Annotated in this window: 64 protein-coding genes, 1 pseudogene and 1 riboswitch (1 of these 66 running past the window's edge); of the genes and pseudogenes, 62 read left to right on the plus strand and 3 right to left on the minus strand. The window is 40.4% G+C overall.

Annotation, left to right across the window (positions count from 1 at the left end; genetic code table 11):
* The coding region (locus PGLA_RS19575; protein ID WP_145939618.1) for an IS110 family transposase at positions 1 to 543 on the minus strand (543 nt) is incomplete at its 3' end.
* 332 nt (positions 544 to 875) lie between these two features.
* On the opposite strand from PGLA_RS19575, the gene PGLA_RS19580 reads away from it, so the two are divergent.
* The 54 genes and pseudogenes from PGLA_RS19580 to PGLA_RS19825 all read left to right on the plus strand — a co-directional run bounded on the left by PGLA_RS19580 (position 876) and on the right by PGLA_RS19825 (position 47505).
* A complete protein-coding gene (locus PGLA_RS19580; protein WP_145939619.1) occupies positions 876 to 1796 on the plus strand; it encodes a hypothetical protein in 921 nt (306 codons plus the stop codon).
* 557 nt (positions 1797 to 2353) lie between these two features.
* On the plus strand, positions 2354 to 2557 hold the full coding sequence (locus PGLA_RS27585) for a hypothetical protein (protein ID WP_145939620.1): 204 nt from the start codon (positions 2354 to 2356) through the stop codon (positions 2555 to 2557).
* 8 nt (positions 2558 to 2565) lie between these two features.
* A complete protein-coding gene (locus PGLA_RS19590; protein ID WP_068536110.1) occupies positions 2566 to 3384 on the plus strand; it encodes an inositol monophosphatase family protein in 819 nt (272 codons plus the stop codon).
* 194 nt (positions 3385 to 3578) lie between these two features.
* Positions 3579 to 4001, plus strand: a complete 423-nt coding sequence (locus PGLA_RS19595) for a GNAT family N-acetyltransferase (protein WP_068536112.1) — start codon at positions 3579 to 3581, stop codon at positions 3999 to 4001.
* A gap of 328 nt (positions 4002 to 4329) precedes the next feature.
* Positions 4330 to 5385: an ankyrin repeat domain-containing protein gene (locus PGLA_RS19600; RefSeq protein ID WP_068536114.1), complete on the plus strand. Its 1056-nt coding sequence runs from the start codon at positions 4330 to 4332 to the stop codon at positions 5383 to 5385.
* A 566-nt stretch (positions 5386 to 5951) separates the two neighbouring features.
* Entirely contained in the window at positions 5952 to 6404 is a 453-nt protein-coding gene (locus tag PGLA_RS19605; protein WP_068536116.1) for an NUDIX domain-containing protein, read from the plus strand.
* 260 nt (positions 6405 to 6664) lie between these two features.
* Positions 6665 to 7459 carry a sugar phosphate isomerase/epimerase family protein gene (locus tag PGLA_RS19610; protein WP_068536118.1) on the plus strand — a complete coding sequence of 265 codons (795 nt, stop codon included), beginning with the start codon at positions 6665 to 6667 and terminating at the stop codon, positions 7457 to 7459.
* 239 nt (positions 7460 to 7698) lie between these two features.
* Complete coding sequence (locus PGLA_RS19615; protein ID WP_068536120.1) at positions 7699 to 8160, plus strand: hypothetical protein; 462 nt, start codon at positions 7699 to 7701, stop codon at positions 8158 to 8160.
* Positions 8161 to 8532: 372 nt separating this feature from the next.
* Complete coding sequence (locus PGLA_RS19620; protein ID WP_068536123.1) at positions 8533 to 8877, plus strand: DUF4181 domain-containing protein; 345 nt, start codon at positions 8533 to 8535, stop codon at positions 8875 to 8877.
* Positions 8878 to 9272: 395 nt separating this feature from the next.
* Positions 9273 to 9788 carry an HNH endonuclease gene (locus PGLA_RS19625; RefSeq protein ID WP_068536125.1) on the plus strand — a complete coding sequence of 172 codons (516 nt, stop codon included), beginning with the start codon at positions 9273 to 9275 and terminating at the stop codon, positions 9786 to 9788.
* Between the two features lie 59 nt (positions 9789 to 9847).
* Positions 9848 to 10411 (plus strand): hypothetical protein, encoded by a 564-nt coding sequence (locus tag PGLA_RS19630; RefSeq protein ID WP_068536127.1) that lies wholly within the window; start codon positions 9848 to 9850, stop codon positions 10409 to 10411.
* Positions 10412 to 10634: 223 nt separating this feature from the next.
* Positions 10635 to 11258: a DUF3885 domain-containing protein gene (locus tag PGLA_RS19635; protein WP_068536130.1), complete on the plus strand. Its 624-nt coding sequence runs from the start codon at positions 10635 to 10637 to the stop codon at positions 11256 to 11258.
* A gap of 293 nt (positions 11259 to 11551) precedes the next feature.
* Positions 11552 to 12580 (plus strand): alpha/beta fold hydrolase, encoded by a 1029-nt coding sequence (locus PGLA_RS19640; protein ID WP_068536132.1) that lies wholly within the window; start codon positions 11552 to 11554, stop codon positions 12578 to 12580.
* Positions 12581 to 13522: 942 nt separating this feature from the next.
* Positions 13523 to 14062: a hypothetical protein gene (locus PGLA_RS19645; protein WP_245700187.1), complete on the plus strand. Its 540-nt coding sequence runs from the start codon at positions 13523 to 13525 to the stop codon at positions 14060 to 14062.
* Positions 14063 to 15026: 964 nt separating this feature from the next.
* Positions 15027 to 16061, plus strand: a complete 1035-nt coding sequence (locus tag PGLA_RS19650) for a serine hydrolase domain-containing protein (protein ID WP_068536136.1) — start codon at positions 15027 to 15029, stop codon at positions 16059 to 16061.
* A 228-nt stretch (positions 16062 to 16289) separates the two neighbouring features.
* Positions 16290 to 16736: a UPF0158 family protein gene (locus PGLA_RS19655; RefSeq protein WP_068536138.1), complete on the plus strand. Its 447-nt coding sequence runs from the start codon at positions 16290 to 16292 to the stop codon at positions 16734 to 16736.
* Between the two features lie 223 nt (positions 16737 to 16959).
* Entirely contained in the window at positions 16960 to 17295 is a 336-nt protein-coding gene (locus tag PGLA_RS19660) for a hypothetical protein (protein WP_068536140.1), read from the plus strand.
* A 442-nt stretch (positions 17296 to 17737) separates the two neighbouring features.
* Positions 17738 to 18562 carry a class I SAM-dependent methyltransferase gene (locus PGLA_RS19665; RefSeq protein ID WP_068536142.1) on the plus strand — a complete coding sequence of 275 codons (825 nt, stop codon included), beginning with the start codon at positions 17738 to 17740 and terminating at the stop codon, positions 18560 to 18562.
* Positions 18563 to 18861: 299 nt separating this feature from the next.
* Positions 18862 to 18984, plus strand: coding sequence for a hypothetical protein (locus PGLA_RS29455; RefSeq protein WP_281197439.1), 123 nt, complete (start codon positions 18862 to 18864; stop codon positions 18982 to 18984).
* A gap of 517 nt (positions 18985 to 19501) precedes the next feature.
* Positions 19502 to 19909, plus strand: a complete 408-nt coding sequence (locus PGLA_RS19670; RefSeq protein ID WP_068536144.1) for an NUDIX hydrolase — start codon at positions 19502 to 19504, stop codon at positions 19907 to 19909.
* 188 nt (positions 19910 to 20097) lie between these two features.
* Positions 20098 to 20826, plus strand: coding sequence for a class I SAM-dependent methyltransferase (locus PGLA_RS19675; RefSeq protein WP_068536146.1), 729 nt, complete (start codon positions 20098 to 20100; stop codon positions 20824 to 20826).
* Between the two features lie 191 nt (positions 20827 to 21017).
* Positions 21018 to 21608 carry a hypothetical protein gene (locus PGLA_RS19680; RefSeq protein ID WP_068536148.1) on the plus strand — a complete coding sequence of 197 codons (591 nt, stop codon included), beginning with the start codon at positions 21018 to 21020 and terminating at the stop codon, positions 21606 to 21608.
* Between the two features lie 186 nt (positions 21609 to 21794).
* Entirely contained in the window at positions 21795 to 22460 is a 666-nt protein-coding gene (locus tag PGLA_RS19685; protein ID WP_068536150.1) for a P-loop NTPase family protein, read from the plus strand.
* A gap of 89 nt (positions 22461 to 22549) precedes the next feature.
* A complete protein-coding gene (locus PGLA_RS19690; RefSeq protein WP_084411310.1) occupies positions 22550 to 23275 on the plus strand; it encodes a class I SAM-dependent methyltransferase in 726 nt (241 codons plus the stop codon).
* 230 nt (positions 23276 to 23505) lie between these two features.
* On the plus strand, positions 23506 to 24093 hold the full coding sequence (locus tag PGLA_RS19695) for a histidine phosphatase family protein (protein ID WP_068536152.1): 588 nt from the start codon (positions 23506 to 23508) through the stop codon (positions 24091 to 24093).
* A 197-nt stretch (positions 24094 to 24290) separates the two neighbouring features.
* Positions 24291 to 24947: a hypothetical protein gene (locus PGLA_RS19700; protein ID WP_068536154.1), complete on the plus strand. Its 657-nt coding sequence runs from the start codon at positions 24291 to 24293 to the stop codon at positions 24945 to 24947.
* Between the two features lie 71 nt (positions 24948 to 25018).
* Positions 25019 to 25882 (plus strand): GNAT family N-acetyltransferase, encoded by an 864-nt coding sequence (locus tag PGLA_RS19705; protein ID WP_068536156.1) that lies wholly within the window; start codon positions 25019 to 25021, stop codon positions 25880 to 25882.
* A 242-nt stretch (positions 25883 to 26124) separates the two neighbouring features.
* Positions 26125 to 26457 carry a DUF3024 domain-containing protein gene (locus PGLA_RS19710; protein WP_068536157.1) on the plus strand — a complete coding sequence of 111 codons (333 nt, stop codon included), beginning with the start codon at positions 26125 to 26127 and terminating at the stop codon, positions 26455 to 26457.
* Positions 26458 to 26494: 37 nt separating this feature from the next.
* Positions 26495 to 26638 (plus strand): hypothetical protein, encoded by a 144-nt coding sequence (locus tag PGLA_RS28180; RefSeq protein ID WP_161487966.1) that lies wholly within the window; start codon positions 26495 to 26497, stop codon positions 26636 to 26638.
* A gap of 66 nt (positions 26639 to 26704) precedes the next feature.
* Entirely contained in the window at positions 26705 to 27328 is a 624-nt protein-coding gene (gene yqeK / locus PGLA_RS19715; protein WP_068536401.1) for a bis(5'-nucleosyl)-tetraphosphatase (symmetrical) YqeK, read from the plus strand.
* 236 nt (positions 27329 to 27564) lie between these two features.
* Positions 27565 to 28031 (plus strand): annotated as a pseudogene (locus PGLA_RS19720) (GNAT family N-acetyltransferase).
* A 378-nt stretch (positions 28032 to 28409) separates the two neighbouring features.
* Positions 28410 to 28562: riboswitch (adenosylcobalamin (AdoCbl) riboswitch) on the plus strand.
* An 83-nt stretch (positions 28563 to 28645) separates the two neighbouring features.
* The gene (locus tag PGLA_RS28185; protein ID WP_161487967.1) at positions 28646 to 28807 is read left to right on the plus strand and encodes a hypothetical protein; all 162 of its coding nucleotides are present in this window, start codon (positions 28646 to 28648) and stop codon (positions 28805 to 28807) included.
* A gap of 105 nt (positions 28808 to 28912) precedes the next feature.
* Positions 28913 to 30058, plus strand: a complete 1146-nt coding sequence (locus PGLA_RS19725) for a 1-propanol dehydrogenase PduQ (protein WP_068536159.1) — start codon at positions 28913 to 28915, stop codon at positions 30056 to 30058.
* 170 nt (positions 30059 to 30228) lie between these two features.
* Positions 30229 to 30582: a BMC domain-containing protein gene (locus PGLA_RS19730; RefSeq protein WP_068536161.1), complete on the plus strand. Its 354-nt coding sequence runs from the start codon at positions 30229 to 30231 to the stop codon at positions 30580 to 30582.
* Between the two features lie 11 nt (positions 30583 to 30593).
* Positions 30594 to 31025 (plus strand): EutP/PduV family microcompartment system protein, encoded by a 432-nt coding sequence (locus tag PGLA_RS19735; RefSeq protein ID WP_068536163.1) that lies wholly within the window; start codon positions 30594 to 30596, stop codon positions 31023 to 31025.
* A 71-nt stretch (positions 31026 to 31096) separates the two neighbouring features.
* Positions 31097 to 31669, plus strand: coding sequence for an ANTAR domain-containing response regulator (locus tag PGLA_RS19740; protein WP_068536165.1), 573 nt, complete (start codon positions 31097 to 31099; stop codon positions 31667 to 31669).
* On the plus strand, positions 31662 to 33086 hold the full coding sequence (locus PGLA_RS19745; protein ID WP_068536167.1) for a sensor histidine kinase: 1425 nt from the start codon (positions 31662 to 31664) through the stop codon (positions 33084 to 33086). The genes PGLA_RS19740 and PGLA_RS19745 overlap by 8 nt, the downstream gene beginning before the upstream one ends.
* A 137-nt stretch (positions 33087 to 33223) precedes the next feature.
* Positions 33224 to 34654, plus strand: coding sequence for an ethanolamine ammonia-lyase reactivating factor EutA (gene eutA, locus PGLA_RS19750; RefSeq protein ID WP_068536168.1), 1431 nt, complete (start codon positions 33224 to 33226; stop codon positions 34652 to 34654).
* A 29-nt stretch (positions 34655 to 34683) separates the two neighbouring features.
* Complete coding sequence (locus tag PGLA_RS19755) at positions 34684 to 36048, plus strand: ethanolamine ammonia-lyase subunit EutB (RefSeq protein ID WP_068536170.1); 1365 nt, start codon at positions 34684 to 34686, stop codon at positions 36046 to 36048.
* Between the two features lie 18 nt (positions 36049 to 36066).
* Positions 36067 to 37017 (plus strand): ethanolamine ammonia-lyase subunit EutC, encoded by a 951-nt coding sequence (gene eutC, locus PGLA_RS19760; protein WP_068536171.1) that lies wholly within the window; start codon positions 36067 to 36069, stop codon positions 37015 to 37017.
* Between the two features lie 20 nt (positions 37018 to 37037).
* Entirely contained in the window at positions 37038 to 37691 is a 654-nt protein-coding gene (gene eutL / locus PGLA_RS19765; protein WP_068536173.1) for an ethanolamine utilization microcompartment protein EutL, read from the plus strand.
* 11 nt (positions 37692 to 37702) lie between these two features.
* The gene (locus PGLA_RS29460) at positions 37703 to 38383 is read left to right on the plus strand and encodes a BMC domain-containing protein (RefSeq protein ID WP_068536174.1); all 681 of its coding nucleotides are present in this window, start codon (positions 37703 to 37705) and stop codon (positions 38381 to 38383) included.
* 27 nt (positions 38384 to 38410) lie between these two features.
* Complete coding sequence (locus tag PGLA_RS19775; RefSeq protein WP_068536176.1) at positions 38411 to 39874, plus strand: acetaldehyde dehydrogenase (acetylating); 1464 nt, start codon at positions 38411 to 38413, stop codon at positions 39872 to 39874.
* A 58-nt stretch (positions 39875 to 39932) separates the two neighbouring features.
* On the plus strand, positions 39933 to 40223 hold the full coding sequence (locus PGLA_RS19780; RefSeq protein ID WP_044877366.1) for a BMC domain-containing protein: 291 nt from the start codon (positions 39933 to 39935) through the stop codon (positions 40221 to 40223).
* Between the two features lie 116 nt (positions 40224 to 40339).
* Complete coding sequence (locus PGLA_RS19785; RefSeq protein WP_068536177.1) at positions 40340 to 41131, plus strand: cobalamin adenosyltransferase; 792 nt, start codon at positions 40340 to 40342, stop codon at positions 41129 to 41131.
* Positions 41132 to 41141: 10 nt separating this feature from the next.
* Complete coding sequence (gene eutD, locus PGLA_RS19790; protein ID WP_068536179.1) at positions 41142 to 41777, plus strand: ethanolamine utilization phosphate acetyltransferase EutD; 636 nt, start codon at positions 41142 to 41144, stop codon at positions 41775 to 41777.
* A gap of 18 nt (positions 41778 to 41795) precedes the next feature.
* A complete protein-coding gene (locus tag PGLA_RS19795; protein WP_211269592.1) occupies positions 41796 to 42479 on the plus strand; it encodes a TIGR02536 family ethanolamine utilization protein in 684 nt (227 codons plus the stop codon).
* A 12-nt stretch (positions 42480 to 42491) separates the two neighbouring features.
* The gene (locus tag PGLA_RS19800) at positions 42492 to 42764 is read left to right on the plus strand and encodes a EutN/CcmL family microcompartment protein (protein ID WP_044877363.1); all 273 of its coding nucleotides are present in this window, start codon (positions 42492 to 42494) and stop codon (positions 42762 to 42764) included.
* Complete coding sequence (locus tag PGLA_RS19805) at positions 42757 to 43302, plus strand: BMC domain-containing protein (protein ID WP_068536180.1); 546 nt, start codon at positions 42757 to 42759, stop codon at positions 43300 to 43302. Before PGLA_RS19800 ends, PGLA_RS19805 begins: the two co-directional genes overlap by 8 nt.
* 21 nt (positions 43303 to 43323) lie before the next feature.
* Positions 43324 to 44430: an ethanolamine utilization protein EutH gene (gene eutH / locus PGLA_RS19810; protein WP_068536182.1), complete on the plus strand. Its 1107-nt coding sequence runs from the start codon at positions 43324 to 43326 to the stop codon at positions 44428 to 44430.
* 384 nt (positions 44431 to 44814) lie between these two features.
* Entirely contained in the window at positions 44815 to 44868 is a 54-nt protein-coding gene (locus PGLA_RS29180) for a hypothetical protein (RefSeq protein WP_245700195.1), read from the plus strand.
* A gap of 487 nt (positions 44869 to 45355) precedes the next feature.
* Entirely contained in the window at positions 45356 to 46108 is a 753-nt protein-coding gene (locus tag PGLA_RS19815) for a class I SAM-dependent methyltransferase (protein ID WP_068536183.1), read from the plus strand.
* A 278-nt stretch (positions 46109 to 46386) separates the two neighbouring features.
* The gene (locus tag PGLA_RS28610) at positions 46387 to 46602 is read left to right on the plus strand and encodes a hypothetical protein (RefSeq protein WP_068536185.1); all 216 of its coding nucleotides are present in this window, start codon (positions 46387 to 46389) and stop codon (positions 46600 to 46602) included.
* Between the two features lie 93 nt (positions 46603 to 46695).
* The gene (locus tag PGLA_RS19825) at positions 46696 to 47505 is read left to right on the plus strand and encodes a GNAT family N-acetyltransferase (protein WP_068536187.1); all 810 of its coding nucleotides are present in this window, start codon (positions 46696 to 46698) and stop codon (positions 47503 to 47505) included.
* A 283-nt stretch (positions 47506 to 47788) separates the two neighbouring features.
* On the opposite strand, the gene PGLA_RS19830 is transcribed toward PGLA_RS19825, so the two are convergent.
* Both PGLA_RS19830 and PGLA_RS19835 read right to left on the minus strand, forming a co-directional pair.
* Positions 47789 to 48811 carry a serine hydrolase domain-containing protein gene (locus tag PGLA_RS19830; RefSeq protein ID WP_068536188.1) on the minus strand — a complete coding sequence of 341 codons (1023 nt, stop codon included), beginning with the start codon at positions 48809 to 48811 and terminating at the stop codon, positions 47789 to 47791.
* Positions 48812 to 48879: 68 nt separating this feature from the next.
* Positions 48880 to 49704 carry a MerR family transcriptional regulator gene (locus PGLA_RS19835; RefSeq protein ID WP_068536405.1) on the minus strand — a complete coding sequence of 275 codons (825 nt, stop codon included), beginning with the start codon at positions 49702 to 49704 and terminating at the stop codon, positions 48880 to 48882.
* Positions 49705 to 50005: 301 nt separating this feature from the next.
* Here PGLA_RS19835 and PGLA_RS19840 point away from each other — a divergent pair, with 301 nt between their 5' ends.
* The 8 genes from PGLA_RS19840 to PGLA_RS19875 all read left to right on the plus strand — a co-directional run.
* Positions 50006 to 52186 (plus strand): MMPL family transporter, encoded by a 2181-nt coding sequence (locus PGLA_RS19840; RefSeq protein WP_068536190.1) that lies wholly within the window; start codon positions 50006 to 50008, stop codon positions 52184 to 52186.
* Positions 52187 to 52326: 140 nt separating this feature from the next.
* Positions 52327 to 53553: a sensor histidine kinase gene (locus PGLA_RS19845; protein WP_068536191.1), complete on the plus strand. Its 1227-nt coding sequence runs from the start codon at positions 52327 to 52329 to the stop codon at positions 53551 to 53553.
* A complete protein-coding gene (locus PGLA_RS19850) occupies positions 53550 to 54200 on the plus strand; it encodes a response regulator (protein ID WP_068536193.1) in 651 nt (216 codons plus the stop codon). The genes PGLA_RS19845 and PGLA_RS19850 overlap by 4 nt, the downstream gene beginning before the upstream one ends.
* A gap of 201 nt (positions 54201 to 54401) precedes the next feature.
* Complete coding sequence (locus tag PGLA_RS19855; RefSeq protein WP_068536194.1) at positions 54402 to 54908, plus strand: GNAT family N-acetyltransferase; 507 nt, start codon at positions 54402 to 54404, stop codon at positions 54906 to 54908.
* Between the two features lie 194 nt (positions 54909 to 55102).
* The gene (locus PGLA_RS19860; protein WP_068536407.1) at positions 55103 to 55771 is read left to right on the plus strand and encodes a cysteine hydrolase family protein; all 669 of its coding nucleotides are present in this window, start codon (positions 55103 to 55105) and stop codon (positions 55769 to 55771) included.
* A 143-nt stretch (positions 55772 to 55914) separates the two neighbouring features.
* On the plus strand, positions 55915 to 56295 hold the full coding sequence (locus tag PGLA_RS19865) for a GNAT family N-acetyltransferase (protein WP_245700191.1): 381 nt from the start codon (positions 55915 to 55917) through the stop codon (positions 56293 to 56295).
* Positions 56296 to 56473: 178 nt separating this feature from the next.
* Positions 56474 to 57355: a GNAT family N-acetyltransferase gene (locus PGLA_RS19870; protein WP_068536197.1), complete on the plus strand. Its 882-nt coding sequence runs from the start codon at positions 56474 to 56476 to the stop codon at positions 57353 to 57355.
* A 207-nt stretch (positions 57356 to 57562) separates the two neighbouring features.
* Positions 57563 to 57671, plus strand: the start of a protein-coding gene (locus PGLA_RS19875) for a hypothetical protein (protein ID WP_068536199.1). Its footprint extends 620 nt past the window's final position; only the first 109 of its 729 coding nucleotides appear in the window; it begins with the start codon at positions 57563 to 57565; its stop codon lies off the right edge, out of view.

Genomic DNA, 57671 nt, shown 5'->3' on the forward strand with positions numbered 1-57671 from the left:
TAATTCAAGAGAAGTACGGTTACAGACTTTGTGAAAAGCCTTGTCATAACCAGGAAAGAGAAGGTCTAGAACGGCACGGAAATGAAGCTGTGTCTCGCCATAGAGTCCTGTCCAATGCTGGTATTGCCGACAAATGACACGAAGCTGTTGAACAGGATCGCTTAGCTCCAATTGAGGCTGAGGAGATTGTAAGTAAAAGACTTGAGCAATACGAATGGCATCGCTGGGGTCTGTTTTTATCTTTCGAACAGCTTTTTGTTTCAGTTGGTGGGTGAGTAACGGATTCAGAACAATGACGGAATAACCATGCGAAGAAAAGAAAGAAGCGATAGGCTTGGAATAGTTACCTGTGGCTTCTAAAACCACTTTTGGATCCTGACCGGAGACTGTCCTCATTTGCTTCAAGATAGCTAGAAGATGATGAAGACCTTCATTGGAATGGGAAAATGGAAAAGGTTTGTACATACATTCGTGGTAGGAAAGAAAAGCAGCAGCGATACTTTTTCCCTTAGCAACATCGATACTTAGAACAGGATGATCCATATAACCTCCTTAATTTCACTGGGGCCAGCACTTTCGCTCTCCACAGGTTGGCACGGTGATTCGGGTTCTAGGACCCAACCAGCTGAATCGGGGTATGAACAAAAGGCGAGGGCTTATAACACTTTATCTGGCGGGATCTATGTCCCAACAAAACATACGTTTTTCAGCCCAGTGTTTTCTCCAGTATAAAGAAAAAGTCCATCCCCGAGCCAGTCGGGTATGAACTGAGAATACCAACATTATATTCACGCATCGGGCATACGCCCTCGGTCCGGCAGAAGGATTTCGGGGAAGTAGAGACAGCCGGACACACCCAGCATTCGCTGGGCGTCGTGAATACGGGAACGTTAGGTGAAATTATTTCTAAAAGCAGAAAGGACAAAATTATGAATCTCCAATCATTATTCAATGAACAAATTCAAACAGTAACTAAGCTTGGTGGGCATGCAAGCGATGTATGGCATGTGAGAACTTCTCAAGAAGATGTTGTTGTTAGGTCTTCCGGTGTTAGTGAGGACTCAGATGCTCCCTTTATATTTGGATGCAACAAATTATTTGGTGTAGAACTTAACAAAACATTTGATCTTGAAATTATTAATAAAGAACTTTCACTTGTTAGTCCAATTCCAATTCCAAAATGTATTCGTAAAGGAGTAATAGATGGAAGAGAGTTTGTGGTAGTCACCATGATGGTTGGTGAGAAAGTTGATCTAAAGAATGTACCAAGTTCTATTGCATATCAATTTGGCAGAGATCTAGCTGAAATACATAGCAATAAATTTACAAAGTGCGGAAACATAAAAGGAACTCTCAGATACAGTTTGGATGAATTTCATTTGAGGTTATTTGGAATTATTGAAAAGATAATTTCCCGATTCTATTCTGACAATAAAGTCATAGCTGATTTTTGGGAGACCTATAAGGATGAGGTAACATCATTACCATCTCCAGATTTTGCTGCTTTTATTATGGTTGATATGGATTCAAGGCAGATATTATCCGATGGAACAAGAGTAACTTCAATTGTAGATACAGAAGCCTATGTGATAGGACCAAAAGAGTTTGATTTAATAGCACTAGAGTATAATTTTAATCAAGAAACTGCGACTTCATTTAAGTTAGGATATCAATCAGTAACTCCCTTTCCAAATCTATCACTGATAAGGAATACCTATAGATTCTTCTATGGATTAATGCAAGTAAAAGGTCCAATTGAGATTAATGATTGGATGACTAGACCAATTCTTTTTTAGCATATCGAGGAAGAGAAATAACTTCACCTAACACCACATTCCTACTGCGGGCATTCGCCCTTGATCGCTAGAAGGATTTTCAAGGAGTATATTCAGGCGATACATTCAACCAGCTAAGTCTGACGACCCGGACCTACGGTCCTTAAGCTGCTTGAACGTCAGGAATGCCAAACGTTATGTGAAATCTTCGAAATACTGCAGAAGACCTTAGAAATCCATAATAAAAAACTGAGGAAATGAAAATCGAAGGAGGAATATGATGGATACTTTTCTTGCCATATTTCCGATTGTTTGGTCTGCTTTTATATATTCAATTATATTTTATCGTGTCTTTATTAAGGATAATGAGCATATTATAGGGAACATCGGCTTAATTGTAATTGCTAGTACATTACTTTTGCCGAATGTTCAAAACCAATATATTGAATTATCATGTGTAATAATCAGTGTAGTGCTATTGGGCACTATTATTTATAAGGCTATAAAATCAAGAAATATATAATAACAAAAGGTAGGATTAAAAAAGTAATATGGAGAGATTTTGAAAGGGTAATTCAATGAAGTCGAAGACTTCACCTAACAAAACATTCCTACGTCGTCGCTTACGCTCCTCGGTCGCCAAGAGGAATGTCGGAGAAGCGGATTCAGGCGACACATCCAACCAGCTAAGTCTGCCGACCCGTTCCCGTTGGTCACTTAAGCTGCTTGAACGTCAGGAATGCCAAACGTTAGGTGAAATCAGTTGTAAAAATTATTGTTGAGGTGAATCATGGAAGAAGATATCATTCGAGTTGCAAGAGAGCTCTCAATTACAGCAATATTGAAAGCTGGTCAAGTAGCAAAAGATTACTTTGATAAAGGTATTGATCTTCAGGAAAAGGATATCTATGGTGATATTGTTACTGATGTTGACCATAAAGCAGAGAAAATTATATTGGATGAAATCTTGGATGTGTTTCCAGAACATCAAATCGATAGTGAAGAGAGTGGCAATAACGGAAAGACAAGTGACTGGATTTGGATGATTGACCCATTGGATGGAACGAATAACTTTGCCATTGGTCTGCCGGTTTTTTCAATATCGATAACATTAATGTATAGATCAGAACCGGTTCTAGGCGTCGTTTATGAACCGCTAGTAAACCGACTCTATATAACCAGTAAAGAAGAAGGATCATTTTGTAATAATGAACAGTTGCAAGTTAAGAAGAAAGAGGAGATAAAAAAAGGTACAATTGCTTGGATTCAGGGTCATAAGGTACAAAACGATGAGAATGCTGTCAGATTGCGCCAGCATTTAGATCTTCATTTTAAAAGAATGATAAGATTATGGGCTCCAACGTTGCAATGGTGCATGCTGGCAAAAGGAGATATAGATGGAATTGTATTATATAACTCAGAGGGAGATGATTTATACTCTGGGATATTAATGGTTAAAGAAGCAGGAGGGATTGTCATAGATTTTGAAGGCAACCCCTTTAATGGAATGAATGAAGAGCCATATTTAATTGCATGTCATCCAGAACATAAAGAATATTTTTTAAGAATAGTCAAAGAGGGACTGGGTTTAATCGAAGAGGTCAACTGACATCACCTAACAAAGCATCTGCGCTGCGGGGCATTCGCCCCTTGGTTGTCAGGTGTATAATCTTAGGAGCTATCTCAGACAACACACGACCCGGCCTAAGATAAGAGCTATCTAAGGCCGGGTCGCAGATGCGGAAACGTTATACGACATTACTGAATGGTTATCAAGAACGTTCAGATTAAGAGAGGTGAATAATGACAATAAAATATATTTTGAATTCAGAAAGGTCTATTTCCTCACAACAATTAAAGGATTTATATAATAACGTTGGTTGGTGGCCTGAAAGATCCCTAGAAGATATTAAACATATTTTAGTGCAAGGTATTGCACTAGGGGTATGGAATGAGAATAAATTAATAGGATTTTGCAGGGTATTAACAGATGGAAGATTTAGAGCCTATCTTGAAGATGTTTGTGTAGATGATGAATACAGAAATCAAGGAATTGGTAGGGAATTAATTGAAGTAATGTTAAGAGAATTAAAAGATATTCATATAATTTCATTATTTTGTGATGAAAACGATCAAGAATTTTATATGAAAAATAACTTCAAATCCACATCTCAAAGAGTAATGCATTGGAAACCCAAGTACGGATTTGTAAGTGATTCGGAGTAGTCAGTAACGTCATATAACATTACATTTCAGCGTCGTCGCTGTCGCTCCTTGGTCGCCAAGGGGATTTTCTATGAAGTGGAATCAGGCGACACATTCATCCGGCTAAGTCTGACGACCCGGCACTTCGTGTCTTAAGCCGATTGAACGTCAGAAATGCGGATACGTTATCAGAAATGATTGCAAGATAATGTAAAAAGATATATTGTAGAAACTTGACTTCAAGCGCAATTTTTATTAATACTACAAAAATTAAAAAGATGGTAAAATGTAGAGTTTATATGGTGATGAAGAAAATTTATAAATTCTAACGTAAGGAGAGAAAGCACGTATGGGCAAGAAGAAAAAAACCTTACCGAAAAATTTCGATGAACTAATTAATGCAGGCGACATATCAGCATTAAAAGAAGTATTTACCCAATGCGAATTGGATGCCCGTGGCGGTTACAGTAAATCAACAGCCTTGAGCTTTTTCAATATACCGAATGAATTGGTTCGCTGGCTCGTGGAACAGGGTGCTGATATAAATGCTAGAGACAATTACAGAAAAACGCCTTTGCACAAACATGCAATGAGTTGGAACGGTAATACTGAATTACTGCTTGATTTGGGTGCAGATATAGAAGCCATTGATTATCAAAACGAGACGCCATTATTTGCCGCCGCAGGTTCATTTAAACCAAAAGCGGTTCAAACGTTGGTTACTAAAGGAGCAAATATCAATGCAGAAAATAAGATGAAACAGACTCCATTAGCAAAAGCTTTGGCATGTTGCAGAAACGCGGATATTGTCAATATGGCGGAAGTTGCCGATATTTTGCTTAACGCTAAAACAGTAGTAATGCCGGAAATGAAAGACTTTATTAAGCGAATCGGAAGCGACTTTGAATTTCATAGAGATGGCTTTAATAAAGAATATTTGAATCAAACCGATGAGGCACTTTTACGTCTATATGAGCTATTTGATGTTCCTCCAGTAGAGAAGCGAAAGATGCACGACGATGCCTCTTCAATAACAGTAACAACAAAGGGTTGGCAGGCGCAACATAATGAACTCTGGAATTTACTAATTCCTTCAAAAGGACATGCGAAAACCGTACAGGGTGAGGTTATCCGTATTACAGGTAAAGTGTCATACGAAATTTTAGATAATGGCGGTATCAACTGGGATAATCAATATCGTAAAATGCTCAATACTTTAATACATTATTTTAGCTTGGGCACACCATTAAATGCAGCTGCACTTCAAGAGGCAGTAACATTAGCGAAAGAACTTCACAACGGAAATGGTAGTGTTGAACCTGCGAGACTGTGTGAGCTGTCAGTGCATTGGGTACTCAGCAATCCGAATCCTATTACTCTAGAACAGCCTGTCTATAAGCGATAACTTATGTTCGATTTATTTAACGTATATAATAAGCATTTTCTGCGCAAAATACATCCCCTTTTTCTAAGCACTCTCTAACTATGAAAAGGGGATATTTGTATAGTTCAATACAACAAGAAATGTAAATATGATAATATCTGAAATACATAGTTAGTTTGTGTTCCAAGCTAGGTTACCCTAATGAAACATGAAGATTAGGAAATAGTAAATAATTTAAGAACCGACTCTAGGCTAGGTTTTGATCAAAGAGATTGCGGCGCATTCAGAGTAGAATTTTATAAAGAAATATAAAGAACGAAGAGAAATGAAGTAACTAATGAAGTGAGTTGTAGAGTAACTCGAAGAAGGCAATCACATCTGATAACAACGCATTCCTACTGCGGGCATTCGCCCTTGATCGCCAAGAAGGATTTCAAAGGGGGTTATTCAGGCTACACATCCAATCGGCTAAGTGGCGGAGCCACCCGGACCTGCGGTCCTTAAGCCGCTTGAACGTCAGGAATGCCAAACGTTATGTGAAACCAGTGGAAATAAGACAAATAATAAAACCATAAGAGGACAAAAACATGGCAAAAAATATTATTGTTACGGGTGGAGCAATTATTAAAGATGATAGAGGAAGAATACTATTACAGAAACGATCGGATTATGGAGATTGGGGATTACCTGGAGGTGGTATGGAAGCTGGAGAGACAATAGAAGAAACAATGATTAGGGAAGTTAAGGAAGAGACTGGTTTAGAAATTAAAGAATATAAATTGTCTTCAGTATATACAGGTCCCCGAATGGAATATCAGTATCCAGATGGAAATAAAGTTGTTTTTGTAATGTTCTTATTTAATGTTATAGCTGATTTAAGTAATGGACTCGTAGAGGATGATGGGACGCTTATCTACAATGACAAAAATAATGAATCATTACAATTGAGTGAAGACATAGAAATAGAGAAAATTAATAGCGTCCAAAAACCTGTATTTATAGATTTAAAGGAAGGAAATATAGAAATATTAAGGAACTAAGAAATGTAGGATTATTCAAAGAAGTCACTGGCATCACATAACATTGCATTATCACAGCAGTCGCTACGCTCCTTTGGTCACTAGGAGGAAGTTCATAGAAGTTAATTCAGGTGACACATCCAACCAGCTAAGTGGCATAGCCACCCGGACCTACGGTCCTTAAGCTGTTTGGACGTCGGTAATGCGCGAACGTTATGTGAAAGTTCTGAAAACTATGTAAATCAATCTTAAAACTATGTTTGAGATTGGAGAGAATTACTATGAAGTTAGGGATGCCTTCTTTGATAGAATTTAACACACTAGAACAGAATGTAAAACTTTGTCATGACTTAAGACTAGATTTTATTGAATTGAACATGAATCTACCAATTTGTATGCCTGAGAGTCTAGATTATAAAGAAATCAGAAGAATTAAGAAGGATTACGGAATCCAATTTACTATTCATTTGCCAGAAGAATTGGATCTGTCTTCATTTCATCCTTCAATAAGAAGAGGACATCTAGAGAGATGTAAAGAAACAATTGAGTGGGCAAACATGGCTGAGATAACAACTCTTAATATGCATTTGAATAATGGGATTTATTTTACGTTACCCCATCAAAAAACATGGATTAATGAACAATATCAAACAGAATTTAAACAAGTGTTGTATGAATCTTATACCAATTTATATACGATCGCCGAATCAACAGGTGTTGAATTGTGTATTGAGAACACTTGTAATTTTCATTTACCTTTTATCAGTAATGCATTAGAAATGTTAAAATCGTTTGAAAATTTTAATCTTACTTGGGATGTCGGGCACGATGCAAAGGCTAATTATTTTGAAGAACCAACATTCATGAGATTTAAGGATCGTATAAAGCATATGCATCTTCATGACTACAATGGTAAATCTGATCATCAGGAGCTATATACCGGTACCATTCCAATAAATGATAGGCTCCAATTTGCATATGACCATGATTTATCTGTAGTAATTGAGGTAAAAACAAGTGAATCATTAAAGAAATCAATAAATCAAGTAAGAAACGATTTTGTGGTTAATTCATAGAAGTCAGAACCTTCACATAACACCATATTCACGCTGCGGGCCTTACGGCCTTGGTCACCAAGGGGGATTTCGGAGAAGTGGATTCAGGTGACAACCCTGCACTGGCTAAGTCCGTCGGACCCGGCGCTCACGCGCCTTAAGCCAGTGAGGGTTCGTGAATACCCAAACGTTATCTGAAAGGAACGCAAGATTATTAAAGACTTCACAAACTATTTAGTTTGTTCATGGAGGTCCGACCAATGTATGCTGTTGTTGCGAATGTGGTAAAAGACAATCAACTTAGAGTTGGAGCAAAGGTATATATTTTATTTTGTCACGGAATGGCTGAGAACCCAAAAGTGTATGGAATGGCTAGAGACGGAAAACGAATCGAGAAATATATGCCTTATAAACGATTAATTAAATTCAGGGTGCAATGGCTTCCGGAGCATATTAGAGATAGAGTAATCTGGAAGTATGAAGATAAAGGAGTAGCAGAACAAGTAGCAAAAACTCTTGAGTTGATGTGGACTAATGTTCGTTTATTTGATGAACAAGGAAATCAAATCAGAGAAGGTGTTTCTGCAAGTGAAGCCTTTAATATAGCTAGAAAGATAAAATTCATTGATAAGACTTATAGATTTAAAAAAGATAGTAAGTTCAAAATCATTATAAAGACAATTAACAAGAAAATAAATAATAATGATGAAGAGAACATTTGATGCTAGAGATTTCGAAGAAGGCGTTCCCATCAGATAACACCATATCTACGCTACGGGCTACGCCCTTGGTTCGTAAGACGAGGTAGGCAGGGAAGCCGATTCAGCTCACAACCCTGCGAGGCCAAGTCCTTCGGACCCAGGAGCGTATGCTCCTTTAAGCCTCTCGGGTTCGTAGATACAAAACGTTAGATGAAATTATTGGGGATGTTAAACCTTAAAAATAGAGAAGGGCGGTGAAAACCATATTAGTTGAGATAGATTGCTATCCCAATCGAATGGTCCTTCGTTCAGAGAAAGGTAGTGAAAGAGAACTGAGAGATATGATCTAAAATTTTCTATAGAATAATAAATTTCAAAAGAAAGGGGGGAATTATGAATGCAATCGCTGTATTTGTGATCATACTCTGTGTACTTCAGTTCGCATTGGACAAAGTAATATTAACGTCTGATCGTAAAATTAGCGATACTGAAGTTGGTAAAGTCTATAATTGGATTTTAATTATTTTAGTAATACTTTTGATAGCTTCTATATTTTTAACACCAATGGATGAGCCAAATCTAATTTTTGATCTTTTGATCACATTCATTTGTGCTTATCGTGCCTTCATGGAATGGAAATATAATAAAGAGTCAAAAGGTTATATCGTTCAATTAGCTTCATTGATCGTTTCTATTTTATTTACTATTATTGTTTTTAGTTGTTGGCTAATCTATTAATTTAAGAGCGATTGAGAATGAAGGTTTATCATTTGTGGACTTCAGATTCATCATAAAGTGATAAAAAAAGTAGGAATAAGAATTGATGTCGTGATCAATAAAGACACAGATACAGACTAACTAAATTTATAATTCGTATAACTAAAGAATTAGAGATAATTGCGGGGAAATTCACAGAAGTCAATAACTTTATCTAACAGTATATTACCACGGCGGTCGCTACGCTCCCTTGGTCACCAAGAGGAAGTCTCGTCGAAGTGATTTCAGGTGACACATCCAACCAGCTAAGTGGCGAAGCCACCCGGACCTACGGTCCTTAAGCAGTTTGGACGTCGGTAATGCGCGAACGTTAGACGAAATACGATCTATTTATTATTTTTGAGGGGGTTATCAAGTTGGCTATTTGCGTTTATTGCAATAAAGAAAAAGATACTGACGAAATGACACAAGAACACGTAATTCCAAAAGCAATAGGGGGGAATTTATTTCCGACCAATCCTTTTTCTTTAGATAGAGTATGTAAGAGATGTAACAATCTATGTGGTGCGTATATTGACGGTCCCTTTATTAAGAATTGGCTTACTTCAAATGTTAAGTCGTCAGAGATAGCTAAATATGCTGATATAAGTAGACACCCGATATTGCCACTTTCATATTTTGGTATTCTAGACGATATCAAATTTGGTGATAAGATCTGCGAAATGTGGTTAGGCCCGACTGGAGACACTATCTATCATTTTCATGAACCATATCCTGAAATCGACGATATATCGCCTATGGTAGGTATTCCTACATATGCAAAACAAAAAGACGTTGACCCAGGTTTTTCATTTCTATTTGTTCGTTCAAATAATCCAGCATGGCATAAGACTATTATTTTTTCTTTTGTTGAACAATTTAAGAAAATTTAGGTAATGGTCCAACTCCGCTTGGAGGGAGATTTTCAGATATTCCTGAAGAATTATCGCAATTGCACGAAACACTAAGATCACTATCGGGACAGCAGCATAAGTTATCTGTAATGATTAAAACTCATTATGGTGATAGATTTCTAGCAAAAATTGCTCTAGGTATAGGAGCATTATTTCTCGCAGACGATTTCACTATTAGTTCCTCTGCAAGTTTGTTGAGAACTTTTATGTGGACAAAGAGCCTAAATGAAAGACAGCAATTAAAACTTCATGGAAGTGGATTTTTAGGAGGAACGGAAGACTCGTTAAAACAAATCCTAAATTGGCCAGGTGGTCATGTTATAGCTTTAATAGCAGATAACAATAACTTAAACTTATATTGTTCTTTTTATGGAGTTCAAAATGCAATTGTAAGAATTTCTTCTGAACCAGAGCTTTGGAAAGAACGCATTGGTGAGGGAGTAGTATTTCTAATTGCTCCAGGTATACAAAAGTTTGTTGGTCCAATAGAATTGTCAAAATATATTGCTCATAAATTTGAAGATGACCTTAAAGACGAACAATTATCGCAGTTAGAGGAAGACATGGAAAATAAACCAGAAGCACCACCATATAATATTTAGCTATTCAATGTACTCCGTCTAACAATATATTCACGCTTCGGGTCCGCGGTCCCTCGGTCCGCCAGATGGAATTCGGGGAAGATGAATCAGGCGGACACACCTGCGAGGCTAAGTCCTGTCGGACCCGGTCGCTGCGCGACCTTAAGCCTCTCGGCGCCGTGAACACGAAAACGTTAGACGAAAGATCACAAGAAGGAATAAATCAAGAAATACAGGAGGCAAAATGATACGAGAAATTATTGAATATTTTGATAATAATTTTCCGGATATCGGAAGTGATATACATGTTAGATTTGAGTTGGGAGAACCATTCCGTAATGGATCGAATCGAAGAATTAAACAAGTAAACAAAAGAGTGGTAGCAATATTTGAAGAAACATTTAACCAAAGTGATTTTATTTATGTTCTTATCAAAGATTGGGGCAACAAAGAAGATCCTATGTTTGGAAATACAACACCTGAATATATTTACGAACTATTGAATGGAAAAAGGATGGAAGAGGAAACATTATTTGAGTTAGATGAGGACGAGGATGATGAAGGGAATAAAATAGAAATTAAACATGAATATCAGGTCAAAGTCTCTGAGGGACTAGTTTCATCTTTTCGATACAAAGAAATACTTGAAGGAATTAGTCACTATGAGCAGGGGAGAAAACCATCTATAGGTCAAAGGGTATATTTCATTAGTGAGAATAAGGAAATTGTATTTAATATGTATGATGATAGAGGGTGTATCATTTATTCTATTTCTAAAGAACAAATAAGACATCTCTACGTTAAATATAATGATTGGATAGTGAATTATCATAGAGAGTATTTTGATAGTTTATTCAAGGAAGTGTGATCCTTCGTCTAACAAAACATTCCTACATCGTCGCCTGCGCTCCTCGGTCGCCAAGGGGAATTTCAGTGAAGTTAATTCAGACGACACATTCAACCGGCTAAGTCTGACGACCCAGACCTATGGTCCTTAAGCCGCTTGAACGTCAGTAATGCGATACGTTAACTGAAACTCCTTTTGAAAAATATAATAGATTTGGTAGTGCCAAGAACAATAGTACGAAATATTGATACGGAAAGTTTCCGTTACCTTTAATAGAAATATTGTAAAACTATATCCCTTTGAGGAGCCATCACATGCGTAGAAAATTAGTTAAAATATTCAAACGCACCATGCTTATTATCGTTTTAATAGCTATACTAGCTTTGATATTTCCCACATGGACACCTGAAATTAAAGGTGAGAACAGCATCAGTACGTTAGGACAGGTTAAGCTCAACGGTGAAGGACATGAGGTCATGATTAGGGGAGTTGATCGGAACAATCCAATCATTATTTTTGTGCACGGTGGACCTGGCTGCTCCGAGATTCCTTACGTGAGGAAGTATCAGCAGGAGCTTGAGCAACATTTTACTGTTGTGCATTATGATCAACGTGGGAGCGGGAAGTCCTATCATTTCTTTGCGAATTATTCGAATTTGACAACAGATTTGCTAGTAGATGATTTGTTGGCATTAACGGATTATGTTACTGAGGAGTTAGGACAAGATAAGGTTGTGTTGATTGGTCATTCATTTGGTACATATATAGGGATGAAGGCTGCGGCTAAGGCACCTGATAAATTTAATGCTTATATAGGAATTGGACAAATGGCAGATACGGTTCAGAGTGAGTCGGAAAGCTTGGAATATACGATGGAACAGGCGAAACAAGCTAGTAATTTAGAGGACGTGAAAAGCTTAGAGCTTCTTCGAGACTCGATTGAGCGAGGAGAGGGGTTTACACCTAGAATTCTACTTCAAAAATATGGTGGCGCAGCTAGGCTCATCAACGAAAATAGGGATTATAATTTAGGGTTTTTTCTAAATCCTGAATACAATGGGCTGGATGTGATTCGCTTTTATAAGGGGGTTCTAGGTTCACAAGACATCTTGATGAGAGAAGTATTAGCAAACCATTTACCCAACATTGTTGACCACCTGGATATTCCTACTTATTTTGTTATGGGAAAATATGATTATATGACAACTGTGAATGCGGCACGAGATTATTTTGATGTACTTGAGGCACCAGTAAAAGATTTTGTTGTATTTGAAGAGTCGGCTCATTATCCGCAGTTCGAGGAAAAAGAACGATTCGCAGAGTGGTTGAATGAGCTATTCTAACTTGCCCATAAATAAACGATTCGGGAACCCAAAAGAACCTACCATGCTCGATGCTATTTTACTCAGGCAAAAATTTGGAATGCGTTTCTCAGCATCTGCAAGAGCAGAGATATTAGTATTATTGGGGTCAGCCATGAGACAAGTCGCTTGAATCGGTAAGATCGTTAAAGAAGGAAACACGTAAAAAACAGAACAAGTAATTTTGTTGGGTAAATCGAAGAAGAAGGAGCATCAGTTAACATTACATTACCACAGCGGTCGCTACGCTCCCTTGGTCACCCGGAAGAAGTTTCGTAGAAGTTAATTCCGGTGACACATCCAACCAGCTAAGTCCTACGGTCCTTAAGCAGTTTGGACGTCGGTAATGCGTGAACGTTAAGCGACAGGATGAAGTTTGATAAAGATCGAAAAAGATAAGTGAGAGGAAAGAAAACAACAGCAATAACACAAGGAATCTGGTACATGATACTCCTTGTTAAGAGAGACAAGAAATTAATCGAGGGATTTCGAAGAAGAGGCTGCGGCTATAAAAAAGAAAAGTGCCTAAGGGCAGGTAAACATAAGTAAAGTAAAGAATAAGAAATAAGAGAATTGAACAAGGAGGGATCTCAAGTAGCATATGAAAGTGTCACAAGATCCCATCGCTTAACAACGTGTGCAAGCATTGTCGCTAGCGCTCCTTGGCCCGACAGAGGTATTGAAGAAGACTCAAAGATGAGATTACATAAGCAAGGAAGAAGAATCGGCCGGACACAACCATTCCCCTAAGATAAGAGCTATCTAAGGGGAATGGTCGTCTTGAACACAAATCCGTTATAGGAAATCAGCACAAGAAATAAAAAAAAAAATTAAAACTTAGTTAATCCTTTGCTGAATAGAATAACGGATAAAAAGCTGCTACAACCTCAGAAAATTTTAACGATTAATTGATAAGGGGGAGAATTGAAATTGAAATTTATATATTTAGTAATATCAGCCTTTTTGTTATTTTTAATTGTTGGTTGTTCACAACAACAAACATTTGAAACTTTCTTTCATGAAAAAATGGAGAATATGCATATTGGTGAAGATGATTATTTCTATAAGCTCGTTCACAAGGAGTTTGATGTGGCACATCAAAATGATGCATTGGCAGTTTTCAAAGAAAATAATGAACGTGGAGAACAGATGTTTATAGCTTACTTTGAGAAAGAGGATAATCAATGGCAATGGAGACAAACAAGAGGGGCTGAATGGAATTCCCCAGTTAAATGGTCTTCAATGAATCAAACACCTTTTATATATTCAGGTACAATAAGTGGCAATGCAATTAGCGAAGTATATGCAGGTGATGAACCTGCAAAAATCATTAATGTTGAAGAGGGCAAGAGGTTTTGGTATGCAATTAGTCCGATTAAAGATGTGGAAGTAATGGTGGTAAAAGAAGATGATACTAAAGAAATCATTGAAGATATTAATCATGAAGAAGTATCAAGTAAATAATTTCAAGAAATATTTTACTTGAACCGAACGATACGATAGTTAAAAGTAAATGATGTTGATATTTCGAAGAAGGCGCTGACATCCTATAACAAAGCATTCCTACATCGTCGCGTTCGCTCCTCGGTCGCCGAGAGGGATTTCAGAGAAGGTAATACAGGCGACACATCCAACCGGCTAAGTCTGACGACCCGGCACTACGTGCCTTAAGCCGCTCGGACGTCAGGAATGCGGGTACGTTAGATGAAATATTCGTATGAAACATAATATAAACAATCATAGCCGCTCAGGGAGCTGTGGTATGCAAATCCAACAAACTAAAGAGCACGAACATAAAAATTAACTCAATCAAGAATTACAGAATATTGATGCCACAATGTTGTAACCTAAATATTTTTGCGGGTGATTAATAATTTGACGACTTTATACAGAATATGGATTGTAATATCTCTTATATTTCCATTAATAGGTGTAATTAATTTTTGGCCTAATTATGTTGATAATGAATTCCCGTTGTTTACTGATGTTGTAACTGTTCTAATATTTCTTCCTTCATCTTTCATATCATTTAAATTCAATACCTCTAATGGAATTAATGAAAACATATAGAGAAAGTAAAACCAATAGGTCATTAGATTATTGGTCTAACAATGGTATTGCTAAGAATTTTTACGAGAAGAATGGATACATCAAGTACAGAGAATTCGTATATAAGGACCTATAGATTCAGGGATTTTTAGATGGATAATTCGAGGAAGACACGAATACATCACCTAACATTGGATTACCACAGCGGTCGCTACGCTCCCTTGGTCACCAGGAGGAAGTTTCGAAAGTTAATTCAGGTGACACATCCAACCGGCTAAGTGGCAGAGCCACCCGAACCTGCGGTCCTTAAGCCGATTGGACGTCGGTAATGCGCGAACGTTAGGCGAAACCACCTTTAAACATAGAAAGGAAACTTCAAATGATAATTTCAAAAGAATTAGAAAAATTACTAGATGTTGAAACAGCAATCTCTAAATTCTCAGGTTCAATATTAATAAAGAGGGATGGAAATGATCTTTTTAAATCTAGCTACGATTATGCAGATCGAAGAGAGTTAATTAAAAACACAATGGACACCAGATTCACAGTGGCTTCAGGTTCTAAAATATTTACAGCAGTAGCGATATGCCAACTTGTGGAACGAGGATTTATTACTTTTGACACATTAATTAAAGAGTGCATAGATATTTCATTTCCAATATTCAGTAGTGATATTACAATCCATCATTTACTCACCCACACTTCGGGTATACCTGACTACTTTGATGAAGAATTCATGACGGATTATGAAAAGTTATGGGAGAATTATCCGATGTATCGGGTGTTTACTTCTAAAGACTTTTTGCCCTTGTTTCAAGAAAAAGAAATGAAGTTTCAACCTGGCGAACGATTCTCATACTGTAATGCTGGATTTATTCTGCTTGGCCTAATTGTTGAGCAAATAAGTGGTATGAATTTTATAACATATATCCAAAGAAATATTTTAGATGTGTGTAATATGAAAAATTCTGGATACTTCCGAATGGATCAGTTACCTAATCGAACAGCAATAGGATACATTGAGGATCAAAAGAGCAAAGAATGGAGAACGAATATATATTCAGTGCCTATCATCGGTGGAGCGGATGGAGGGGCATATACTACAACTTATGATTTAAATAACTTCTGGTCAGGACTTATGGGTCATAAATTATTAAAGGAGGAAACAACCATAAGAATGTTATCGCCACAAGTCGAAATAGATGATTTCCAGAATTATGGTTACGGCGTTTGGATGACTATTATTGGTGACGAAATATTTAAGTATTATGTTATGGGTGGTGAACCAGGTGCAATGATGGTCTCTTCAGTATATGTCAAGAGTAGTATTAGAGCACATGTCATGAGTAATAAATCAAATGGAACAGCAGAAATACCAAGTAAAATTGATGAATTAATTTATAATTCAGAATAATCAAGGCAATGGCATCGCCTAACAAAGTGTTCAAGCATCGTCGCTAGTGCTCCTTGGTCCGGGCAGAAGTATTGAGGAAGTCTCGGAGATGAGATTACATAGGTAAGGAAGAAGAATCAGCTGGACACAACCATTTCCCTAAGATATGAGCTATCTAAGGGGAATGGTCGTGAACACAAATGCGTTTGGCGAAAGTACAGTGAAATATTATGTGAGTAGGTGGTATCTGTGGAGCTAGAACTTATCAAGTTAACACAAACTCAGTTTGACGAACTCGTTTTTGCGAGTGAAAATACCAGTATTAAGATCTCTTATTTCTTTGATAAACATACAGGAGAAGTTGGAATGTTAGGTGATGATATTGAAGTAGATCCTGTACTTGCTGAGTGTATAGAAGAAGAATTTGGTGAACGTTATATCAGAGTTCCGAAGATTGAGTCCAGGCAATCTTTTGAGGATATGGAGAAGTTCACCGAAACTATTCAAGATCAGAAGATGAAGAGGTCTATTGAACGTGCACTTAGTGGAGGTAAAGGAGTATTTAGAAGATTTAAGGATACAGTATCAGATGACCGAGAACTATTAGAACAATGGTATAAATTTAAAGAACAAATGAATAAAGAACGGGTATTGAAGATGTTTGAAGAAGAATTTATAAAACTGATAATAAAATGAATGTAAGTAGCTCAAGGTACCTTCGCCTAACACAACATTCTTACTGAGGGCATTCGCTCTTGATCGCTAAGAAGGATTTCCAAGAAGTATATTCAGGCGATACATCCAACCAGCTAAGTCTGACGACCCGTTCCTTACGGTCACTTAAGCTGCTGGAACGTCAGGAATGCACAACGTTATCGGAAATCGAGGTATGACATTTTAAAAACCTAAGGAGATAAAAATGCCTATTAAGCCAAGAGTGATAGTGGGATCACTGTTTATAATTCTAGGTATCTTTATTGCAGTATTTTATTACAACATAAATAAAACTTATAAAGTTGAAGAATTACCGAATGATATTATCAGTCGGATATATAAAAGTGCCGAAGGTAAGAAAAATGTTTCAAATATACAAATTCAACAAGACAAAAAAATTGGTAAGTATCTTGTTTTTTTGTATTCATATGAGTATAAAAATACGGGTGAATCTAACAGTTATATAGTTTATGAAGAACATAAAAATAAATACAAAGTACATTTCACAGGGAAATTAGTATTCAAATTTAAAGATAGTTAACACAATAAAGGATTACAATATGCCATCATAGATGGGTATCTTATTATGTGTGGAATAATAAATCAAGAGAAAGCAGACACATTTGAAATTGTCTCTGGAGATACAAAAATTACCGATAGGTATGAGAAAAATATATATTTTATCAAAGAATATGTCTTAGGCAATCCCAATGAAGTGAAGATAACACCTATAGTTGAAGACCCTTAGAACTTTTTTGAAGGTTACTCAAAGGTGACCACGACATCTGATAACATTACATTCTACGGCATCGCTGATGTTCCTTGGTCGCCAGGATGGGTTTCGGAGAAGCATATTCAGGCAACACATCCAACCAGCTAAGTCTGACGACCCGTTTCCTTCGGTCACTTATGCTGCTTGAACGTCAGGAATGCCAAACGTTAAAGAAATCCCCGCAACCAAAAACAAGATTTGGAGGAACCGTATGAAAGACCAGCGTTCAACTTACAATATCCAAAGTGCTATCTTAGGTTTTCAAGAGGAAGTAGAGCGATTAAGAGTACAAGTAACTATGAGTTGGGATAAAGAGTTCCGAACCTTAAAGTGGTATGGATTACAAAATGGTATGAGCGTATTAGAAGTTGGTAGCGGACCTGGATATGTAACTGAGCAATTACTTAATAGCTTACCAGACAGTCATATTACCTCTCTCGAAATAGACAATACATTACAAGAACAAGCCAAAAAATTACTAAAAGACGTTTCTTCTGAACGAATAAAATTTGTAGAATCATCGATTTATAATACTGATCTACCAGATAATTCATTTGATTTTGTAATAGCAAGATTAATTTTTCTCCATTTAAATAATCCACTTGAGGCGGCACGAGAGATATATCGAGTACTAAAGCCTGGTGGGAGATTAGTAATCATTGATAATGACGATGGGGTTTTTGGTACGGTAAACCCAGAAATCCCATTACTACATAACATTTTAAAGAAAATCTCGGATTATGTTGCACAAAAAGGTGGAAATCGATTAATAGGTAGAAGTTTACCACGCCTCTTATTAAAGAGTGGATATATAGATATAGATATTGATTCAGTAATTCAACATAGCGATGTGCATGGGATTGATGGATTTAAACGACAATTTGATATTAATCGTTTTGTGCATTTTTATAGAAATGGTGTGATTACTTCAGATGAATTTGAACAATTAAAACAAGCTTCTGAGGCAATCAATAATTCTTCTGACGCGTATGCGATGATGAACTTTATTATTGCATGTGGTAAAAAACCTTTGTAAGTCAATTATAAACTATCAATAAAAAGATCATAGAATATTAAATCAACAAGTATAGCTTCGCTTTGAAGGCGGGACATCTTATAACATTACATTTCTGCTTCGTCGCTAACGCTCCTTGGTCGCCAAGAGGTATGCCAGAGAAGTGGAATCAGGTGACACATCCAACCGGCTAAGTGGCAGAGCCATCCGGACCTTCGGTCCTTAAGCCCTTAAGCCGTGTGGACGTAAGAAATACGCAACGTTAGGTGAAATTAATGCAGATATGGGTTTAGATAAGAAAAATCAAAGGAGATAACAAAATGAATCATATTGAAGCAGCTGAAGAATTCATTAGAAACCATTTTAAAGATTCTATTTTTGTATTAGTTGCTGGAAGTGTGATAAGAGGTGAGGGAGAGCGTATTTATAAGGGTTTTTCCTGACAAGAGATATTTACACTTTGTACCAGTGGTTGGTTATGATAAAGAATACTTTTACTTAGCAGACTCTTTGGAACACACAATTAACTGCAACGAAACATGCTATAACCGAAAAATATTAATTAGTGGTTTTGAGGCAGTATGGAAAACATGGGTACCCTTTTGTAAAAACACGTATATAGTAATACGCCAATACAGTTAGAGTGTATTGAAAATTAAGGACAGGGGAACTTGAAATAAACACATTGTGTAGGATCATTCAAAGAAGGCATGAACCTCGTCTAACATCGCATTCCTACTGCGGGCATTCGCCCTTGATCGCTAAGGAGAGAATCTCCAAGAAGTATAATCAGGCAACACATCCAACCGGCTAAGTCTGACGACCCGGCACCTACGTGCCTTAAGCCGCTTGAACGTCTGGAATGCGCAACGTTAGATGAAACCTGTGTAAAGTACACTATAAGTAAATATATGTGAGTGATTTCATTGAAGTGAATAATCATACGAAAGGAGTAGTTGAGTGAATCCACCTAAACACATTGTTTCAGCAGCTGCAATCGTAATCAATGACCAAAATCAAATACTACTGATTAAAGGACCGAGAAGAGGATGGGAAATGCCAGGTGGGCAGGTTGAAGTAGGAGAGTCATTACAAAGTGCAGCTATTAGAGAAACTAAAGAGGAATCAGGAATCGATATAGAAATAATAAGATTTTGTGGGATATTTCAGAATGTTGAAAGTTCAATAGTAAATACTTTATTTTTAGCCAAACCAATTGGAGGACAATTAACAATAACGAATGAGAGTTTAGAAACCAGATATTTCTCTATAGAGGAAGGGCTAAGTAAGGTGACATGGAAGAATTTTAGGCAACGAATAGAATATTGTTTAAGATCTGATTCACAACCATTTTATCTGGAATTTTAAAGATAGAAAGACAAATAAGAACAAAGATATTGTAGGCTATTTAGTAGAGTTTCGAAGAAGTGAATTCAGGTGACACATTCAACCGGCTAAGTGGCAGAGCAGCCCGGACCTACGGTCCTTAAGCCGATTGAACGTCGGTAATGCGCGAACGTTAGATGAAATTACGAAGATAATTGTGGAGGTATAACATGAAGCAGAATCTTTATGACGACCCAGAGTTCTTTATGATGTATAAGAACTTAAGAGAAACGAGAATCACCTACAATGACTTTATTGAACAACCTGCAATAAGAAAATTATTTCCAGTCCTTAAGGATTTACAAGTACTAGATTTGGGATGCGGCTTTGGTGAACAGGCAAATTACATTATCGATAACGGAGCAACTCATGTTACAGGTGTGGATATTTCAGAGAAGATGTTAGATATGGCAAGAAAACGTACTCAAATTCATTATCTCCATAATTCCATGGAAGAAATTGATTTCAATAATAATGAATTTGATTTGGTAGTCAGTTCATTAGCCTTTCATTATATTGAGGATTATAATTTATTAATTAGTAGGATTGCAAAATGGATTAAACCAAATGGTTACTTGGTATTTTCTACAGAGCATCCTATTGTATTGTCAAATAAGAGTAAAGAAGGATGGATTAAAGATTCCAATAACAATATACTTCATTGGCCTATTGATAATTATGGAGAAGAAGGACTTAGAACACAGTTTTGGGGAGTCGATGGAGTAATAAAATACCACAGAAAACTCTCGACTTTACTTAATGTATTGGTACAAAATGGGCTAGTTGTTCAAGAAATTGTTGAACCTGAATCAATTCCAGAGGGTCTTGAGAAGATGCCCAAATTAATAAATGAAAGAAAGAGACCATCTTTTATATTAATTAAGGCAAAATCAATGTAACTTATCTAACAAAGTTTTCACGCTGCGGGCTAAAGCCCTTGGTCCATAGAAGTAATACAAGAAGATTAATCAGGGACACACCTGCGAGTCCAAGTCTTTGACCCGTTCATATTCGTTCATTTAGGGCTCTCGGCGTCTTAAATACTCTATACGTTATACGAAAACTTGGCAAATGGAAGTAGGTAATAACTATGCAGGATAGATTTAAAAGATATTTTCAAAACGCAATATTCAAAGACGATGTATACATAAGACCTACACAAATTACTGAAATAGATGATGATATCGAGTTTACATTTACCGTATTTTATTATGATTCGTCGACTATAGTTCAAATATGGAAGGTAGTTGCTAAAGCTGTAGAAAATTATAAATTGAGTTATGATTTTATTGAAGATATTAATGAGTTTGATAAACATATTTTGTTATGGGAGTTTTTAGAGCAACATTACGAGCTATATTTTAAAGGCACTATAACAAATAGAAAGGAACTTATTGGAGAAATACTGGACAAACATATCTCATTTACTGAAGGTTGGATCGACATTAATCAATTTATTAATGGATCTGTAGAACAAATTTTAAAAGGTGATTCTGGGTTATTTGCGAGTGGGCCTAAAAGATTGATAGATAAATACAAAGAGGTTCTTGAAAGTAATGAATTATCAGTTTCACTTTTACCATGTAACAAGAAGAACAATGATAAGAAAATAATGATATTTGGAAAGTCATTTGTAGTTGCGGAAGATTTCTATTATACCCTTCTGGTGAGTAATTCATAGATGGCCAAGTCATAGTATAACACCGTTTCCCACTGCGGGACTTATGCCCCTTGGTCTGCCAGAGGCGTAACGAAGAAGAGGATTCAGGCAGACACATCCCTTCCCCTAATTTAAGAGCTATCTAAGGGGGAGGGATGTCGGAAACACGCAAACGTTAGGTGAAATCGTCAGATAAAGGAGAAATATATGAACCACCCTCACAAGTTAATCATAGTAGACGGTATACCAGGTTCTGGTAAGTCAACACTTTCGGAAATGATTTCTAAAGAGTTGACTAAACAAGAAATAAAGAACATTTTTTATCATGAATTAACTGAAAAGCACCCACTATTCATCTATGATTGTAAATTCATAACCTTTAAAGATCATAGTGAGGCAGAATATTATTTTAATCGTGTTGTTGAATTGTTTAATAGATTTGTAGAATTACATAAGAATGAATCGGAAGTTATTATTATCGAAAGTATATTATTTCAAGACACATTAAGTTTTGCATATAACATGGGAATGGACAGGCTTAAAATAAAAGCACTATTTAACCTTTTAGTAGATATATTAAGTAGATTGAACCCTATTCTCATTTATATCTATCAATTAGACGTTAGAAGAAACTGGGAAATGATTGGTAAGATAAGAGGTGTAGAATGGATACCTTCTTTACATACTCAAGAAGGATTAGATGAAGCTGAGAGAGATTGGAAACCGAATCAAGAATTCATTAAATCATTGATTGAAGAATGGGAGATTCCCAAATTAATTATTGAAAACAAAGATTATTTATGGGAGCAGTACACTGAGAGAACTAAAGAATTTTTGGAAGTTAACTCATTGATGTCTGACAGCATCAGCTAACATTGCATTAGCACAGCGGTCGCTACGCTCTCTTGGTCACCAGGAGGAAGTATCGTAGAAGATAACTCAGGTGACACATCCAAAACTAAGTGGCAGAGCCACCCGGACTTAGGGTCCTTAAGCAGTTTGACGTCGGTAATGCGGGTACGTTAGCTGAAATTGATGAAAACTATTTTAAAAAAATCCAAGGAGTTGTCCATATGGATGTAGAAATTAAAAACACATTAATAGAAAGCTATAATGCTAATGCAGAATTAAGAGATAAGTTTGAGATTCAAAGTTGGAAGCTCAATGAATTAAACCGATTTATCTCCCATTTTAGTAACATAGTTGGTTTAAAGCTCCTTGATATTGGTGCAGGTTCGGGTCAACATAGTCAGTATTTAAAGTCAAATGGTTTCGATGTGCTTAGTATTGATATGAGCCCAGAAATGATCAAATCATGTCTCAACAGAGGGTTAAAGGCCCAAGTGATGGATTTTTACTCATTGAAGTTTGAAGAGGCCTCGTTTGATGCAATTTGGTCAATGAACGCATTACTTCATGTGCCTAAGAGAAGGTTGGATATTGTTTTAAATAATATTAAGACTGTATTGAAGCCAGGTGGATTTTTTTACTTAGGTCTATATGGGGGTTATGATAGCGAAGGAGTCTGGGAAGAAGATCCATATAAACCTAACCGGTTTTTCTCATTTTATAAAAATGAAGATATTGAAGTGAAAGTTAAAGAATATTTTGATGTAATGAATTTTGAAGTGGTTCCAATGGTTGGTGTGAATACAGACTTTCAATCATTTGTTTTGAGAAAGAGATAAATTCTGATAGTTAATTCAAAGAAGTCATCAACATCAGCTACCACAGCGGTCGCTACGCTCCCTTGGTCACCAGGAGGAAGTATCGTAGAAGATAATTCAGGCGACACATCCAACCAACTGAGTGGCAGAGCCACCCGGACCTAGGGTCCTTAAGCAGTTTGAACGTCGGTAATGCGGGAATATTAGCTGAAACCATTGCAATACTGATATAAGAAAGCGGTGACATAGAAGTGACAACCTTTATATACTTTGTAAGGCATGCTGAGTCTATTTATGTTGAAGGTACGGAAAGTAGTAGAAGCTTATCAGAAAAAGGAATGGCTGATGCATTAACCATAAAGGACATATTAAAAACAGAAGAAATTGATTATTTCATATCAAGTCCTTATGAAAGATCAATAGAAACCATTCGTCCAACGGCAATTGAGTATTTGAAAGATATCAAAATTGAAGAAGATTTAAGAGAAAGAAACATTGGTAAATTCTCGTCAATATCTTTCAAAGAAGCTAAGTGCCAAGTATATGCAGACATTCATTATGCATTTCCACAAGGGGAATCTAGCTTAATAGCACAGAAACGATCTGTGAAAGTTATGGAAGACATATTAGAAACATACGAAGGTAAGAAGATCGTAATTGGAACTCATGGAGATATTATGACGTTAATGATGAATCACTTTGATAAACAATATGGATTTAATTTTTGGGAGTCCACATCGATGCCAGATATTTATAAATTAAGATTTGAAGAGAAAAGATTAAAAAACTCGACAAGAATATGGGAAAGCCTACTCGAAGAAGGCAATGGTATCAGCTAACAAATCATTCCTACATCGTCGCATTCGCTCCTTGGTCGCCAAGAGGATTTTCGGAGAAGTCGAGTCAAGGCGACACATCCAACCGGCTAAGTGTCAGAAGCCACCCGGACCTCTGGTCCTTAAGCTGCTTAGGCGTCAGGAATGAGCGACGTTATATGAAATCCCTGCAAAAATTTATTGGAAAGAGGGAACAATCTATGAAAATCCTTATCTCTCAGCCAAACCATGAAGGAAATCTTGAACAACTTCAAACTGAACTAGCTTTAGATTATGATTTTGATACAGTGTTATTTCCTGAGGGTTACATCACAGATAAAGATAATGTAGTTAGAGCATGTGCGTTAGCAAATAAATATAAGAAAATGATAATTACGGGCTATAGAGACAACAACAAAGATAGAGCATTAATAATTAATCAGCATGGCGAGATTATTTTAGAACGTGCAAAGTCACCCATGAATGTTCGTTTATATACTCCTTCTGCAGTTGAGGTTAATGGTTCTAAGATCGGCTATTTGTTATGTGTAGAATTATTGCAAGGATTACTTGGATTAGAAGAATATGATACAAGTTTAACTTATATTGCACATCCGATAGGTGTAGGTATGTTCAGTGAAGAGCAATTTAATGAGTGGATTTCTGAGGCCAAGAGAATCGCGGTTAAATATAATACAATGATACTGGGTACAAGTCATGCAGATGGCTCATATAGAAACTGCGGTATTTCAATACCAATAGCTTATTGTATTGATAGAGTTGGAGAGCCAGTTTTTATTTCTAAGAACGATTTAAGAACAAGGATAATTAACCTGAAAACAAAGGAATATGGATTTATTGCAAGGATTTTTGTATAGATTATCGAAGCAGGCGGAAACGTTAGGTGAAACTTCCGTAAAAAAAAATTGAATTTGTGAGGGATAACTTTTTGAAACAATATAGATTAGAGCAGGCAGATAAAAATTTATTTGCAGTTTATCAAGTTATATATTCTAACTCCGATATTGAGATGTGGTATGACTGGAATACTCGCTTGAATGATACGAAGTTTACAGATCAATGTTTTTGGATAATGTCTGACGATGATAGGATTGGAGGGGTGGTAAAGATTAATGATACCGTAATGTTTCCTTTTATAATCCCTCCATTTTCTGATCGACAACAAATGTGGAGGATATTATTAAATTGTTGCAAAGATATAAGAAATATCAACGGAGTTCTGCAAGATGATGTAGATATACTGGTGTCATTAGGTTATAAAGTAAATGTAAATCGACAGGTAATGTGCTGTCCTACGGGTGCAAGTAAAAAGCCGGTTATTCCAAATGGATTGTCTCTTTATAGGTTGGACGATTCTTTTGACATAACAAAAATTAAAGAGGTAATGAAGGAAGGATACCGTGGAGGGATTGACTACGAGATCTTTGGTGTTCCGAATGATGAGAAGATAATGGAGGATATATCGTATCTTTTGCAAGTTTACAAACATAGGAATCTTTCGATATATGTCGTAAATGAACAGAACCAAGAAATCGTTGGACTGTGTATAGCTGGTATCAGTGAAAACATGCCATTAGGATTTGCAGAAATCGGAGAATTATGTGTTGTTCCTCAATATAGGAGCAAGGGAATTGCAGACTTCATGCTAAATTACATAAAAGAAAGTGCGAACTCTTACACAGAGGTTGTAAAATTATGCGTTACTGTAGGTAATTATGCAGAAATACTTTATAGTAAAGCAGGGTTTCAAGCAGGCCCTAGATTTGCGAGGATGACTAAAAGGTCAATGTAATGATGATCATGATAGGCTTCTTGTTAAAGATTTTACAAAGATTGTACGTAATTTGAAGATGATAGAAGCATCACCTAACAACCTATTCACACTTAGGTTCATTCGGCCCTGAGTCCGCCAGAGGCATTTCGGGGAGCTAGATCAGGCGGACAACCCTGCACTACCTTACCGTATCGCGGCTGGCTCTTTGAGCCTTAAGGTGGTAAGGGTTCGTGAATACGAAAACGTTATGAGGTGTACATATGCTGGATGAATTCACTAAAAAGAGAATTGATAAGATAATGTCTGATTACATTGAAGAGAAAGTGCCAAAACACATAAGAAACCAAGTAAAACTAAATTATAAGTTCAGAGGTGATAGCGTCACTCTAGTTGAAGAAAGAATTGCATTTAAGAGTGATCAATGGGTACAATTGCCCGTTGCTCAATTCCGATTAGAACTAAACAAATGGAAAGTATATTGGAGAGACAGTAAGAATAAATGGCATTTTGTTGAAGATATTACACCGGAGAAAGACTTTGAAAAACAATTAAAAACCGTTGATAACGATGATCTAGGAATATTCTGGGGATGAAGATAGAAGGAGTTTTTCAGGCATTTCGAAGAAGGCAATGACATCTGATAACATTGCATTACGACAGTGGTCGCTCCGCTCCATTGGTCTGCCTGAGGCACTTTCGGTGAAGTGGATTCATCAGACAACCCTGCACTGGCTAAGTCCGTCGGGTTCGGGGCTTATGATCCTTAAGCCATGAGGGTTCGTGAATATCCGAACGTTAGCAAAGTTTATGCAACATAATATAAGTGAGAGTGAATTGGCTATGCATACCATATTGAAGAACCTTACAAAACAAATTGAGTTTTCAAGTGATTTGAAGAGAAATATTCATCTATTTTTAACGAGTAATAAATGTCCCAAAACAGCTGATCATTGTATTGACGTTGGTACGGAAGCAAGGAGAATCGCATTAATGTTTAAAGCTAACCACGAAGCAGCTGAAATTGCAGGTTGGTTGCATGATATCAGTGCTGTTTTCCCAAGTATTGAGCGTATAGATGTCTCAAGACAATTACAGATCGATATTTTACCTGAAGAAGAACTATTTCCAATGATCATTCACCAAAAGATATCAAAGGTTATGGCTAGAGATATTTTTGGAATTACAGATCAAGAAATATTAGACGCCGTTGGTTGCCATACAACATTACGGGCAAATGCAACTTTACTTGATCAAGTATTATTTGTTGCTGATAAGATTGCTTGGGATCAGTCAGGAGAGCCTCCATATATTGAAGAATTGAATAGAAATTTAAAGAAATCATTAACACATGGTGCATTTACATATATCAATTACTTATGGGAACGGAAAGAAACCTTAAAGGTTGTTCATCCCTGGTTGAAAGAAGCCTATGAAGAGCTTGAGGATAAAGTGAATAAAGTGTAGGTGATTCGAAGAAGGTAATTACAACACATAACATCGCATTCAACGCTCCGGGCCGCCAAGCGGACCTTGGTCCGGGAGAGGCATTTCGGTGAATGCGGGAACATTATATGAAAGACATGCAATTCATAGTATAGAGGGTGATTTCATTGAAGATAGAAGACATATTTGGCAATCTCTCTGCGTTGGAGACGGATAGAATAATGCTAAGAAAACTTAAAATTGAGGATTTATCCGATATGTATAACTACTGTTCAGATGAAGAGGTTTCAGAGTATACAACATGGTACACCCATAAATCATTGGATGATACAAGAGGATTTATTGAATTTGTATTAAAGGCATATAGTAACAATGAAGTGGCTCCTTGGGGGATTGAAGATAAGAAAACAAATAAATTAATTGGAACTTGTGGTTTTGTATATTGGAATCTTATACATTCAAGAGCAGAATTGGGATAGCTCTTTCAAGAGATTTTTGGAATAAAGGAATAATGTCTGAAGTTGTAAGCAGGATCATTGATTTTGGATTCATGGATATGAATCTAGTAAGAATTGAAGCTAGATGCCATCCCAACAACATTGGATCAGCGAGGGTAATGGAGAAATCAGGAATGACTTTTGAAGGGTTATTACGCAAACATTTATACACCAAAAGTGAGCACCAGGACGTAAAGATGTATTCAATAATTAAAAACGAAGTGTAAGCTAGTACAAGAAGGACTCTTTCATCAGATAACAATATTTTCACGCTTCGGGGTATACGCTCCTTGGTTTCGGAAAGAGTCGAAGACAGGAAAATGTTATATGAATGGGACGCAAATCAAATTTAGAATCGACAGATTCATGAGAATATTTTGAAAGAAAAGGTAAGGATTCAAACTATAACAATTCAGTCATGTCTCTCGTGATTGCCCTATATTATACCCTTTGAAATAGATCTTTTTTTGTTGTCTTTGAAACTACCCGACTACTGGTGTACACTATGCTAATTTATGGGGTGGCGACGAACGTTACAAAATTTATATATTGCCATCCCATTTCTATATGCTATAATGATTTCGAATGGTACCCATTCACGTCATACCACAATACAAAAGTTTCAGGTAATGGAAGTTTGGTGCAAATCCAACGCGGTCCCGCCACTGTGATAGACTGGATGTTCAGTCTTAAGTCAGGTCATTTTCCTGGAAACTTTGAAAAACCAACCATTTCGAGGCGAAAGTGGCTGGTTTACAAGTCTAGTGTGACGATTCTCGCCTCCTAGGCTTTTTTGTATGGACAAAGGTGGTCTCGACGCTGATGTCGGGAGGGCCTGGCGATGGCGCCAAACAAGTACAAGGATGTACATGAGGTAACGGGTAGGTTCTTCAATGTCGAAGAATATGATACACAACGTAGTGTATCTTTTTTATACAAAATGCGGTTGACGATTATCCGGATTAAGGTGTACAGTGGTGGTAGACAACTGTATGAATACTAGTTACACAATGACGTGTACATATAACGAGCAAAGAGGCTTTTAAAGGAATCCGTTCTTTTAAAGGTCTCTTTTTTTGTTGCCAACTATTTCTTGGAGGTGCCCTACATGGACAAAATTTCTTTTAAAACCGACATTTATATGGGGAAAGGAGCGCTGAATCGCTTAGCGGAATGGCGGAACAAGCGGATCTTCATCGTCACGGATCCGTTCATGGTGAAATCGGGGATGATCAACCTGTTGTTCGAAAGGCTGCATGAAAGCAATGAACAGTACATTTTCAGTAACATTGTACCGGATCCTCCAGTTGAAGTCGTGACAGAGGGGGTGGAGGCGCTTGGGACGTTTCAGGCCGACCTGATCATTGCTATTGGCGGAGGCTCCGCGATCGATGCGGCCAAGGCGATGAAAATTTTTGCTAAAAAAATCTTGGATCAGCGCGATATTTCGTTCGTGGCGATTCCGACAACCAGCGGAACCGGCTCGGAAGTGACGTCTTTCTCCGTCATCAGCGACAAGAAGAAAAACATCAAATACCCGCTTGTATCCGATGACATGCTGCCGCAGGAAGCGATTCTAGACCCTGATTTGGTCAAGAGCGTTCCAGATTTCATTACCGCCGATACGGGAATGGACGTATTAACCCATGCGCTTGAAGCGTATGTGTCGACCAAAGCGAATGATATCTCCGACGCGTTGGCGGAGAAGGCGATCAAATTGGTGTTCGCGTATTTGCCAAGAGCCTACAAGGATGGGGGCGACCTTGAAGCGCGCGAAAAAATGCATAATGCTTCGTGCATGGCAGGTATGGCATTCAACATCACTTCGCTCGGGCTTAACCATGGCATCGCGCATGTGGCTGGAGCCAAATTCAAGATTGCCCACGGGCGCATGAACTCGCTGCTATTGCCGCACGTGATAGAATTCAATGCGGACTACAAGCCGGGATACGGTAAAGAGGAAAGCAATGCGACGGCTGCAAGATATGCCGAAATTGCTAAAAACCTGGGGCTGCCGACTTCCAATGCGCGCAGCGGTGTGCGCAGTCTGGTACAGGCAATCAAGCAGCTTCAGAAACAATTACACATGCCGCAAACGCTTCGGGACTGTGGTGTAGATCAGAACACTTTAGAAGAGATGAGAGAGGCAATTGCCGAGGGTGCTCTGCATGATGGTTGTACGGCTACCAATCCGCGTGTTCCGACAAAAGCGGATGTCATCGAAATATTGAACAAAGTGTTTCAATTAGGCTAGCCGCATTGACAACGCTTGCATCTATAAATATAATGAAAATAACACAATGACGTGTTAATTAATAGTTAAAGCGAAGAGGCTTCTTAAAAATTCCACGTGAAATTTTAAGGGGTCTTTATATTTTTTTTTAGCTATTTTACGTGTTTCTTTCATAGAGATGGGATGATGGTATGGACCAACAAAACGAAAAACAACGCGTCATTCAAGAGTACGTACCTGGGAAACAGGTAACGCTAGCTCATATTATCGCGAACCCCAACCAGGATATTTACAAGAAGCTGGGACTGGGAGCCGATGCAAAAGATGCCATTGGTATTATGACCATTACGCCAAGCGAAGCCTCCATTATTGGGGCGGATATCGCGACTAAGGCGGCCGGCGTACAGATCGGCTTTGTCGATCGCTTTAGCGGCTCCCTCGTTGTTACGGGGGATGTATCATCCGTGGAAGCCGCCATTAGTGAAGTGCTGCTTGGCTTGCAGAACATTCTCGGATTTTCAGCTGCGAAGATTACGAGAACATAGGGGAAGATGCTATGAAAAAAATAATATTTGCCGGAAGCACTGGCTCGGGCAAGACTACGCTGTGCCAAAGGTTGCACGGTCAGGAGATTGCCTACAAGAAGACGCAAGCCATCGAGACTTTTGATCAAGCCATTGATACACCTGGCGAATGCATCGAGAACCGTTATTTATACAAGATGCTGATGGTCACTAGCGTTGAAGCAGATGTCATCGGGCTTGTGCAAGATTGCACAAAGGAAGAGAGTTATTTTCCGCCGGCTTTTGCGACGATGTTCGCCAAACCGGTTATCGGAATAATAACCAAGGTTGAGCTGGCCCAAGTGGATGAGGACATCGCGCAAGCGAGAGACTATTTGCAAGCAGCTGGCGTGGATCGTATATTTGAGGTTTCCTCCATGGAAAATGTGGGACTGGCAGAGCTACAAGGCTATTTGGAAGGATAGACGAACACGCCATTTGGTTGAGTTTTCACAAGATACAAGCAAATATCGGCAGACAATGAGGTGCATGACACATGAATGGAAAAATTGTAGTAGTCGACGATGAACCTATTACAAGAATGGATATTCGTGAGATGCTTGAAGAAGCGGACTACAAAGTAGTAGGGGAAGCTTCTGATGGTTTTGAGGCCATCGAGTTATGTAAGAAGCATCTGCCCGACCTGGTTATCATGGATGTTCAAATGCCTATCTTAGATGGGTTAAAGGCGGGCAAGCGAATCATTTCAGAGCAATTGGCCGGCGGGGTTATTCTCTTAACCGCCTTCAGTGACAAACAGACAATTGAAAAAGCATCCTCTATCGGTGCGATTGGTTATCTGGTGAAGCCGCTCGACGAAAAATCGTTGATACCTATGGTGGAAGTGACGATTGCCAAAAGCAAGGAAATACGCAAGCTGGAACAAGATTTATCGAAGCTATCTCAAAAGATGGAAGAGCGAAAAGCGGTTGAGAAAGCGAAAGGGATTTTGATGAAGGAGAACGGCTGTACCGAAGAGGAGGCCTATCAAACCCTGCGCAAACTTAGCATGGATCGACGATGTCCGATGATGGAAATCGCAACAACAATCGTCATGTCCTATGATTGATTTCAAAGAACGGATTGTGCGTTTGTGCAACCTGCATACGGGGTTGGCTGATGCGGATATCGTGCGACTTACCGAGATTGCCGAGTCATTTGAAATGTCTAACGGGCAAGATGATGTGTTCATCGATGTTCTATCCAGTGTGGCCAATGAGGCGATTGTCGTGTATCACTATCGTCCGAGCTCGGACAAGTCGCTGTATCGGCGATCAGTCTTGGGGGAGAGGGCGCTGCGTGAGAACGAACCCGGCGTTCTAAGAACGTTGGAGACGGGAATCATGTCACAGGGACTCGTCGCCAATACGCAAGAAAACCATCTGGTCAGGCAAACCGTGTATCCGATCGAAAATCAAGAGGGTGTCATTGCGGTTATCATCTATGAAAAAGATGTGAGCGACAATATTCAAGCCCACTTCGATGTGACCGGCACACAATATGAAGACGGAGAGATATCTTCTACGTTGACCGCTATGCTGCGGTTCAATGATACCATCATCAATCAGCTGGAGGATGCCGTCCTTATTTTCGACAAGTACGGATTCGTAAAGCTGAAGAACAAGAAGGCAGACGTGTACTATCGGCAGCTAGGTTATTTGGAGGATATCCAGGGGCTACACTATGACAACCTGTCGCTGGATCAGACGACCTTCTCCGGCGTGATAAAGGAGTACTCTTCGTCCCCTTCCTGTTCATTGACGACAGATGTGAAGGTAGCCGGCTACTATTATCAGGTGAAACGGTTATTTATTACTGAACGGGATTTTCGCGTAGGCGTCATCTTGCATGATGTGACGGAAATCAAGGACAAGGAAGCGGAGATTGTCTCCAAGTCGGTGGCTATTCGCGAAATCCACCACAGAGTGAAAAACAATTTGCAGACGGTGGCGTCGCTGCTTCGTATTCAGGGGCGGCAAAGTGAAAGCCCAGAAGCCAAAAAATGTTTGAACGAAAGTGTGAGTCGGGTGCTGGCCATCGCGGCCACCCACGAGTTGTTGTCGACGGAGATCGAAGCACATGTAGATTTGCTGGATGTCATTCGTTTGATTGCTTCTAATATTCAACGATGTTTTGTCGATTGTAAAAATATTAATATAGAAATGAAAGCAGTACAAAGCATTTGTCTCGATAGCGACCGCACTGTAGCGATTGCGCTGATTGTTAACGAACTCTTACAAAATTGTTATGAGCATGCCTTCGGTGATTGCTCAGATGGTAATATTATGGTACATGCGCTTCTTGAAGGCGGATTGGTCACTGTAGAAGTGACGGATGATGGAATGGGGTTTCCCGTCGGAAAATGTTCGCGCAAAAGCTTGGGGTTATCCATTGTCCATAGCTATGTGAAGGACAAGTTGAAAGGGAAGCTTGCGATTACGTCCAATCCAAACGGTACAACGGTTACGTTTACCTTCAAAAAATAAATATTCGGGCTACAATGGTGTAGTCTTGCAAGCAATGAGGCTTAAGGTTATAAATTCCTGCGAATCGGGAGTTTATTATAACTTTAGGCCTTTTTGTTTGCATACAAGAAATTTATGTATTCATAGAGGTGAGAGAAATGAACGAAGAACTGTTAAGTGTAGGTATTGATATGGGGACATCCACGACCCAGCTCGTGCTGTCCAAATTGTATATCCAGAATCTAGGATCTGCCTTTTCTGTACCCCGTCTGGTCATTACGGACAAAGAAGTGGTCTACCGAAGCGATATTTGCTTCACGCCCATGCTTGCGGATAACCGGATTGATGTTGGACAAATCCAGACATTCGTACAAGAGCAGTACCGAAAAGCCGGCATTCGTAAAGAAGAGATTCAAACAGGCGCCGTCATTATTACTGGCGAGACGGCCAGAAAAGAAAACGCCAATGAAGTGTTGTTATCGTTAAGCGGATTTGCTGGGGACTTTGTGGTCGCCACGGCCGGGCCGGACCTGGAAAGCATCATTGCTGCCAAAGGCGCCGGAGCCCATACGTACTCCAAGGAACATTCAACTTCCATTGTCAACATCGACATTGGGGGCGGCACCAGCAATTTGGCGCTGTTCTCCAGCGGCGAGCTGCTGGATACGGGATGTCTGGACATTGGAGGTCGTCTGATCAAGGTAGACCAGGTGACACGAGAGATTACCTATATCGCGCCCAAAATCAAACAGCTTATAGCACGAAGAGGAATTCAGTTGGCACTCGGGCAGCGGGTAACGCCGACCGAACTTGAGCCGATCATTCAGGAAATGGTCAAGCTGCTCGAAGAAAGCGTCGGTCTCCGGCCGCCAGGCGATTTCTATGACATCATCGTCACGAACAAAGGGCTGAAGCTGGATCGAACCATTCCGTGCATTTCCTTCTCCGGAGGGGTGGCCGACTACATTTACCAAGAAGCGGCGGACGATGTGTTCAAGTTTGGAGACATCGGGATTTTGTTGGGAAGAGCGATTGCTACCTCCTCATTGACACAGCAAATGATGGTGGCAAGAGCGGCCGAAACCATCCGAGCAACCGTCGTAGGGGCTGGATCCCATACGACAGAGATCAGCGGGAGCACTATCACCTATACGGAAGAGAGTTTTCCGATCAAGAATATTCCGATTCTGAAGCTATCATGGGCGGATGAATCGGGAAGCGATGAGGTGCTGGCAAGAGCCATTTCCGACAAATTGAACTGGTTCAAGTTGAATAATGATTTGCAGAAAGTCGCGATTGCGCTGGAAGGGAAGAAGAGTCCAAGCTTCCTGGAGGTCCAGAAGTATGCCCATGGATTACACAAAGGAATGGCAGAGTTGCTGGAAAAAGAGTACCCGCTCATCGTGATTGTTCATCACGATATTGCCAAGGTGCTCGGACAGACGCTATATGCTCTGCTTGGCTACAAGAAAGATGTCGTTTGCATCGATAGTGTGCAAGTTGACAACGGAGACTATATTGACATCGGCAAGCCGATTGCAGGCGGCAAGGTATTGCCCGTCGTCATTAAAACTCTCGTGTTTAACTAATAGAGTTGTACTTGGAAGGAGGAGCTTTTGTGATTTTAAAAACCAAACTGTTTGGTCGAACCTACCAATTTAAAACGCTGATGGAAGTCATGGCAAAAGCAAATGAAGAAAAATCGGGGGACAAGCTTGCTGGTCTGGCAGCTGATTCGTCGGAAGAGCGCGTAGCGGCTAAGGTGGTTCTGTCTCAGATTAAAATGTCGGACTTACGCGACAATCCTGCGGTTCCTTATGAAGAGGACGAGGTTACCCGCATTATTCAGGATCAGGTCAATGAGCTTATCTATAGCGAGATTAAAAACTGGACTGTAGAAGAGCTGCGCGAGTGGATTCTGGATGAAAACACAAGCGAATCCGACATCAAGCGTGTGTCGCGCGGACTTACTGCCGAGATGGTTGCCGCAGTAGCCAAGCTTATGTCCAACCTCGATCTGATGTACGGGGCGAAGAAGATTAGAATTACGGCCCACGCCAACACGACGATTGGCCGGCCGGGCACCTTATCGGCCCGTCTGCAGCCGAATCACCCGACCGATGATCCCGATGGAATCATGGCTTCCCTGATGGAAGGCTTGACCTTCGGTATCGGGGACGCGGTACTGGGGCTCAACCCAGTGGATGATTCCGTGGAAAGCGTCACACGTATCTTAAATCGCTTCGAGGAGTTCAGACAAAAGTGGGAGATTCCTACGCAAACATGCGTTCTGGCCCATGTCACTACCCAGATGGAAGCCGTCAAGCGAGGCGCGCCGACAGGCCTGATCTTCCAATCGATCGCAGGCTCGCAGAAGGGCAATGCAGCCTTCGGATTCGATGCTGCCACGATCGCGGAAGCGCAGCAGCTCGTGCTGCAATACGGACAGGTAGCAGGTCCGAATGTCATGTATTTCGAGACAGGCCAAGGATCGGAATTGTCTTCGGAAGCTCATCACGGGATCGACCAGGTAACGATGGAAGCACGTTGCTACGGATTTGCTAAGAAATATAACCCGTTCCTCGTGAATACCGTGGTCGGTTTCATAGGTCCTGAGTATCTGTATGATGCGAAGCAGGTTATCCGCGCCGGATTGGAAGATCATTTCATGGGTAAATTATCAGGCATTTCCATGGGCTGCGACGCTTGTTACACCAATCATATGAAGGCGGATCAGAACGATCTGGAAAATTTGGCGGTCCTACTGTCCGCAGCAGGCAACAACTTCTTCATGGGTATTCCGCATGGCGACGATGTCATGTTGAACTATCAAACAACCGGTTATCACGAGACCGCAACGCTGCGTGAATTGTTAGGTCTTCGTCCGATTCGGGAGTTTGAATTATGGATGGAGAAGATGGAGTTCATAGAAAATGGCAAGCTGACCAAAAAAGCCGGGGACGCATCTGTGTTTCTCAAGTAAGGAAGGGAGGAAGCTCTTATGGAAGAGAAAGACCTGAAATCGATGATTGAATCCATTCTCATGGAGATGGTAGGAAACAAACCGGAAGAAGCAGCGGAGCCTGCCCGCACGGAGGCGCCTGTACAGCAGGCGGTGGTGGTTGCCGAGCCGGTTCTTGCCGAGCTTGTGCAGACGACTCAGCCTGCGGAAGAGGAAACGGACAGCGACGAATGTCTGGATGACATTACGGAGGTTGATCTTCGCAAGCTGCTGTTGGTTCCCGACCCAGCGGATCGCGAAGGCTACATGAAAATGAAGGAAAAGACGCCGGCTCGTCTTGGGGTGTGGCGTGCAGGACCGCGCTATAAAACATTTACTTCGCTGCGTTTCCGTGCTGACCATGCCGCTGCGCAGGATGCCGTGTTCTCCTACGTGTCCGAGGAGTTCGTGAAAGAAATGAACTTGGTAGCGGTAGAAACCATGTGCCGGGACAAGGATGAATACATTACACGCCCTGATTTGGGCCGTCAGTTTTCGACGGACACAATCGAATATATAAAGAAGCATACCACTAATCAGGCCAAGGTACAGATGATGGTCGGTGACGGATTAAGCTCCGCAGCTATTGAAGCTAACCTGCGGGATATCGTGCCGGCCATTGCGCAAGGACTTAAGATGTATGGCATCGAGGTGGGGAATATTTTGTTCGTCAAGCATTGCCGCGTTCCATCCATGGATATGGTCGGAGAAGCGACTGAAGCAGACGTAGTTTGTCTCCTAGTAGGAGAACGGCCGGGTCTTGTAACAGCAGAATCGATGAGCGCCTATATCGCCTACAAACCGACCGTTGGCATGCCGGAAGCGAGACGGACGGTCATCTCCAATATTCACTCCGGCGGAACACCTGCGGTTGAAGCAGGAGCACACATCGCTGAGCTGATTAAGACGATGATTGAACGACAAGCTTCGGGGATTGATTTGAAACTATAGGAAACTTGAAGGAGGTCCGTATGAGAAACGAACCGATTCATGCAAAAGTATTGGGCATAAAGCTCATCTCCAACGTAAGTCCGGATATGGCGGAAAAGCTGAATCTGAAACCACACCATAAAAGTTTGGGGATCATTACCGCCGACTGTGACGATGTCACCTATACGGCGCTGGACGAAGCGACCAAAATGGTAGAAGTGGATGTTGTGTACGCAAAAAGCATGTATGCCGGTTCAGGCAATGCTTCCACGAAGCTGGCGGGTGAAGTTATCGGGATTCTGGCGGGGCCAAGCCCTGCGGAAGTTCGTAGCGGAGTGAATGCGGCCGTTGATTATATCGAGAGCGGAGCGCATTTTGTAAGTGCCAATGAGGATAATAGCATTACCTATTTTGCCCATTGTGTCTCTCGCACAGGCAGTTATTTGTCTCAGACTGCGGGCATCAGAGAAGGAGAAGCACTGGCCTATCTCATTGCCCCGCCGCTTGAAGCGATGTATGCGCTGGATGCGGCGCTGAAGGCTGCCGATGTCACCATTTCCGCGTTCTTTGGCCCGCCTTCTGAAACTAACTTTGCCGGGGCCCTGCTAACGGGTAGCCAGTCTGCTTGTCAGGCAGCGTGTGATGCATTTGCCGATGCGGTGCAATTCGTCGCAGACAACCCGACGAGTTATTAAGGTAGATGGCTATGAAAAATATTGCGTTAGGCCTTGTCGAAGTAAGAGGGTATCTGGGGGCAATTGCCGCGGCGGATGCTGCCTTGAAGGCAGCAAGCGTCACATGCATCGGCCTGGAAATCATCAAAGGCGGGTTAGTTACGGTCAAAATCACAGGTGACGTTGGAGCGGTACAGGCCGCCGTGGAAGCGGGAGCGGACAAGGCGACACAACTGAATGTGCTGCTGACCCGTCACGTGATTGCCAGATTACATGAGGAGACGGCCGCCATCGTTAAGATGACGGACATCGAACAAGCAGAAGAACAATTGGCAGTAAAGGACACATACGACGAAAATGTGGCTCTTGATGGTGCAGATACTGCTGAACTTGATACACCAAGTACGGATGCAGTGGAAGCAGATGTGGTAGCCGATGCCGTGGAAGAGGAAGCTGATGCAGTAAGCACGGAACCCGACGCAGATAAGCTGGATTTCGGACGAATCAGTGTGACTGAGTCTGCGGCTGACGAATCCGAATTGTCTGTGCAAGCAATGAATAAAAGCACAAGCCCAATCATCGTCATCGATTTACCGAAAGAGCTGGCAAAAGAACAGATAGGATCAACGGGGGATTCACCTGCCATGAAAAGTAGGAAACCTGTTGTAAAAGAAACGAGTCGAACCACGAAAACGACAAAATCTCGTTTGTAAAAAACGTAGTGGAGAGAAGGAGTATTGATGGAAACATTGGATAAAGACCTAAGATCCATTCAAGAAGTCCGCAACCTGATCAAGAACGCTAAAGAGGCACAAGCCAAATTGGCTGTTATGTCGCAGGAACAAATCGATGCGATTGCCAAAGCGATCGCAGATGCGGGCTACGAACACCGCGAAAAGCTGGCGAAGATGGCCTATGAAGAAACGGGATTTGGCCGCTGGCAAGATAAGATCGTCAAGAATGCATTTGCTTCCAAGCATGTGTATGAGTCGATCAAGGATATGAAAACCGTAGGCGTCCTGAAGGAAGACAAAGCGAACAAGATCATGGAAGTGGCTGTTCCGGTCGGTGTAGTTGCTGGATTGATTCCGTCCACCAACCCGACATCGACCGTTATCTATAAAGCATTGATTTCGCTCAAGGCAGGGAATAGCATCGTATTCTCCCCGCATCCTAATGCATTAAATAGCATTCTGGAGACGGTGAATATCATCAATGAAGCAGCAAAACAAGCAGGATGCCCGGACGGAGCTATTGCTTCCATGACAGTTCCGACCATTCAGGGAACCGACCAATTAATGAAGCATAAAGATGTGGATTTGATTCTGGCCACCGGCGGAACGCCAATGGTTAAAGCCGCCTATTCATCCGGCACGCCGGCCATTGGTGTAGGACCCGGAAATGGTCCGGCCTTCATTGAGAAGAGCGCCAACATTCCATTGGCGGTCAAACACATCTTGGAATCCAAAACATTCGACAATGGTACCATCTGCGCTTCTGAACAATCCGTAGTTGTAGAAACTTGCAGCAAGGACGCGGTTGTGGCCGAATTCAAAAAGCAAGGCGGATATTTCTTACCCACAGAAGAAGCTGCACAGCTGGGCAAATTCATCATGCGGGCAAATGGTAGTATGAATCCGCAAATCGTGGGGAAAAGCGTTGAGCACATTGCTAAGCTGGCTAATCTCCAAATTCCAGAGGGTACGCGCGTACTGCTGGCCGAAGAGACCCGCGTCGGCCACAACGTTCCTTATTCCCGCGAGAAGTTGGCCCCTATCTTGGCTTTCTATACAGAAGATAGCTGGGAAGCGGCGTGTGAACGGTGCATCGAGATTTTGAATGGTGAAGGCGCAGGGCATACGATGGTCATTCACTCTGACAATGAAGAGATCGTGCGTCAGTTTGCCCTGAAGAAACCGGTATCCCGCCTGTTGGTGAACACGCCTGGCACATTGGGTGGCATCGGCGCGACTACGGCTCTCGCTCCCGCACTTACGCTCGGTTGCGGTGCGGTAGGTGGCGGCTCGACATCCGATAACATCAGCCCTCTCAATCTGATGAATATCAGAAGAGTGGCTTATGGTGTGAAGGAACTGGAAGATTTGGCGGAGCAAGCGCCACAAATCGAAGAGGCAGTTATCAAGCTTGCCGATAAAGAGCAATTGATCAACATGATTGTCAAAAGAATTTTGTCAGAATTGTAAGGAATGTAAGGAATGGTTACCCCAAAAAAACTAACATATATCTAGGAGGAATTTTACAATGGCAAACGCAAACGCATTGGGAATGATTGAAACAAAAGGTTTGGTAGGAGCAATCGAAGCGGCGGACGCAATGGTGAAAGCGGCAAACGTAACGTTGATCGGTAAGGAGCAAATTGGTGCCGGTCTCGTAACGGTTATGGTTCGCGGCGACGTTGGCGCTGTTAAAGCGGCAACGGACGCAGGTGCGGCAGCGGCAGAGCGCGTAGGTGAATTGCTATCTGTGCATGTCATCCCAAGACCACATTCGGAAGTGGATGCGATTCTTCCTAAGACGAAGCTAGCGGAATAATAACAGATACAGGGCAGGTATAACGACCAAGATGGATGTAGCGTGTGCTGCATCCATCTCATTGCCTGTCGCGATAGCGGCTCGGATTATTCCCGAGGGTAAAAGGATGTGAAAACATGGCTGTTATAACCGAAAATGAATTGCGCAAACAGTTCAGAAATCAGAAGCTGAAAGATATCGAGGTATACGAAGTTCCTAAAGGAGTAATTCTGACTCCGTCGGCCAAGAGCTTCTTGATCGAGCATAAGATTGAGCTTCGTTATGTGGGAGCACCCGATGCTTCGACACCCCAAAAGGAAGTTAAGCTTCAAATCACCAAAAATGTGGACAGTGAGCAGGAACCAATAGAAGGGAAAAAACGTTTTCGCACCATGTACGGCGGTTTTTTGGAGACCAAGCCGGAGCACATGACCCATTTATATGGCAACATGCTCGTGTTTAAAGATCATCCCCGGATTATATTTCGTGGCAAGCTGGATTCGCTGGAAACGAAAATTTTGGAGGCGCAGATTAGTTGCTCTAAGCTGAACATGACCAAGCTGGTCGATGATTTGGAAGAGATACTGCTGTTTATTAGAAAAATCGTGCGGTGTGAAGTGCTGAATGAAAGCATAGACGATTTTCAATTGCTTGGGATGACACCTAAGGAATTGCGTGAACAATCCCATTTTCCCAAGAAGTATTTTGGATTGGAACATTTTCAACCCAGCTATGATATGGGCGAAGCGGTTGTTGTCATAAATGCGTTACGCACATGGACAAGAGAAACGGAGCTGTTTGCATACCAGGCCTTTAAAAAGGAACATGGGAGCGCAGAGCGTGAAGATATCATCCGGACGCTCAATCGACTCTCTTCGTTATTCTGGATCATCATGTTTCGAATTCGTGTAGGACACTACAACTCATGAGGTGAGGATATTGAATAATCAACTGCTAGAGAACATCGTGAATGAAGTGTTAAAACGCGTGCAGGAAGAGACGTACATCGACATCGAAGCGTCGGGCAAGCATGTTCACTTGAACCGGGAAGCGATTGACGCCCTGTTTGGAACAGGTTATCAATTGACGAAAGCGCGCGATCTTTCCCAGCCAGGACAATACGCCTGCAAGGAGCGCGTCACGCTGATCGGGCCCAAAGGAGCATTGCATAATGTTGTAATACTCGGACCGGAACGCAAGGAATCGCAGGTGGAAATTTCGCACTCGGATGCCGTCGTACTGGGAGTGCCAGTGCCGGTGAGAGAAAGCGGCAAATTGGAAGGAACTCCGGGTATCGTAATCGCTTCTGGTACCAATATGATTCGACTGGATAAAGGGTTGATCGCGGCCCAGCGCCATATCCACGTAAAGACGGAAGATGCTGAAAAATATGGTTTGAAAAACGCAGAAATCGTACAAGTTAAGGTACTTGGTAAGCGTCCGCTCATCTTTGACGACGTGCTGGTACGGGTCAGTTCTAACTATGAAACGTACATGCATATCGATTATGACGAAGCCAATGCATGCGGCTTTGCGAAAGGCACCAAAGGGAAAATTTTGAAAAAGAGCATCTAGATCTAGGAGTGTGAAATAATGAATATACAAGCTCTGGATAGGGAAGCGCTCATTCAGACGGTAACGGAGGAAGTCTATAAGCGAGTGCAGCAGCGTCAGGCAGCACAAACGATGCCGACCGTCAAACAAAAAGCGGTTCTTCTGTCTGCTGAGCCCGCATCTGAGCTGGAGAATATGCTGAACGAGCATTATGACGTGCAGTATTATGATGAGAGCATCAGAGACTGCGAGCTGGTTGTCATTCCCAAGATTTGCATTCAGCTGCTGTCCAACCTCGCCAACGGCATAAGCGCGGGCAACCGTGAACGATTTCTTTTGACCATGCTTTTAAAAGGGAAAAAGGTTGTCGCTTTGGAAGAAGGACTAGCTTACAGGAAATATAAGCCGACAGCGCCTGTCCTGCTATACAAGCTGTATGAAGGACAGGCGGATAAACTCTGCAGCTTCGGCATTCGGTTTGTCCCAACCATGGAGTTGCTGTCTGCTTGTCTGGAAAATGCAGAGGTGGCAGATGTTCATACGGAACTCGAGGCTACGCCCTCTGGGCTGGAAGTTCTGTCTAGGAAAGTTATTACCGAAGCCGATCTGAAAAAATACCACCTCCGCAATATCAGAGAGATTGTGGTCGATCGAAATAGCATTATTACCCCGCTTGCGCAGGATTATTTAAGAATGCAGCAGATGAATATACACAGAAGATAGCGAGGTGAGTCTATGATCGTAGGAGAAGTTGTGGGTAGCTTGTGGGCTACCCGTAAAGATAAGAAGCTAAACGGTCTTACCTTCCTGGTAGTGAAACCGTTCTCGTATGATAAACAGGTTCAGCACGAATACTTTGTTGCCGCGGACAATGCGGGAGCAGGCATTGGTGACACCGTTCTCGTGACGAAGGGAAGCGCTGCCAGAATATCCATAGCGAGTGCAGACGCGCCCGTTGACGCCGTCATCGTAGGTATCGTCGACTCCCTCGAGTTGCCTCATGAGTAGCGCCATCGGTGTCGTCGAACTGCGCAGCATTAGCAAAGGTTATGAGACCGCCGACCGCATGCTGAAAACATCTTCTGTGCATGTACATCATCTCAAGCCCATTTGTCCGGGTAAGTTTCTGATTATCATCAGCGGTGATACCGCAGATGTCCAAGAAGCGATGGACTTCGCAAAGGTGGATGCTAACGATTTCAGAATCAGCGATTTTGTGCTGCATGGCGTTCATCCTGAGATCGTAGAGGGCTTAAAAAAGCGCTATTCCCCCCAGCCTATAGACGCGATCGGAATTATGGAAACGTCTACGGTATCTTCCGGTATTTTTGCGTTGAACAACGCCTTGAAGCAGAGCGATATCCATGTCAAAAGAATGAACCTCGGCATGGCGATTGGCGGTAAGTTCCTAGCCGTGTTTACAGGAAGTGTCAGCGACGTGGAGCAAGGGATGAAGGTCATTCTATCCTCCATGGATGAAAAACGGATGGTTCATTATTCCGTGATACCATCCCCAGCTGAAGAAATAAAAAACCATTTCAAATGAGAATGGAGGAGATCGTCGCATATGGAAATCAATGAGATTATCATCTACATCATGGTTATTTTCATGGTTTTGGGTGCCATCGACAAAAGCATTGGGTACAAATTTGGATTAGGTCATCAATTTGATGAAGGGATTATGGCGATGGGATCGTTAACACTGGCGATGGTAGGGATTATTTCGTTATCACCCGTATTGGCCAAGCTGTTAAGTCCTATTGTCGTACCCTTGTATACCGCGTTAGGAGCAGACCCGGCTATGTTTGCGACCACGTTGTTAGCCAACGATATGGGTGGATTTTCACTAGCACTTGAATTGGCAAATAATCCGGATGCAGGCATGTTTGCTGGAGTTATTCTAGGTGCAATGTTGGGTCCAACCATTGTATTTATCATTCCGGTTGCGCTCGGCATTATCAAAAAAGAAGATCATAAATATATGGCGACCGGTGTGCTTGCCGGCATTGTGACGATTCCGATTGGCTGCTTGACGGGAGGATTGGTTGCCGGTTACTCTATCTCCATGATTTTGTCCAATCTGGTACCGATCATTCTGTTTGCGGCTCTGATCGTGCTCGGCTTATGGAGGTTCCCGCAAGGAATGATCAAGGGCTTCACCATCTTCGGAAAGTTCATTGTTATCGTGGCGACGCTGGGACTCGCGGCTAGCATTGTGCAACAGCTTACAGGCATCACGATCATTCCTGGCCTTGCTCCGATTGATGAAGGAATCAAGATCGTCGGGGATATTTCGATTGTGTTGGCAGGCGCCTTCGCGATGGTATTTGTCATTACGAAAGTGTTTAATAAGCCATTGATGAAGCTGGGTAAAATGCTAGGCATGAATGAGATCGCGGCAGCAGGCTTAGTGGCCACGCTGGCCAACGTCATCCCGATGTTCGGTATGATGAAAGACATGGATGCTCGTGGTAAAGTCATCAACGTGGCCTTTGCCGTATCTGCCGCATTTGTGTTCGGGGATCACCTTGGTTTTACAGCTGGGGTAGCCAAAGATATGATTTTTCCAATGATTGTCGGAAAACTAGTTGGCGGAATTACGGCTATTTTTGTTGCAATATACCTGTCCAAAAAAATGATGGTAGAACCGAAGCTGGAAGGGCAGCAGAAGTAAGGCGTGTAAGAACCACTCACTAAGCATTTTTTAATTCATTTTACATGGTGTTGCCCCTTACTTTATGAATTATATTCTATATAGTGCCAAAAGGTCGGTCTCTTCGGAGACGGACCTTTCTGTTTTAATCAAAAAGTTGAGTACAAGATTAGGAAAGAATAAAGAAGATGATTGAGAATTAATAGGGGGATTATTTTTATAATGAAGGCACGACCAAAACAAGCCTTAAAAACATAATATAAATAGAATATAGAACGCTTGTACGGAGTTCAGTTAACAGGTAAAATATAGATTCAATCGAATCTTGGGTGGCATGGTTTCCCTTCGAAAGGAGGTGAAGCTATGGAAGTAAAAGAAGCTTTGACGATTATGTTCCTTTTCGGAATGTTTATCCTTGCACTTCTAACACACATTAATTCAAACAACAAGAGAAAGTAAAAACCGACCCTAAGGTTGAAGTGACCCCGTAAATTAGTAGTATCTAATGCAGATTAATGGTAGGCTTTATCCTATTTGATAATAAAGTATATTCTGATGGGTATTATTGGATACTTAGATTTATGATTGATGAGAGATTTCAAGGTAAGGGCTATGGGAACTCAGCCATACATTCATTACTAAACTTAAAAATGGAAACGATTGCAATGAAAGTAGAGGACTGCAGTGACCCAATATTAAGCTACAAAATATAAAGGTAGATATCCTCTACATGTTTATCATGAGGTCGAATAGATATGCTAGCTAAATCGAAGAAGCCGATTTCTTCAGATAACATCGTATCTATGCTGTGTCCAGTCGCTTTGTTCCTTTAAGGTGAAGAGGATTCGTAGATACCCAAACGTTATAGGAATCAGCGAACATCTTAAAAACCTCTATAAGCAATTATTTCATTGATGCTATTCAGCTAGTGGGGAGGAAAATGAAAATGAATGAACAAAGCAGCAAAAATAAAAAGGCTTGGGAATTTAGAGCTTATGAATTTTGGAACAAAAGAGACGGTTCTCCACAAGGAAAAGCTAATAGAATATTAGAAAATCCTAAAGCATGTCTTAAAAAACATAAACAGTATTTTGACCATATCGAAGGGAAGAAGATTGCCAATCTTTGTGGTTCAAACGGTAGAAAAGCAGTTCCATTAGCTTTGTTGGGTGCAGAAGTAACCGTATTTGATATCTCAGAAGAAAATAAAAAATATGCATTAGAATTGGCTAAATATGCAAACACCTCGATTGATTATATTGTCGGAGATATTTATGATATTAACTTAACAAAGTATGGAGATTATTTTGATATTCTTTATTTAGAAGGAGGAATATTACACTATTTTAATGATATAGATACGTTCATGTCTATTCTCTATTCATTACTAAAGGATAATGGGGTAATGGTTCTAAGTGATTTCCACCCTTTAAGAAAGTGTATTGTTGAAGATCCTGAAACTCTAACTCGACCTGGTTACTTTGACCAGGAATTACGTAATGGAGACTTAGCATATAAGCATTATTTTGATGAAAAGGAGCAACAAGATTTTCCAGATGTTTCTGTTAGGTCGTATACCCTTAGTGAAATTATAAATTCGGTAATCACATCTGGTTTTAAATTACAGAAGTTTGATGAACATCGCGGTTGGGAAAATGAAAATATTCCATGGGAATTTACTATTTTAGCTATAAAATAGCTAAATCTATTATTCAGCTAACGGAGAATGATAGATAATGATAACTAAAGTTGAGGGTATTACAAAGAAAACTATGACATCCTATAACAATGCATTTATGTGTCTTTGCTGACGTTCCTCAGTCGCTAAGGTGGATCTCAAGGGAGTAGATTCAGGCTACACCATCCAACCGGCTAAGTCCGTCGGACGAGTCGATACGCTTCTTAAGCCGTATGGACGTCGGTAATGCGGAAACGTTAAATGAAAAGTGACGCAAATATATAATAAGGGTGAAGGCGATGACTGTTGGAAGAAAGGTCTTTGCTTTTAAAGATATATCACGTATCGATCCAATAAGTAAACAAACCAGAGAAGTTCACATTAGCATATATTATCCTTCAGAACTCTTGGGGAATAAGCCGAAGTATACTACTTTACTTGAACCTTGTACCCCGTCTTGGGTCGCTAAGTGGGATATCGTAGAAGCAAATCAACTGACACATTCAATCAGCTAAGCCTAACGACCAGTTCCTTCGGTCACTTAAGTCACTTGGACGTCAGAAATGCAGGAACGGTACAAGAAAACTATAAAAGGGGGAGTGTGTATAATGCTAGAATTACATTTTGATAAATTTACTATTGTAGAACCCTTCTTTAGTAATAAAAAGAACTACATCCCAGCATTATCAGTTATCCATGGAAACTATCCTGGTAGGGTATTTGTTGATAACGAACAAAAACCTAATATTGCAATTGTATGGGCAATTGGTAGATGGATGTATTTAGAGGGTAGTTTAACATCGGAGAAAAACAAATTAGATGTGAGCAGTTTTTTACAGAATATAGTAATACCTGATTGTAGAGAACGTAAAACAAATTGGTTTGAAATTTATACTTCCGATGATGAACAATGGGATGCTCTATTTTTAGAGGAAACACAATATTTAAAAGTGAATAAGCATTATGAATCAGTGTATACACTAAATTTGAATAAATTTAATCAAGTCAAAAAATCAATTGCTTCAGTAGAAGATGAAATAGAAATAAACATTATGAATTTTGATATATTACCTGAATCATTGCATCATTGTTCATACATTAGCGATGAGTTTAAGACTAAAAAAAGCTTAGGGGTAGAAATAAAAAAAGAGAATCAAGTAATAACAATTTGTAAAAATAATGGCTTTATATTTAGGAATGAATATTTCATTGATGTGGATACGTTTGTTAAAAAAGAGCGAGGAAAAGGGCATGCAACAATTGCCGCAATTCAATTAATTGATCTCTTACTTGAAAGTAAAATGTACCCTTTGTGGGAGACCATGCATGAAAATATTCCATCGCATAAACTAGCTTTAAGGCTAGGATTTGAAGTAAATGAAAACTATCCAGTGTATGCTTTTATAACTGAAACATAAAAAGATACATCCAGCTATGTGACAATTCGAAGGTCGGGACATCTTATACCACTTTATTCAAGCTACTGGAATGTACCCTTGATCGAGTAGAAAAATGATTAGCGGAGGCAGCATAAGAAATCAACTGCCAAAACTGCGGTTTTTTTATTATGTCGCAGTTTTGACAGCTCTGCTGTTGGTTGATATAAGCTATGATGCTTAACATTTCTATCTATTAATTTATCTATTAATTTTTCGAGATTAGGTCAGTAAAATATCTTTGCCAGACTTGGTGGTAATAAGTTCAGTCTATGACAGCCGGGATAATATGTTCCTTAATCAGTGTCCACCGATCACGAGGATTCATGATGAATTCTGATGCAATGGCTACGACTAGGTTCTTTTCTGGAATGCAACAAATGACATTACCGCCATCGCCTAGTGCTAGGTATGCAGAAGCACCATCCTCTTCGCGTAACCACCATAGATAACCGTAATTATTGAGGTTCATCGCTGTTGATTCGTCAATCCATGTCCCCGAAATAATCTGATTATTGTCCCAATTGCCACGGTTCAGATATAGAAAACCAAAACGTGCCATATCACGGGGATTTAACGTAAGTCCCCATCCTCCTGTGGAGTTACTGTTTGGGTCTTTAACCCATCCTTTCACATTGTTCCCGAATAAATCCTCAAACCCAAATGATTTCATTTCATAATCCGGGATTTCTTTCATGCCGATGGGTTTAAATAAGCGTTCGTTAGCAAACTTACGGGCACTTTTTCCTATGCTACGAGTGATGATAGCTGAAAGCAGGTGCACCCCTGCGGTGGAGTACTTAAAAGTTCCAATGTTCCCTTGTTGACCCAGCATATCCAAAGTATACTTTACCCAGTCAGGTTGCATACACATCTTGTCCAGCGGTTCGTGCCAGTCCTCAAATGGATAGGGAGCTGTCATCGTGAGAAGATGGCGTATGGTGATTTCTCGTTTCTGCCTATTAGCAGCATCGGGAACATATTCGGGAAAAAAATCCAGCACCTTTTGGTCTACATTTTTTATATATCTTGCATCTATGGCAATACCAATGAGGGCAGATATTATGCTTTTCGTTACAGATGTCACATGGTGCGTATTATCCGGGCCACAGCCATTATAATATCTTTCGTAAGCAATATATCCATTTCTCACAACAACAATACCGTTTATATTACTGTATTCGGACTTTATCACAGGTTCAAGCTCTGAAAGCTTTTCAGGGTCCATTTTCAAGCTTGTTGGGTCTACGGCTTGCCATTTTGTAGTTGGCCAATAGTTTCTTTGCATTATAGATACCTCCTAAAAGATATTTTTTTATTTTGTTTAGCGAAGGTTAAGGAAAATAGGTCTTGCACCTATTTTTTCTTTACAGGAAAATAAACTTCTGTAACAACATTCTCAGGAACGGTGGCTTGATTGGGGTTGGTTACATATACTTCATATGGTGAATTCACCAATTCATATCCTTCATCTTCTACCCATTCCCTTAGCTTGGCATATACCGATGTCAATTCGGAATATAAACCCTTTAAAACAGACTTCGCACATAGGCCTCCAGGCAAATCTCTCGTTCCCTTTACAGTCTCCTCTATCGGGATGGCAAACTCTGTATCATTGCCGGCAGGATTGTATTCAGGGCTGTGATAAATCGTCATCGGCGTACCAAATAAGGTGAGTTTCTCCGTAGCGATCTTTTTATATAGCTTGCTAAAATACTTTCCATATCCCTGAGCATAGTCATCACTACTCATCATCTGACGCATATAAAGGATATTCATTGGCTGGGTTTCAACAAGTTGTACTTCTATCATGTCAAGGTATGACATGATTGGTGTGCCCTTCTCTAAATTTAAAATATCATTACTCATTTGTTGTATGGTATATTCAAAAGCATTTAGCTTCTCTTCGATTTCCCTTCTCTTGCGATGAAGGGCAGCACTAAGCATCTCTTCTGATAGATCCTCTTCCCATTCCAGAACGGCTTTGATTTCTTCCAGAGAAAAATGATAGGATTTCAAACGGTTGATAAAGAGCATCTTTTTTAGTTGCCTGATGGAATAATACCTATAACCGTTTTCAGGATTGATCTCATCAGGATTAATTAATCCAATTTCATCATAATATCGAAGCGTTTTTGTAGACACTTCGCATATCTTTGAGAATTCTCCAATCGATAGCAAGAGGTCACCTCCATTCTTCATATTTTTATACGGATTAAATGCTTTAAACATCGTAACTTTGTTCTATTCTACTATCCACCTTACCCTAAGGGTAAAGTCAACTGCAAAAATATTGGTGTTTCTTTAGTTAGGCAATCAAGAAAGCAGGCTTGTGCCTGATTTTTAGGTATGTATCCGTCATGGCTTCCCTAAAGGGCATGCCCAAAAGTACATTCTGTGAATGCCCACATGTACGATTTCAAACCGCTGCTTGGACGTTATAATGACAGATATTCATTCAAGTAGAGGAAGGTGATTACGCATGGCAACGCTATTGTATAAACTTGGAATTTTTGCTGCTCGAAAAAGAAAGAAAGTCTTGTTTGGAAGTTTAGCAGTACTCATTATCGCCGTTTCTCTTGGTCTCGGTATGGGAATAAATTTAAACGGTGAAATGACCATTCCCGGCACAAAATCTGAGGAAGCGATGAAAGTATTGAAAGAAGAGTTCTCACAAGGAAAAGGCCCTGAAGGCGGCACGATCCAAGTGATTTTCAAAGCCCCTGACGGTCAAACGCTAGAGTCGGAATCAACGCAAAAAATGATAGCTAAGACGCTAGAGTCTATATCACAAGACTCTGAGATCGCATCGATCGTCAGTCCATATGAGGCTGGAACAATTGGTTATAGCAGAGAGATTGGATATGCGGTAATTACGTACAAATCGGAGGCGACTCAAGTCACCGATGCATCAAAAGAACACGTATTGGAAAGTGTAGAGCAAGCGCGAAGCGAGGGCTTGCAGACTGAACTCGGAGGAAGTGTGGAATTCACCCAGCTTGAAATAGGCGGAATATCCGAGGTCATTGGCATCATTGCCGCATTTATGATCCTAGCCATAACATTCTCATCCTTGCTCGCTGCTGGGTTACCTATACTAACTGCATTAATAGGACTGGGAATCGGCGTCATGTCTGTTATTATTGCTGCTAATTTTATCGAAATGGCATCATTTTCCTTGATTCTGGCCATCATGCTCGGATTAGCTGTCGGAATCGACTATGGCTTATTCATTACTTCGAGATACAGACAAAATCTTGTGGAAGGCAAAGGGGTAGAGGAGTCCATTGCGCATGCCAATGCTACCGCCGGCAGCGCCGTTGTTTTCGCTGGATTGACGGTTATCATTGCACTTGCTGGATTATCAGTAACGGGAATTCCATTCATTACTGTCATGGGCATAGCGGGAGCATTTACGGTACTTGTAGCCGTAATAATCTCCGTCCTAGTCGTTCCAGCGCTACTTGGATTTGCAGGTGAACGGATTCGTCCGAAGTCGAAAGCTACTTCCATTCAGGAGCCCCCTAAAGTCAATGAACATTCAAATCGTTGGGGAAGATTCATCACGAAGTATCCTTTACCGATCGCTATTGCGGGCATTTTATTGTTAGGAGCAATAAGTCTGCCTGCAATGCATCTACAAACGGGGATTCCGGATAAAGGTTCTAAATCGACCGAATCAACGGACCGCCGTGGGTATGATTTGATCGCGGAAGGGTTTGGGCCCGGTATGAACGGACCGCTCGCTATTATTCTTAAAGCGGAGACAACTGACAAAGCGCAAGCGACATTTACGAAGGTAGGGAAAGAACTTAGCGAGCTGCCGAATGTGGCAATGGCAACTCCACCGGTTACGAATGCAACGGGCAAAGTAGCTATGGTAACGATTATCCCTGGAACCGATCCAAAAAGTGAGAAAACAACCGATTTGGTTCATTTGATCCGCGATAAGGCGGCTGAAATTAAGCAACAGGATCAAGTTGAGGTTATGGTTACAGGTTCAACGGCAGTAAATATTGATATATCCGAGAAATTAAATGGAGCTTTTCCTAAATTTGCAGCACTGATTGTGGGACTAGCATTGATTCTTCTCATGATGGTATTCCGCTCCGTCTTAGTTCCGATCAAAGCCGTGTTAGGTTATCTCCTTACGCTTACGGCAACACTTGGATTCGTCGTATTAGTCGTTCAGGATGGCAACCTGTCCAAGCTATTCGACATACCTGCAGCCGGTCCTGTACTAAACTTCTTACCTATTTTGACTGCAGGCATTCTATTCGGCTTAGCCATGGATTACGAGGTATTTCTGGTCAGTCGCATGCGCGAAGAATTTACCCATTCGGGAAATGCGAAGAATGCCGTATTGTCTGGTCTTAAAAATAGTGGCAGCGTCGTAACGGCAGCCGGTCTTATCATGATTGCCGTGTTCGCAAGCTTCATCTTTGTCGAAGATGTCATGATTAAATCAATGGGATTGGCATTAGCGTTCGGCATATTGTTCGATGCATTTATTGTACGGCTGACAATCATGCCTGCGGTCATGACCCTTATGGGGCGATCGGCTTGGTATCTTCCGAAATGGCTTGAACGCATATTGCCAAATATCGATGTTGAAGGAGAATCCATTAAGAAAGAATCGGAAGTAAAGAGAGAAATCATCTAGTGGAATCGAATTGAAATCTGCAAATTTGTGCCCAATCGTACATGAGTGTATTTGCCCTGATGTACGATTTTTTATGTTTACTATAAGGTAAGGTATAATAGAAACCATGTTATTACTACAAGAACGAAAGAGGAGGACACATGGAAACGGGAAACGAGTTCAAGCAGTGGTCGCAAAAAAATCAATATAACGACTTACCCGATGCCATGTTTAATGCCAGAGTTCCGAGCATGACTTGGGTTTTTTTCATTTATTTCATATCCATGATTGTACAGGTTCTGCACGAGCCGTCGTTTATTTCTTTGTCCTTCTTTTCGGGATTGATGCTTCTCCATGCCTCATTAATTTGGCAATTCTCATCTCTTACGGAAAAATATCCTTGGGTCTATTTCATGATTCAAGGCCTGATTATTCAGGGATGTGCGCTTATTATGGATCAAGCCACTTCTATGCTATTACTTGGAATGTATCCCGTTTTGACGGGTCAAAGCGTTGGTGTCTACAATCACAGAATCAAAATGGTAATGATGTCCGTTTTGTACTATGTTTTATTCCTATCGACTTTCTTCATTTTGGGACAATCCGCATTGTTGGTTTTAATGTCGATCTTGTACGTGATGATGACCGTCATTTTCGTTTCTTTTGCCGATTTATTTCTAAAGCAGGTTCATGCTCGGATCCGTACCCAAACCTTTCTTGAAGATCTGGAGCGCGCACATCGCAAGGTTGAGGAATTGACATTGGCGAACGAACGCCAACGAATGGCTCGGGATTTGCATGATACGTTGGCCCAAGGTCTGGTGGGTATCATTATGCAGCTGGATGCGGTCGACGCGCATTTGACGAAAGGCAATTCCCAAAGAGCTCATGAAATCGTCCAGTATTCCATGGTTCATGCAAAGAAAACGTTATCGGAAGCCAGGTTAGCCATTGATAATCTTCGTTCAAAAACGTTTGCAACCGTCGACTTTTCAGATGCCATTCGCGAAGAAATAGAAAGATTCAAGAATGCGACAGGTATTCAAGTATTTCTTGATATGAGCATGGATGGCAGCATACCCAAGTTAATGATGGAGCATGGACTTCACATTATAGGCGAATGCTTAACTAACGTTGCCAGGCATGCTGAAGCCAGTCATGTGTGGGTATACATTCGCATAGAGGACGAGAACATGAACCTCGAAATAAAAGATGATGGGAAAGGCATGGCTTCGAATCAAAAGGACTCCATTTCTGGACATTACGGACTAATCGGTATGAAGGAGCGCGTTCGCATCTTAGGGGGATCGCTTATCATAACCAATAATATCCCTTACGGAACTTTGATAAAGATGGAGACATCCGATAAGAAAGGAGAGAGTTCATGAAATACAACGTGCTTATCGCTGATGATCACCTTGTGGTAAGAGAAGGGCTAAAGTTTATTATTGAGACGAATGACAATTTTCAAGTCGTCGGAGAAGCGGCAAACGGAGAGGAGGTCCTGAGATTATTGGAGTCATTAACGCCGGATATCATTCTTATGGACTTAAATATGCCTATAATGAGCGGATTGGATACCATGAAAGAGCTAAAGGAAAGGAACATCCATATCCCTGTTGTGATATTAACAACTTATAATGAAGATGAACTGATGATAAATGGGCTAGAATTGGGGGCAAAGGGATATCTTCTGAAAGATACCGGAAGAGATCATCTATTCCGCACGATCGAATCCGCGGTTCGCGGCGACACGCTGCTACAGCCTGAAATTATGGCAAGAGTATTCGCGGCAAGGAGCAAACGCCATGATGCGCATGATACGTCTTCAAAGCAAACGGTGCTCTCCGAGAAAGAGCGAATCGTTCTTCAGGCCATTGCACGCGGTTATCGAAGTAAAGAAATAGCTGGCGATATGGGGATATCCGAGCGTACGGTCAAAGCTCACTTGACGAACATCTATAACAAACTAGGAGTGGATTCTAGATCCCAAGCGGTTGCTGTCGCGATCGAACGGGGTATCGTTCAGTTATAAGATTAAAGAAACGGAAAAGAAAGGTAGATCCCATTGACGGAGAAGAGGCTAAACCCAAGAGGGATCGTCAGAATCTAAAAGGAATATTTGAAGAGTATTATGATAGGAAATTCTAGGAATCCGTCAACGTCTTTTAACATAGTACTCCTACATCGTCGCTACCGCTTCTTAATCAAAGAAGTTAGTCCAGGGGGTTGCCAAATGGAAGTAATATTAAAAGAACTATTGATAAAAGAAGCAAAAGAGATTCATGATATGGCGCTAGAGATAGGTCCAGGAGAGAATGGGTTTGTTAATAGCCTATATACTACAAGTGAAGACATGTTCAGCGAGAAGATTTTGAGATGCCATGATATGGCAAGAGGAATAAACCTAGAATCCTATTTAGTGCCACAAACTATTTACTGGTTGTATATAGATGGTTATCCTTCTGGGTACGGGAAACTGCGTCATTATCTAAACGATAAATTACTAGAACGTGGTGGGCATATCGGTTATGTTATCCGGCCTTCATGCCGAAATAAAGGATATGGAATATTAATATTGCGTGAACTATTGAGTAAAGCAAGTGAGATGAAAATTGAAAATGTATTACTGACGTGTGATGAAGTCAACATGCCTTCTAGGAAAATTATTGAGGCGAACAGCGGTGTATTAACCGAGTTAAGTGAAGGAGTCTGTAAGTACTGGATAAAGACAACAGTGTAGGTTCAATTGAAGAAGAGACGACATCATCTAACGTAATATTAGCGCTGCGAGCTATTAGCCCTTGATCTGCCAGAGTTTTTTCGAAGAAGGACATCAGGCAGATCATCCATTCTCCTAAGGGGGAAGGGATGTCGCTAATACACAAGCGTTATATGCAATTGGGGCAAATACTATTCTTTGAAGGTGGGTCAGTGATGGATAAGTATACAGAACCAAATTTTAATCAGTGCGCTGTAATTACAATTGATACTCAAAATGACTTTAGCTTGCTTGGTGCCATTGCCGAAATAAAAGGAACAAATGAAGTAATACCTCAGATGAAGAGTATCTTAGAGACGTGTAGGAGAAATCAAATCCCAATTATACATGTTATCCGTTTGTACAAAGAAGATGGGTCGAATGTAGACATATGTCGTAGGGAAATGATTGAATCCGGCGTTGATGTAGTCAGACCCGGATCTACTGGGGCAGAACTTGTAAGTTCAATTACGCCAACAAATGCTGAAGGATTGCAATATCAAGACCTATTGAATGGAACGATTCAATTAATTGGAAATTTAGAATGGGCTATTTATAAATCTAGATGGGGAGCATTTTACCAAACCAACCTAGAAAATTTTTTAAGAGAGAAAGAAATAGATACTTTAATTTTCATAGGATGCAATTTCCCGAATTGTCCAAGAACAAGTATTTATCAAGCAAGCGAGCGAGATTTTAAAGTTGTAATGGTAGAAGACGCTATTTCCGGCATCTATAGTAAAGGGATTGATGAAATAATGAATATTGGAGTAAAGGTTTATACAACAAATGGGTTAATACAAGAATTAGAGAGCATATTCAAAGATCACCCCAACGGCATATAAGAACATATTTACGCTTCAGCAGTCAAGTTGTCTCGATGATTTAATAATGTTAATAAAAAAAGCAAATGAAAGAGTTGAGATCAATGATAATAAGGCCTTTCGAGAGTGATGATCTTAGGAAATGTACTACCCTCTTTGTTAATGTGTTTAATCGAGAACCATGGAATGATAATTGGTCGATAGAAGCTGCTAAACAATATTTAGTTGACTACATACAGACACCTGGGTTTAGAGGTTTCATTGCTGAAGACGGGAGTGAAATAAGAGGTTTTATTTTTGGATTTCGCAAGCGATGGTGGGAAGGTGATGAATTCTTTGTTAATGAAATGTGTGTCCAAGTTGATGAACAACGAAGTGGAATCGGAACAAAGTTGATTAACTATATAGAAGGTGATTTAATACACGCAGGGATCGAGAATATAACACTTTTGACTAATAGGGAGATTCCAGCTGAGGAATTTTACAAGAAAAACGGTTTTAATGAAATAGAAAGATTAATATTTTTACATAAGAGAATTAAGTGAATAATACCGATTCATCATAATAGCATCTGCTCTAGCTAACGTACATCAATCCCTGCAGTTATAATTAATCTTTATCACCCAACTATTGGAAAGATCGCGTATAATTTATTTAAGATATTTGGGTGCAATAGTATTTCATTGTGACATAAAAACTATTTATATATTATGGGGGATTGAAATGAACATTGTTTTTAGAAGTTTCGATAATTCTTATTATGATAAAGTTTGTGATTTTTTGATTGAATTATCAAAAGATGACCGTAGACATATAAATTGGAATTGGGCAAGATGGGAGTGGATGTTTTTTCACCCTGAATTTAATACTGACTTAATGAATAAAATTGGAATGTGGTATTGTAATGATGAGTTAGTAGGAATAGCAACCTATGACCATTATTTCGGCGAAGCATTTTTTGCAACTAAACAAGGGTTTGCAGAATTAGAAAAAGATATATTAGAATATGCCATTGCTACTTTCAGTAATGAAAATGGCCTTGGGATTGCGGTGAATGATACGGATCCTCACACGCTAGACTTATTACGAAGTAGGAATTTTGTGAAGAATGATCTGACTGAAAACATACTCGAATTTACACTAGAGAATGCTAACCTTGATTTTATAACTCCTGAGGGTATAACTTTAAAAAATATTGATATAAAAAAGGACTTATATAAACATCAAAATTTGCTGTGGAAGGCATTTGATAACGAAGGACATATACCTGTTGATGAAACTACTATTAATAAGCAAAAAGTAATGTTGTCAGCCACGAATTTGAATTCATTCCTACATATTGTTGCAGAAAATGAAGATGGGGAATATGTTGCATACTGCGGCTTATGGTATAGTCAGAAAACTGATTATGCTTATGTTGAACCTGTATGTACAATTCCAGAGTACCGGCATAAGGGACTTGGTAAAGCGGTAGTTCTAGAAGCCTTAAAAAGATGTTACGCCTTAGGTGCTAAAAAAGCATATGTTATTTCTGATAATTCTTTTTATAAGTCCTTAGGCTTTCATCAGCATTCGCATTATACTTTCTATTGGCATAACACCTGATATTTCAATCATACTTCTAATATCATTACATTCCTACATCGTCGCTGACGCTCCACGATCGCCAAGAGGAATCTCCAAGAAGTGAATTCAGGCGTCACTTGTTATTGGGAAATTCTGATGACCTATCAACTTGGTTGACTTAAGCCGATTGAACGTCACGTTAGGTGAAACTCTCGAAAGCCAAAAAACTAGACTGAGGGAAGTTTAATGAAGAAAATAATATATTGTTTATTCTTGCTATCCATACTTCAATTATTAACTGCGTGCGATGCTAGTAACAAAAATTTATCCAATAATTCACCCAGTACAAATACGG

Origin of the sequence: Paenibacillus glacialis, assembly GCF_001637205.1 — a bacterium.
Classification (GTDB): domain Bacteria; phylum Bacillota; class Bacilli; order Paenibacillales; family Paenibacillaceae; genus Paenibacillus_AQ; species Paenibacillus_AQ glacialis.

Coding starts and splice junctions, on each gene's coding strand:
- PGLA_RS28185 (WP_161487967.1), top strand. CDS start 28,646: ATGGCGCCAAACAAGTACAAGGATGTACATGAGGTAACGGGTAGGTTC.
- PGLA_RS19745 (WP_068536167.1), top strand. CDS start 31,662: ATGATTGATTTCAAAGAACGGATTGTGCGTTTGTGCAACCTGCATACG.
- PGLA_RS19775 (WP_068536176.1), top strand. CDS start 38,411: ATGGAAACATTGGATAAAGACCTAAGATCCATTCAAGAAGTCCGCAAC.
- PGLA_RS19610 (WP_068536118.1), top strand. CDS start 6,665: ATGAAGTTAGGGATGCCTTCTTTGATAGAATTTAACACACTAGAACAG.
- PGLA_RS19675 (WP_068536146.1), top strand. CDS start 20,098: ATGAAGCAGAATCTTTATGACGACCCAGAGTTCTTTATGATGTATAAG.
- eutC (WP_068536171.1), top strand. CDS start 36,067: ATGGAAGAGAAAGACCTGAAATCGATGATTGAATCCATTCTCATGGAG.
- PGLA_RS19685 (WP_068536150.1), top strand. CDS start 21,795: ATGAACCACCCTCACAAGTTAATCATAGTAGACGGTATACCAGGTTCT.
- PGLA_RS19740 (WP_068536165.1), top strand. CDS start 31,097: ATGAATGGAAAAATTGTAGTAGTCGACGATGAACCTATTACAAGAATG.
- PGLA_RS28610 (WP_068536185.1), top strand. CDS start 46,387: ATGACTGTTGGAAGAAAGGTCTTTGCTTTTAAAGATATATCACGTATC.
- PGLA_RS19735 (WP_068536163.1), top strand. CDS start 30,594: ATGAAAAAAATAATATTTGCCGGAAGCACTGGCTCGGGCAAGACTACG.
- PGLA_RS19680 (WP_068536148.1), top strand. CDS start 21,018: ATGCAGGATAGATTTAAAAGATATTTTCAAAACGCAATATTCAAAGAC.
- PGLA_RS19855 (WP_068536194.1), top strand. CDS start 54,402: ATGGAAGTAATATTAAAAGAACTATTGATAAAAGAAGCAAAAGAGATT.
- PGLA_RS28180 (WP_161487966.1), top strand. CDS start 26,495: ATGACATCTGATAACATTGCATTACGACAGTGGTCGCTCCGCTCCATT.
- PGLA_RS19815 (WP_068536183.1), top strand. CDS start 45,356: ATGAATGAACAAAGCAGCAAAAATAAAAAGGCTTGGGAATTTAGAGCT.
- PGLA_RS19860 (WP_068536407.1), top strand. CDS start 55,103: ATGGATAAGTATACAGAACCAAATTTTAATCAGTGCGCTGTAATTACA.
- PGLA_RS19785 (WP_068536177.1), top strand. CDS start 40,340: ATGGCTGTTATAACCGAAAATGAATTGCGCAAACAGTTCAGAAATCAG.
- yqeK (WP_068536401.1), top strand. CDS start 26,705: ATGCATACCATATTGAAGAACCTTACAAAACAAATTGAGTTTTCAAGT.
- PGLA_RS19615 (WP_068536120.1), top strand. CDS start 7,699: ATGTATGCTGTTGTTGCGAATGTGGTAAAAGACAATCAACTTAGAGTT.
- PGLA_RS19830 (WP_068536188.1), bottom strand. CDS start 48,811: ATGCAAAGAAACTATTGGCCAACTACAAAATGGCAAGCCGTAGACCCA.
- PGLA_RS19725 (WP_068536159.1), top strand. CDS start 28,913: ATGGACAAAATTTCTTTTAAAACCGACATTTATATGGGGAAAGGAGCG.
- PGLA_RS19825 (WP_068536187.1), top strand. CDS start 46,696: ATGCTAGAATTACATTTTGATAAATTTACTATTGTAGAACCCTTCTTT.
- PGLA_RS19660 (WP_068536140.1), top strand. CDS start 16,960: ATGCCTATTAAGCCAAGAGTGATAGTGGGATCACTGTTTATAATTCTA.
- PGLA_RS19590 (WP_068536110.1), top strand. CDS start 2,566: ATGGAAGAAGATATCATTCGAGTTGCAAGAGAGCTCTCAATTACAGCA.
- PGLA_RS19605 (WP_068536116.1), top strand. CDS start 5,952: ATGGCAAAAAATATTATTGTTACGGGTGGAGCAATTATTAAAGATGAT.
- eutH (WP_068536182.1), top strand. CDS start 43,324: ATGGAAATCAATGAGATTATCATCTACATCATGGTTATTTTCATGGTT.
- PGLA_RS29455 (WP_281197439.1), top strand. CDS start 18,862: ATGAATCATATTGAAGCAGCTGAAGAATTCATTAGAAACCATTTTAAA.
- eutA (WP_068536168.1), top strand. CDS start 33,224: ATGAACGAAGAACTGTTAAGTGTAGGTATTGATATGGGGACATCCACG.
- PGLA_RS19635 (WP_068536130.1), top strand. CDS start 10,635: ATGATACGAGAAATTATTGAATATTTTGATAATAATTTTCCGGATATC.
- PGLA_RS27585 (WP_145939620.1), top strand. CDS start 2,354: ATGAAGTCGAAGACTTCACCTAACAAAACATTCCTACGTCGTCGCTTA.
- PGLA_RS19620 (WP_068536123.1), top strand. CDS start 8,533: ATGAATGCAATCGCTGTATTTGTGATCATACTCTGTGTACTTCAGTTC.
- PGLA_RS19665 (WP_068536142.1), top strand. CDS start 17,738: ATGAAAGACCAGCGTTCAACTTACAATATCCAAAGTGCTATCTTAGGT.
- PGLA_RS19730 (WP_068536161.1), top strand. CDS start 30,229: ATGGACCAACAAAACGAAAAACAACGCGTCATTCAAGAGTACGTACCT.
- PGLA_RS19650 (WP_068536136.1), top strand. CDS start 15,027: ATGATAATTTCAAAAGAATTAGAAAAATTACTAGATGTTGAAACAGCA.
- PGLA_RS19595 (WP_068536112.1), top strand. CDS start 3,579: ATGACAATAAAATATATTTTGAATTCAGAAAGGTCTATTTCCTCACAA.
- PGLA_RS19795 (WP_211269592.1), top strand. CDS start 41,796: ATGAATATACAAGCTCTGGATAGGGAAGCGCTCATTCAGACGGTAACG.
- PGLA_RS19840 (WP_068536190.1), top strand. CDS start 50,006: ATGGCAACGCTATTGTATAAACTTGGAATTTTTGCTGCTCGAAAAAGA.
- PGLA_RS19700 (WP_068536154.1), top strand. CDS start 24,291: ATGAAAATCCTTATCTCTCAGCCAAACCATGAAGGAAATCTTGAACAA.
- PGLA_RS19870 (WP_068536197.1), top strand. CDS start 56,474: ATGAACATTGTTTTTAGAAGTTTCGATAATTCTTATTATGATAAAGTT.
- PGLA_RS19800 (WP_044877363.1), top strand. CDS start 42,492: ATGATCGTAGGAGAAGTTGTGGGTAGCTTGTGGGCTACCCGTAAAGAT.
- PGLA_RS19600 (WP_068536114.1), top strand. CDS start 4,330: ATGGGCAAGAAGAAAAAAACCTTACCGAAAAATTTCGATGAACTAATT.
- PGLA_RS19710 (WP_068536157.1), top strand. CDS start 26,125: ATGCTGGATGAATTCACTAAAAAGAGAATTGATAAGATAATGTCTGAT.
- PGLA_RS19845 (WP_068536191.1), top strand. CDS start 52,327: ATGGAAACGGGAAACGAGTTCAAGCAGTGGTCGCAAAAAAATCAATAT.
- PGLA_RS19780 (WP_044877366.1), top strand. CDS start 39,933: ATGGCAAACGCAAACGCATTGGGAATGATTGAAACAAAAGGTTTGGTA.
- PGLA_RS29460 (WP_068536174.1), top strand. CDS start 37,703: ATGAAAAATATTGCGTTAGGCCTTGTCGAAGTAAGAGGGTATCTGGGG.
- PGLA_RS19805 (WP_068536180.1), top strand. CDS start 42,757: ATGAGTAGCGCCATCGGTGTCGTCGAACTGCGCAGCATTAGCAAAGGT.
- PGLA_RS19850 (WP_068536193.1), top strand. CDS start 53,550: ATGAAATACAACGTGCTTATCGCTGATGATCACCTTGTGGTAAGAGAA.
- PGLA_RS19640 (WP_068536132.1), top strand. CDS start 11,552: ATGCGTAGAAAATTAGTTAAAATATTCAAACGCACCATGCTTATTATC.
- eutL (WP_068536173.1), top strand. CDS start 37,038: ATGAGAAACGAACCGATTCATGCAAAAGTATTGGGCATAAAGCTCATC.